The organism is Corynebacterium sp. HMSC074A01 (genome assembly GCF_001831515.1).
Classification (GTDB): domain Bacteria; phylum Actinomycetota; class Actinomycetes; order Mycobacteriales; family Mycobacteriaceae; genus Corynebacterium.
Genome location: NZ_KV825623.1, coordinates 1 through 55,451 on the forward strand (window position 1 = coordinate 1; position 55,451 = coordinate 55,451).

45 protein-coding genes and 5 tRNA genes are annotated in these 55,451 nt (G+C 63.3%); 13 read left to right on the forward strand and 37 right to left on the reverse strand.

Annotated features, from left to right (window positions below; all coding sequences use genetic code 11):
* Nucleotides 1–85 precede the first annotated feature (85 nt).
* Both murA and ramA read right to left on the reverse strand, forming a co-directional pair.
* Nucleotides 86–1,342: a UDP-N-acetylglucosamine 1-carboxyvinyltransferase gene (gene murA, locus HMPREF2550_RS07980; protein WP_070764384.1), complete on the reverse strand. Its 1,257-nt coding sequence runs from the start codon at nt 1,340–1,342 to the stop codon at nt 86–88.
* 51 nt (nt 1,343–1,393) lie between these two features.
* Complete coding sequence (gene ramA / locus HMPREF2550_RS07985) at nt 1,394–2,233, reverse strand: acetate metabolism transcriptional regulator RamA (protein ID WP_038594659.1); 840 nt, start codon at nt 2,231–2,233, stop codon at nt 1,394–1,396.
* 270 nt (nt 2,234–2,503) lie between these two features.
* On the opposite strand from ramA, the gene cysK reads away from it, so the two are divergent.
* Both cysK and epsC read left to right on the forward strand, forming a co-directional pair.
* Nucleotides 2,504–3,439: a cysteine synthase A gene (gene cysK / locus HMPREF2550_RS07990; RefSeq protein WP_070764356.1), complete on the forward strand. Its 936-nt coding sequence runs from the start codon at nt 2,504–2,506 to the stop codon at nt 3,437–3,439.
* 172 nt (nt 3,440–3,611) lie between these two features.
* Nucleotides 3,612–4,199 carry a serine O-acetyltransferase EpsC gene (epsC, locus tag HMPREF2550_RS07995; protein WP_038592254.1) on the forward strand — a complete coding sequence of 196 codons (588 nt, stop codon included), beginning with the start codon at nt 3,612–3,614 and terminating at the stop codon, nt 4,197–4,199.
* Nucleotides 4,200–4,217: 18 nt separating this feature from the next.
* Here the strand turns inward: epsC and HMPREF2550_RS08000 are convergent, their stop codons facing one another.
* From HMPREF2550_RS08000 to HMPREF2550_RS11910, 10 genes are all read right to left on the reverse strand, one after another.
* Nucleotides 4,218–4,514, reverse strand: a complete 297-nt coding sequence (locus HMPREF2550_RS08000) for a GNAT family N-acetyltransferase (protein ID WP_070790616.1) — start codon at nt 4,512–4,514, stop codon at nt 4,218–4,220.
* Nucleotides 4,515–4,639: 125 nt separating this feature from the next.
* Nucleotides 4,640–4,712 (reverse strand) — tRNA-Phe (locus HMPREF2550_RS08005).
* A 22-nt stretch (nt 4,713–4,734) separates the two neighbouring features.
* Nucleotides 4,735–4,808 (reverse strand) — tRNA-Asp (locus tag HMPREF2550_RS08010).
* Between the two features lie 118 nt (nt 4,809–4,926).
* Nucleotides 4,927–6,120, reverse strand: a complete 1,194-nt coding sequence (gene hutI / locus HMPREF2550_RS08015) for an imidazolonepropionase (RefSeq protein WP_070790617.1) — start codon at nt 6,118–6,120, stop codon at nt 4,927–4,929.
* Nucleotides 6,121–6,214: 94 nt separating this feature from the next.
* The gene (hutU, locus tag HMPREF2550_RS08020; protein ID WP_083319852.1) at nt 6,215–7,906 is read right to left on the reverse strand and encodes a urocanate hydratase; all 1,692 of its coding nucleotides are present in this window, start codon (nt 7,904–7,906) and stop codon (nt 6,215–6,217) included.
* A 117-nt stretch (nt 7,907–8,023) separates the two neighbouring features.
* The gene (locus HMPREF2550_RS08025; protein ID WP_083319853.1) at nt 8,024–9,421 is read right to left on the reverse strand and encodes a YjiH family protein; all 1,398 of its coding nucleotides are present in this window, start codon (nt 9,419–9,421) and stop codon (nt 8,024–8,026) included.
* A gap of 12 nt (nt 9,422–9,433) precedes the next feature.
* Nucleotides 9,434–10,579, reverse strand: a complete 1,146-nt coding sequence (locus HMPREF2550_RS08030; RefSeq protein WP_070790618.1) for a CaiB/BaiF CoA transferase family protein — start codon at nt 10,577–10,579, stop codon at nt 9,434–9,436.
* 13 nt (nt 10,580–10,592) lie between these two features.
* Complete coding sequence (locus HMPREF2550_RS08035; protein ID WP_070790619.1) at nt 10,593–11,759, reverse strand: acyl-CoA dehydrogenase family protein; 1,167 nt, start codon at nt 11,757–11,759, stop codon at nt 10,593–10,595.
* Nucleotides 11,760–11,931: 172 nt separating this feature from the next.
* Nucleotides 11,932–13,479 (reverse strand): histidine ammonia-lyase, encoded by a 1,548-nt coding sequence (hutH, locus tag HMPREF2550_RS08040; protein WP_070790620.1) that lies wholly within the window; start codon nt 13,477–13,479, stop codon nt 11,932–11,934.
* A 33-nt stretch (nt 13,480–13,512) separates the two neighbouring features.
* Nucleotides 13,513–14,247 carry an IclR family transcriptional regulator gene (locus tag HMPREF2550_RS11910; protein WP_083319867.1) on the reverse strand — a complete coding sequence of 245 codons (735 nt, stop codon included), beginning with the start codon at nt 14,245–14,247 and terminating at the stop codon, nt 13,513–13,515.
* A gap of 36 nt (nt 14,248–14,283) precedes the next feature.
* On the opposite strand from HMPREF2550_RS11910, the gene hutG reads away from it, so the two are divergent.
* Entirely contained in the window at nt 14,284–15,234 is a 951-nt protein-coding gene (hutG, locus tag HMPREF2550_RS08045) for a formimidoylglutamase (protein ID WP_070790703.1), read from the forward strand.
* Nucleotides 15,235–15,260: 26 nt separating this feature from the next.
* Here the strand turns inward: hutG and HMPREF2550_RS08050 are convergent, their stop codons facing one another.
* From HMPREF2550_RS08050 to HMPREF2550_RS08075, 6 genes are all read right to left on the reverse strand, one after another.
* Complete coding sequence (locus HMPREF2550_RS08050; protein WP_083319854.1) at nt 15,261–16,697, reverse strand: YjiH family protein; 1,437 nt, start codon at nt 16,695–16,697, stop codon at nt 15,261–15,263.
* A gap of 225 nt (nt 16,698–16,922) precedes the next feature.
* Nucleotides 16,923–18,881 carry a vWA domain-containing protein gene (locus HMPREF2550_RS08055; RefSeq protein WP_070790705.1) on the reverse strand — a complete coding sequence of 653 codons (1,959 nt, stop codon included), beginning with the start codon at nt 18,879–18,881 and terminating at the stop codon, nt 16,923–16,925.
* A gap of 164 nt (nt 18,882–19,045) precedes the next feature.
* Complete coding sequence (locus HMPREF2550_RS08060; RefSeq protein ID WP_168167698.1) at nt 19,046–21,004, reverse strand: vWA domain-containing protein; 1,959 nt, start codon at nt 21,002–21,004, stop codon at nt 19,046–19,048.
* Between the two features lie 117 nt (nt 21,005–21,121).
* A complete protein-coding gene (locus HMPREF2550_RS08065) occupies nt 21,122–23,152 on the reverse strand; it encodes a vWA domain-containing protein (RefSeq protein ID WP_083319857.1) in 2,031 nt (676 codons plus the stop codon).
* 158 nt (nt 23,153–23,310) lie between these two features.
* A tRNA-Asp gene (locus HMPREF2550_RS08070) sits at nt 23,311–23,387 on the reverse strand.
* A gap of 34 nt (nt 23,388–23,421) precedes the next feature.
* Nucleotides 23,422–23,497: transfer RNA gene (locus tag HMPREF2550_RS08075), tRNA-Glu, on the reverse strand.
* A gap of 100 nt (nt 23,498–23,597) precedes the next feature.
* On the opposite strand from HMPREF2550_RS08075, the gene HMPREF2550_RS08080 reads away from it, so the two are divergent.
* The gene (locus HMPREF2550_RS08080) at nt 23,598–23,897 is read left to right on the forward strand and encodes a metal-sensitive transcriptional regulator (RefSeq protein ID WP_038592276.1); all 300 of its coding nucleotides are present in this window, start codon (nt 23,598–23,600) and stop codon (nt 23,895–23,897) included.
* A gap of 60 nt (nt 23,898–23,957) precedes the next feature.
* Here HMPREF2550_RS08080 and HMPREF2550_RS08085 read toward each other — a convergent pair.
* A tRNA-Lys gene (locus HMPREF2550_RS08085) sits at nt 23,958–24,030 on the reverse strand.
* Between the two features lie 127 nt (nt 24,031–24,157).
* On the reverse strand, nt 24,158–25,666 hold the full coding sequence (locus HMPREF2550_RS08090) for an acetyl-CoA hydrolase/transferase family protein (RefSeq protein WP_070764330.1): 1,509 nt from the start codon (nt 25,664–25,666) through the stop codon (nt 24,158–24,160).
* A gap of 300 nt (nt 25,667–25,966) precedes the next feature.
* Here HMPREF2550_RS08090 and dusB point away from each other — a divergent pair, with 300 nt between their 5' ends.
* Together dusB and HMPREF2550_RS08100 are read left to right on the forward strand one after the other, a co-directional pair.
* Entirely contained in the window at nt 25,967–27,163 is a 1,197-nt protein-coding gene (gene dusB / locus HMPREF2550_RS08095) for a tRNA dihydrouridine synthase DusB (protein WP_168167699.1), read from the forward strand.
* A complete protein-coding gene (locus HMPREF2550_RS08100; RefSeq protein ID WP_371441173.1) occupies nt 27,105–27,986 on the forward strand; it encodes a phosphate signaling complex PhoU family protein in 882 nt (293 codons plus the stop codon). The genes dusB and HMPREF2550_RS08100 overlap by 59 nt, the downstream gene beginning before the upstream one ends.
* Nucleotides 27,987–28,076: 90 nt before the next feature.
* On the opposite strand, the gene pstB is transcribed toward HMPREF2550_RS08100, so the two are convergent.
* From pstB to mshD, 5 genes are all read right to left on the reverse strand, one after another.
* A complete protein-coding gene (gene pstB / locus HMPREF2550_RS08105) occupies nt 28,077–28,850 on the reverse strand; it encodes a phosphate ABC transporter ATP-binding protein PstB (protein WP_070764326.1) in 774 nt (257 codons plus the stop codon).
* Nucleotides 28,851–28,885: 35 nt separating this feature from the next.
* A complete protein-coding gene (gene pstA / locus HMPREF2550_RS08110; protein ID WP_083319858.1) occupies nt 28,886–29,839 on the reverse strand; it encodes a phosphate ABC transporter permease PstA in 954 nt (317 codons plus the stop codon).
* A gap of 13 nt (nt 29,840–29,852) precedes the next feature.
* Nucleotides 29,853–30,926 (reverse strand): phosphate ABC transporter permease subunit PstC, encoded by a 1,074-nt coding sequence (gene pstC / locus HMPREF2550_RS08115; protein ID WP_070764325.1) that lies wholly within the window; start codon nt 30,924–30,926, stop codon nt 29,853–29,855.
* A gap of 176 nt (nt 30,927–31,102) precedes the next feature.
* Entirely contained in the window at nt 31,103–32,230 is a 1,128-nt protein-coding gene (pstS, locus tag HMPREF2550_RS08120) for a phosphate ABC transporter substrate-binding protein PstS (protein ID WP_070764323.1), read from the reverse strand.
* Between the two features lie 232 nt (nt 32,231–32,462).
* The gene (mshD, locus tag HMPREF2550_RS08125; protein WP_070790622.1) at nt 32,463–33,338 is read right to left on the reverse strand and encodes a mycothiol synthase; all 876 of its coding nucleotides are present in this window, start codon (nt 33,336–33,338) and stop codon (nt 32,463–32,465) included.
* Between the two features lie 22 nt (nt 33,339–33,360).
* On the opposite strand from mshD, the gene HMPREF2550_RS08130 reads away from it, so the two are divergent.
* Both HMPREF2550_RS08130 and HMPREF2550_RS08135 read left to right on the forward strand, forming a co-directional pair.
* Nucleotides 33,361–34,164 carry an LmeA family phospholipid-binding protein gene (locus HMPREF2550_RS08130; RefSeq protein WP_070790623.1) on the forward strand — a complete coding sequence of 268 codons (804 nt, stop codon included), beginning with the start codon at nt 33,361–33,363 and terminating at the stop codon, nt 34,162–34,164.
* A 57-nt stretch (nt 34,165–34,221) separates the two neighbouring features.
* A complete protein-coding gene (locus HMPREF2550_RS08135; protein ID WP_070790624.1) occupies nt 34,222–34,875 on the forward strand; it encodes a heme-binding beta-barrel domain-containing protein in 654 nt (217 codons plus the stop codon).
* Here HMPREF2550_RS08135 and HMPREF2550_RS08140 read toward each other — a convergent pair.
* A complete protein-coding gene (locus HMPREF2550_RS08140) occupies nt 34,872–35,804 on the reverse strand; it encodes an aminodeoxychorismate lyase (protein WP_070790625.1) in 933 nt (310 codons plus the stop codon). The genes HMPREF2550_RS08135 and HMPREF2550_RS08140 overlap by 4 nt on opposite strands.
* A 32-nt stretch (nt 35,805–35,836) precedes the next feature.
* On the opposite strand from HMPREF2550_RS08140, the gene HMPREF2550_RS08145 reads away from it, so the two are divergent.
* Entirely contained in the window at nt 35,837–36,886 is a 1,050-nt protein-coding gene (locus tag HMPREF2550_RS08145; protein ID WP_070790626.1) for a CAF17-like 4Fe-4S cluster assembly/insertion protein YgfZ, read from the forward strand.
* Between the two features lie 133 nt (nt 36,887–37,019).
* Complete coding sequence (locus tag HMPREF2550_RS08150; protein WP_038592313.1) at nt 37,020–37,226, forward strand: DUF3073 domain-containing protein; 207 nt, start codon at nt 37,020–37,022, stop codon at nt 37,224–37,226.
* 90 nt (nt 37,227–37,316) lie between these two features.
* Here HMPREF2550_RS08150 and purM read toward each other — a convergent pair whose 3' ends face one another.
* The 3 genes from purM to HMPREF2550_RS08165 are packed head-to-tail and all read right to left on the reverse strand — an operon-like array spanning nt 37,317 to nt 40,329.
* Nucleotides 37,317–38,390: a phosphoribosylformylglycinamidine cyclo-ligase gene (gene purM / locus HMPREF2550_RS08155; RefSeq protein ID WP_070790627.1), complete on the reverse strand. Its 1,074-nt coding sequence runs from the start codon at nt 38,388–38,390 to the stop codon at nt 37,317–37,319.
* Nucleotides 38,383–39,888, reverse strand: coding sequence for an amidophosphoribosyltransferase (purF, locus tag HMPREF2550_RS08160; protein ID WP_070790628.1), 1,506 nt, complete (start codon nt 39,886–39,888; stop codon nt 38,383–38,385). Before purF ends, purM begins: the two co-directional genes overlap by 8 nt.
* A gap of 39 nt (nt 39,889–39,927) precedes the next feature.
* The gene (locus HMPREF2550_RS08165) at nt 39,928–40,329 is read right to left on the reverse strand and encodes a sterol carrier family protein (RefSeq protein WP_070764308.1); all 402 of its coding nucleotides are present in this window, start codon (nt 40,327–40,329) and stop codon (nt 39,928–39,930) included.
* 16 nt (nt 40,330–40,345) lie between these two features.
* On the opposite strand from HMPREF2550_RS08165, the gene HMPREF2550_RS08170 reads away from it, so the two are divergent.
* A complete protein-coding gene (locus HMPREF2550_RS08170) occupies nt 40,346–41,350 on the forward strand; it encodes an acyl-CoA thioesterase (RefSeq protein ID WP_070764306.1) in 1,005 nt (334 codons plus the stop codon).
* A 369-nt stretch (nt 41,351–41,719) separates the two neighbouring features.
* Here the strand turns inward: HMPREF2550_RS08170 and HMPREF2550_RS08175 are convergent, their stop codons facing one another.
* The 4 genes from HMPREF2550_RS08175 to purS are packed head-to-tail and all read right to left on the reverse strand — an operon-like array spanning nt 41,720 to nt 45,465.
* Nucleotides 41,720–42,250, reverse strand: coding sequence for a glycosyl-4,4'-diaponeurosporenoate acyltransferase CrtO family protein (locus HMPREF2550_RS08175; protein WP_070790629.1), 531 nt, complete (start codon nt 42,248–42,250; stop codon nt 41,720–41,722).
* Between the two features lie 18 nt (nt 42,251–42,268).
* Entirely contained in the window at nt 42,269–44,551 is a 2,283-nt protein-coding gene (purL, locus tag HMPREF2550_RS08180; RefSeq protein ID WP_070790630.1) for a phosphoribosylformylglycinamidine synthase subunit PurL, read from the reverse strand.
* Between the two features lie 6 nt (nt 44,552–44,557).
* A complete protein-coding gene (gene purQ / locus HMPREF2550_RS08185; protein ID WP_070764300.1) occupies nt 44,558–45,238 on the reverse strand; it encodes a phosphoribosylformylglycinamidine synthase subunit PurQ in 681 nt (226 codons plus the stop codon).
* Nucleotides 45,235–45,465 carry a phosphoribosylformylglycinamidine synthase subunit PurS gene (gene purS / locus HMPREF2550_RS08190; RefSeq protein WP_038592356.1) on the reverse strand — a complete coding sequence of 77 codons (231 nt, stop codon included), beginning with the start codon at nt 45,463–45,465 and terminating at the stop codon, nt 45,235–45,237. The genes purQ and purS overlap by 4 nt, the downstream gene beginning before the upstream one ends.
* 195 nt (nt 45,466–45,660) lie before the next feature.
* Here purS and HMPREF2550_RS08195 point away from each other — a divergent pair, with 195 nt between their 5' ends.
* On the forward strand, nt 45,661–49,332 hold the full coding sequence (locus HMPREF2550_RS08195) for an ExeM/NucH family extracellular endonuclease (protein ID WP_070790631.1): 3,672 nt from the start codon (nt 45,661–45,663) through the stop codon (nt 49,330–49,332).
* 192 nt (nt 49,333–49,524) lie between these two features.
* On the opposite strand, the gene HMPREF2550_RS08200 is transcribed toward HMPREF2550_RS08195, so the two are convergent.
* Genes HMPREF2550_RS08200 through HMPREF2550_RS08210 form a run of 3 tightly spaced genes read right to left on the reverse strand, consistent with a single transcriptional unit; the run spans nt 49,525 to nt 53,244 of the window.
* On the reverse strand, nt 49,525–50,208 hold the full coding sequence (locus tag HMPREF2550_RS08200) for a DUF2334 domain-containing protein (protein ID WP_070790632.1): 684 nt from the start codon (nt 50,206–50,208) through the stop codon (nt 49,525–49,527).
* 5 nt (nt 50,209–50,213) lie between these two features.
* Nucleotides 50,214–52,322, reverse strand: coding sequence for a S9 family peptidase (locus tag HMPREF2550_RS08205; protein ID WP_070790633.1), 2,109 nt, complete (start codon nt 52,320–52,322; stop codon nt 50,214–50,216).
* Nucleotides 52,323–52,347: 25 nt separating this feature from the next.
* The gene (locus HMPREF2550_RS08210; protein WP_070790710.1) at nt 52,348–53,244 is read right to left on the reverse strand and encodes a phosphoribosylaminoimidazolesuccinocarboxamide synthase; all 897 of its coding nucleotides are present in this window, start codon (nt 53,242–53,244) and stop codon (nt 52,348–52,350) included.
* A gap of 37 nt (nt 53,245–53,281) precedes the next feature.
* Between HMPREF2550_RS08210 and HMPREF2550_RS08215 the strand changes: the two genes are divergently transcribed.
* Nucleotides 53,282–53,968: a hypothetical protein gene (locus HMPREF2550_RS08215; RefSeq protein WP_141760565.1), complete on the forward strand. Its 687-nt coding sequence runs from the start codon at nt 53,282–53,284 to the stop codon at nt 53,966–53,968.
* Between the two features lie 3 nt (nt 53,969–53,971).
* Here the strand turns inward: HMPREF2550_RS08215 and purB are convergent, their stop codons facing one another.
* Nucleotides 53,972–55,402, reverse strand: a complete 1,431-nt coding sequence (gene purB / locus HMPREF2550_RS08220) for an adenylosuccinate lyase (protein WP_083319859.1) — start codon at nt 55,400–55,402, stop codon at nt 53,972–53,974.
* Nucleotides 55,403–55,451 lie beyond the last annotated feature (49 nt).

The following is a 55,451-nucleotide window of genomic DNA, read 5'->3' on the forward strand; positions in this document are numbered from 1 at the left end:
ACACCCACACACCAACACAAATCCCCAGCACACAGCACGTTTTCAAGCATCGCTCAAAGCTCGTTATGTGCCCCCAGAAACGTTGCTATGCAAGCACGCGCTCAATGTGCCCGCCGAGCTCGTTGATCTGCTCGACGAACTTCGGGTAGCCGCGATCGATGTGGTGCACCTCGTGCACGGTCGTCTCCCCGTCGGCAACCAGCCCGGCGAGCACCAGGCCCGCACCCGCGCGGATGTCACTGGACCACACGTCGGTGGAAGACAGGTGGTCAACGCCACGGATGACCACGTGGTGGCCGTCGACGTTGGCGTCGGCACCCAGGCGCAGCATTTCGTCGACAAAGCGGAAGCGCGCCTCGAAGACGTTCTCGGTGATCACAGTGACGCCTTCGGCGACGGCGCTGATCGCGATGGCCATCGGCTGCAGGTCCGTCGGAAAGCCGGGGAACGGCAGGGTCTGGTAGTCCACCGCCTTGGGGCGCTGGTCCATGCGCACGCGGAAGCCGTTGTCGTAGGTCTCCACGTTCGCGCCAGCGAGCTTGAGTTTGGACAGCGCGAGGTGGAGGTGGCGCGGCGCGATGCCGGTGACCGTGATGTCGCCCTGCGTGATTGCCGCGGCGTACGCCCAGGTGCCAGCGACAATGCGGTCGCCGACCACATAGTGTTCGGTGGGGTGCAGTTCGTCGACGCCATCGATGGTGATGGTGGACGTGCCCGCGCCGCTGATGCGCGCGCCCATGGAGTTGAGCATGTCGCACAGGTCCACGATTTCTGGTTCGCGGGCGGCGTTATCCAGGACCGTCTGCCCGTCGGCAAGCACTGCGGCGGTGAGGATGTTCTCGGTGGCACCGACGGAAGGGAAATCCAGGTTGATCTTCGCGCCGGTGAGCTTGTCGGCCTTCGCCACCACGGCACCGTGCTCGATGTGCGTGGTCGCGCCCAGCTTCTCCAGCCCAGACTGGTGCATGTCGAGCGGGCGCGAGCCGATCGCGTCGCCGCCCGGGAGCGCAACGTAGGCCTCCGCGCAGCGCGCGACCAGGGGGCCGAGCACGGCGACGGAGGCGCGGAACTGCCTGACTGCCTCGAAGTCAGCGCGCGGCGAGACCCTCGCCGGGGTGGTAATACGCACGGTCGGCCCGTCGATCTCCACGTCGCAGCCCAGGCCGACAAGCACATCGCGCATCAAGGGCACGTCGAGAATCTCGGGGCAGTTGTGCAGGGTGGTCGTCCCCTCGGTAAGCAGTGCAGCGGCCATGAGTTTGAGCACGCTGTTCTTCGCGCCGTCAACCTTGACCACGCCTTCAAGTCGGTTACCGCCAGTTACAAGGAATCGCTCTTTCACGCGCCCCACTGTACTCAACTCCGCACCCGCGGCGTCAGGCGTCTTAACCCCTTAGGGCAGCGCGCCGATGCGGCGTGCGGCGTTGACCGCCTCGTAGCGGGTGTGCGCGCCCAGCTTGCGCATCACGCTGCGCAGGTAGGACTTCACGGTCTCGGCACCGATGCCCATTTCTTCCGCAGCCTCCACGTTGGTGTGGCCGAGGGCAACGCAGGAGAGCACGTCGAGCTCGCGGGCAGATAGCTTGGTCGTCTGCTTGATGCGTACTGGCGAAACCATCTGGTCACAGAGCTGCTCGAGCTCCTTGCGCAGCGCGTCGTCGTCGACGCGGTTGGCCAGCATGCGCAGCTTCGAGTGCGTCGCGCGGATCTGCTCCCACTCCGCGCCATTCATCACGCGGCCGGTCTTCGGGTTCGCCTTACCGTCGCCTGCGTTGCGCAGCGCCGAGTTCACCGCCAGCTCCTGCTCCAGGGTGCGCGCGGTCATCGCGACCTCTTCAATCACCTTGTCGCCGAGGCGCACCGGCGAGTGCACACCGACATAGAGCACGCCGCGGATCTCGCGCAGCACGATGACCGGCACCGCAACCACGGAGTGCAGCCCCTCGTCCTGAATGTGCTTGTCGTACTCGTGGGAAATCACGTTTGCGCGCGTGTAATCGGACACACCGACCGCGCGGCGAGTGCTCACCACTCGTCCACCCACGCCAGCCCCCTGCTCGAGCACCAGGTCCTGCAGCGCCGGGGTACGCAGCCCGATCCACTGCGTAATCTGCAGCCTGCCGTCGGGCAGCAGGGTCCCGTACATGGCCACGGGGATGCCGGTGGCCGTTTTCAGCGCGGTCAGTGCGGCGCGGATTGCATCATCATCGTCTTTAATCCGCTGTGCATCCATGGTCATTGCTGCGTGCCTTCCACCCATCCGTGTGCCCCCATTGGGGGCATTGGATCGAACTTGACATTGAAACACCAACATCATAACGCGCGATCGGGGGTAGTGAAAGTTCAGCCCCACGCCCCGAGCCTTTGCTTATCGACGCCACGCCACCCCCGCCTAGCCTCCAAACCAAGCAGTTCGTTTTGAATGAACTAGCCGGTCTACTTTTTGTGTGTATAGTGAGCACCACAACGCGAAAGCAAAAACAACTAAGGAGCTGATCTCCCAGTGGCAAAGATTGCTAACAACGTTCTGGAACTCATCGGCGGCACCCCGCTGGTCGAGCTGCAAGGCATTACCAAGGACTCCAAGGCCCGCGTGCTGGCCAAGCTGGAGTTCTACAACCCGGCAAACTCGGTCAAGGACCGCATCGGCAAGGCCATCATCGAGGCCGCTGAGAAGTCCGGCGACCTGAAGCCGGGCGGCACCATCGTCGAGGCAACCTCCGGCAACACCGGTATCGCGCTCGCCCTCGCTGGCGCGGCCAAGGGCTACAAGGTCATCCTCACCATGCCGGAGACCATGTCCACCGAGCGCCGCGTGGTGCTGCGCGCCTTCGGTGCAGAGATCGTGCTGACCCCGGGTGCCGCTGGCATGAAGGGTGCTGTGGAGAAGGCTGACGAGATCGTGGCCAACGACCCGGGTGCTATTCTGGCCCGCCAGTTTGAGAACGAGGCAAACCCGGCCATCCACTACGCCACCACCGGCCCGGAGATCTGGGAGGACACCGATGGTGAGGTAGACATCCTCGTCGCTGGCGTGGGTACCGGCGGCACCATCTCCGGTGCTGGCAAGTACCTCAAGGAGCAGAAGGCCGAGGTAAAGAACATCGCCGTCGAGCCGGCTGCCTCCCCGCTGCTGTCCACCGGCGAGGCTGGCCCGCACAAGATCCAGGGCCTGGGCGCCAACTTCATCCCGGGCACCTTCGACCGCAACCAGGTCGATGAGATCATCACCGTCTCCAACGAGGACGCCGTCGCCACCTCCCGCGAGCTGGCGCGCGAGGACGCAGTCCTGGCTGGCATCTCCGCTGGCGCAAACGTGAAGGCCGCGCTCGAGGTCGCTGCACGCCCGGAGAACGAGGGCAAGACCATCGTGGTCATCATCCCGGACTTCGGTGAGCGCTACGTCTCCACCATCCTCTACGAGGACATCCGCGACTAATCTGTCCCGCGCGTACTACTCGGTACGCGCATGCAATTGAGCACCGCCATCCCGGTGGTGCTCATTTTTTATTCCTGCTCCCCGCCGCCCTGACCTGCCGACTTTGAGACCGTCTGCGCGATACACCCTGGACCGTCTCACCGGGCAGGTAACGAAAGGTAAACTCTCCCGCATGCTCAGCATCTTTTCGCGCATTAAAGAGGACTTGGACAACGCGAGGGCCCATGACCCCGCCGCTCGCGGCGACGTGGAAAACGCCATCGTGTATTCCGGCCTCCACGCGATCTGGGTTCACCGCATCTGCCACTGGATGTGGCAGCGCGACATCAAGGGCCTCGCACGCATCCTCGCGCAGGCGAACAGGTTCTTCACCGGTATTGAGATTCACCCTGGTGCCACCATCGGCCGCCGCTTCTTTATCGACCACGGCATGGGCATCGTCATCGGAGAAACCGCGGAGATCGGCGATGGCGTCATGCTCTACCACGGGGTCACACTCGGCGGCCAGGTACTCACGCAGACCAAGCGCCACCCCACCATTGGCGACAATGTCACCATCGGCGCAGGCGCAAAGATCTTAGGCCCAGTCACCATCGGGTCCAATTCTGCTGTTGGCGCCAACGCCGTGGTCACCAAGGACATCCCGGAAAACTCCATCGCGGTGGGCATCCCCGCGAAGGCGCGCGAGCGCAAGGAGACCGAGGTCCGCAAGCTCGTGGACCCGGACTGCTACTTCGACAACGGGCACTACGTGATTTAGCCCGTTAGAGACGCTGGTTTACTCGACCAGATCCTTGTACTCCGGGTTCTGCACGATGTAGCGCGCCACCGCCGGGCAGGAGGGGACGACGGTGCGGCCGTCCACGCGAGCGTCGTCAAGCGCGAACTTGATCAGCGGCTTCGACAGGCCCTGGCCCCGGAACTTGGGGTCGACGACCGTGTGGGGCAGCTCGCGTGCGTCCCCATTGTCGGTGTAGGTGGCGAAACCGGCGAGCTCTCCGCCCACGTGGATCTCGTACTGGCCCTTTTCCTCGTTCTTGGAAAGCTCCGGGTTCGTTTCTGCAGTCTCCGACATGATCGCTCCTTTTGAGAATTCCGTTAGGGTTCATTGGCTCAATTGGTGGCCCAGCCTACCGAATACTCCATGGCGGCTCGTGTGCACAACACGAAGCCCCTCCACAAAGTGGAGGGGCTGGGGTGTGGCCAGAGCCAGGATCGAACTGGCGACCCCACACTTTTCAGGCGTGTGCTCTACCAACTGAGCTATCTGGCCGGAACTACACGAGGCAGTTCTGCGACCCTGACGGGACTTGAACCCGCGACCTCCGCCGTGACAGGGCGGCGCGCTAACCAACTGCGCCACAGGGCCTTATTTATTTGCTGTGCTCTCTCGGGCACGGATTGTTACTTTACATGGCACCGGTAATAGCAACAAATCCGCACCTCAGGTGGGTTTTTCATACTCCACAGGAGAACGAGAGCATCCTCTACCCGTAGACTTTCTTCCCCGCCACCCAGGTCTGCCACGTAATCGGCATACCGGGCCGGTATGCAAGGTTGATCGCGTTTTCTGCATCGAGGATATGCAAGTCTGCGGCGGCTCCCGGCACGAGTGTCCCCTTAGCAGGGCGTCCTTGGGGATCTTTGCCTTCGCCGACGTCATGGCGGCGCAAGGCTTTTGCCCCACCCGTTGTCGCTGCCTCAATAGCTTCGTCGAGCGTGAGGTACTGCTGCAGGACCGCAGTGGTCACGCAGAAGTTCATCGAGGACGTAAACGACGTGCCCGGGTTGAGGTTCGATGCGATGGCGACGGTGGCGCCGGCGTCGATAAGTTTGCGGCCCGGCGCGAGGTCCTCGCGCGTAGACAGGTCGCAGGCGGGCAGTAGCGTGGCCACAGTGTCCGAACCTGCCAGCAGCTCGAAGTCCTCGTCCGAGAGATAGTTAACGTGGTCCACGCTGGCCGCGCCCATCTCCACTGCAAGCTTCACACCCGGGCCTTCGCCGAGTTGGTTGCCGTGCACGCGCACGCCCAGGCCCACCTTCTTGCCGGCCTCGAGCACACGGCGGGACTGCTCCTCATTGAAAGCCCCGCGCTCGCAGAACACGTCGATCCACTGCACGTGGTCCTTCACGGCATCCAGCATCGGGCCGACGACCTCTTCGATGTATTCGTCAGCGTCCGCTCCTGGCGGTACAAGGTGTGCGCCTAGGAACGTCACCTCATCCACGTGCCGGGAGGCAACCCTCGCGGCTTCCGCCTCGGATTCGATATTCAGCCCGTAGCCAGTCTTGGTCTCAAACGTGGTGGTGCCACCCGCATGGCCCGCGGCGACGCGCTCCTCCACCAACTTGTCCAGGCGCTCCTCGCCGGCGGAGCGGGTCGCCTCCATGGTCACAGCGATGCCGCCGGCGGCGTAAGACTCGCCAGCCATGCGGGCATCGAACTCTTCGGCGCGGTTACCGTCGAAGACCATGTGGGAATGGGAATCCACCCAACCAGGCAGGATCGCCCGCCCGCCGATGTCGACGGTTTCAGCAGCATTTGTCGCCGCCGCGGGGGCTTCTTCGGCGGGGCCGACCCAGGCGATCACGCCGTCGTCGATAAGCAATGCTGCGTTCTTAATGGTGCCTAGCTCGGAGACCGTGCGCAGCTCGGAAATGCCAGTAATAAAAGTGCTCATGGGTGCCTTTCTAGGAGGATATGCAGAGTCCAGGTTAATGAAATAGGTCAACGCTGACGCCCCGGAAAAGGTGCGTCAGCGTTGGGAGGTGCAACTAGTCGCGTGCCTGGAACTTCATTGGGATACGCACGCCGCGCTCCTTCGCCACCTCATCGGCGCGGGAGTAGCCAGCATCCACGTGGCGGATGACACCCATGCCCGGGTCATTAGTAAGCACAGCCTTGAGCTTCGCCTCAGCAAGTTCGGTGCCGTCAGCCACGGTGACCTGACCGGTGTGGATCGAACGGCCCATGCCTACACCACCACCGTGGTGAATAGACACCCAGGTGGCTCCACCGGACACTGCGGTCATGGCATTGAGGAGCGGCCAGTCAGCCACCGCGTCGGTGCCGTCAAGCATCGACTCGGTCTCGCGGTAAGGCGACGCCACGGAACCGGAGTCCAGGTGGTCACGCCCGATGACGATAGGCGCCTTGACCTTGCCTTCCTTGACGAGGTTATTAAAGATTACGCCAGCCTTGGCACGCTCGCCGTAGCCGAGCCAGCAAATACGCGCAGGCAGACCTTCGAATTCCACGTACTCCTCGGCGGCATCGAGCCAGCGGTGCAGGTGCTCGTTGTCCGGGAAGGCTTCCTTGATGGCCTGGTCGGTGACCTTGATGTCCTCCGGGTCGCCGGAAAGCGCAACCCAGCGGAAGGGGCCAAGACCCTCACAGAAGAGCGGGCGGATGTAGGCCGGGACGAAGCCCGGGAACTCAAACGCGCGGGAGTAGCCTGCCTTGCGGGCCTCGTCGCGGATGGAGTTGCCGTAGTCGAACACCTCGGCACCCTCGTCCTGGAACTCGACCATTGCCTGGACCTGCGCGGCCATGGCCTCACGGGCTTTCTTGGTAAAGGTGGTCGGGTCCTCAGCGGCCTCGGTGTGCCAAGTTTCGAAAGGTACTTCGGTTGGCAGGTAAGACAGTGGATCGTGTGCGGAAGTCTGGTCGGTGACGATGTCCACGGTGAGCTCGCCTGCACGGTGGCGGCGCAACATCTCCGGGAACACCTCGGAAGCATTGCCGACGAGACCGACGGAAAGCGCGCGCTTCTCGTTCTTCGCGTCGGTGACCAGTTTGATTGCTTCCTCGAGGTCGGTGGTGACCTCGTCGAGGTAGCGCTTGCCCTGGCGACGCTTCAGACGGCCCTCGTCCACGTCGACGATCAGGCAGGCACCGCCGTTGAGGGTGACGGACAGCGGCTGCGCGCCACCCATGCCACCACAACCGCCGGTCAGCGTCAGCGTACCTGCGAGGGTGCCGTCGAAACGCTTCTTCGCCACAGCAGCAAAAGTTTCGTAGGTGCCCTGCAGGATGCCTTGGGTCGCGATGTAAATCCAGGAACCGGCCGTCATCTGGCCGTACATCATCAGGCCCTCGTCCTCGAGCTTGCGGAAGTGCTCCCAATCCGCCCAGTCGCCCACCAGGTTGGAGTTAGCGATGAGCACGCGCGGAGCCCACTCGTTGGTCTTCCACACGCCGACCGGCTTGCCCGACTGGATCAGCAGCGTCTCATCGGACTCGAGGTCCTTCAGCGTATCGACGATCGCGTCAAAGGCCTCCCAGCTACGTGCCGCACGGCCGGTGCCGCCGTAGACGACGAGGTCATCAGGGCGCTCCGCAACCTCGGGGTCAAGGTTGTTCTGCAGCATGCGCAGCGGAGCCTCAGTCTGCCAGGACTTTGCAGTGATCTCAGTACCTCGCGGAGAGCGAACCTCGCGTGCACCTTCGGACCAGTTCTTTGCCATGTGAAAAATCCTTTCTTGTTGCCTCATCGATCTGATGACCCGATAGTAACGGCCATCACAATCGGTTTGAAGCGGGTATTACAGTGGTATGTCTCGCATACGAGACTCATTTCAGGGTTAGAAGATCAGGTACGCCAGGGGCAGGGTCAGGATGATGGAGAGCACCACACGCTGGAACCAAATGATCACCATGTGGCTAATCTTCAACGGAATCTCTGTCGCTAGTACTGCCGGAATCATGGAAGAGAAGAAAAACACTTGACTGATAGACACCACGCCTACGGTGAAGCGCAAGACATCAGATTCGCTGTCGGCTACCAGCGTCGCGGGGAGGAAAAGCTCTGAGAGCCCAATAGCGAAAGCTTCGGATGCAAGCCACGGATCAGGCAACTGCCCCGCCCATGCGAGCGGGTAGAACAGCACACCGAGGATTCGAAACACTGGGGTATAAAACGCCAGCGCGAGACCGATGATGCCGACGGACATAATGCCTGGGATGACCTGGATGGTCATAAGCACGCCATCTTTGAAGTTGCGCCAGATCGTTTTTGGCAGCGACTCCGCCTGCGCCAAGAACGCCTTTGCTTCACGCCATGCCGCAGAGACAAGTTTTCCTTCGACTTTCTCCTCTGGCTGCGGAGTAGCACCCGGATAGTATTCATCGGGGATTGTGCTCAATGGAGGGATACGCACGACAACGGCTGTCACCAAGAAACACACGATCAGCGTTACTGCGAAATACACGCCCCAAATGTGCATAAGGTCAAGGGTGCGTGCCACCACCACCATGAAAGTGGCCGATGCCGTAGAGAATCCCGCTGCAATAATGGACGCTTCCCTCGCTGTGTACCCACCGGTCCGATACACACGGTTGGTAATGAGCAGCCCCAGAGAATACGACCCCAAGAACGAGGCCACGGCGTCCACCGCCGACTTACCCGGAGTGCGATACACCGGCCGCATAAAGCGCTGCACCATCACGCCGATGAACTCCATGAGGCCAAAGCCAACGAGTAGGCCGAGAAATACCGCGCCTACCGGGATGAGTAGACCAACGGGAATCACGAGTTTGTTCAGGATAAACGGGCCGAGGCGTTCATCGAAGAGGAAGGCCGGCCCGAAGCCAAAGACGAGCATCGCGCACAGCAGCACGGCAAACGCAGAGAGGAACGCAAAAACCATTCTTGCGACGTCCTCTCGCCACTTGCCTGAGGCGAATTGGTAGATCGCCCCTGCCGTGATCATGACGAGAGTGATGTACGGCAGTGCACCGCTGAGCGAGCCTTGCAACCACGTGACAATGTGGTCTAGCAGGATCGTATTATTTTCGCCGACTGTAAATGGAACAAAGAAGGCGAACGACCCAATTGCGCTATAGAGGAAAAACCTCCATTTATTCTTTGGTTCATTGCCACCCGTTTCTCGCTCAGGCGGAAGGGAAGGAACTGCGGTTACTTTTGCGCCAACGATGCGACGTGTACTCCCGCCTCGGTGCTGCTCCTGAGAATTATTCATGATGCTACTCCTTTACGGGACCTGTCCAGTGCGCAGCTCTTCGCTCAGCCAGCCCTCAATACAGTCATTGTGCTGTCCCAGCGTCGGTGCCGGATTCGGCGCTTCCATCCCGTCCAGCTTGAGCGGCGTAGCAAGGGTGCGAAACCCGTCTGTCTCTTCTGCGATCACACCGCGCTCCTTGGCGAAGGGGCTGCGCAATGCCTCATCCAGTTCGTAGACCCGCGCGGTAGGTACTCCATGCTCCTCGAACAATGCGATGGTTTCTGATCGGGTTTTTGTACTCAGGGCTTCTTCAATCAGCTCGCGCAACGCAACCCTGTTTTCGGAACGAGCAACTGGTTCGGCAAAGCGGTGGTCAGTGGCCAGCTCCGGCATCCCTAAAGCTGTAGCGAGCCGTTCAAACAGTCGATTCGTCGTAATCGCAATGACTACGTCGCCGTCTTTGGTGGCGTAGGTCGAGAAGGGGGCAGAAAGGCCGTGATCGTTGCCGATGCGGGTGGGCGGCGACTCGTCGTAAAGCGCGCGCATGCCCACAGATTCCATGACGGAGATCAGCGAGTCATACATGGCGAGGTCAAGATGCTGCCCCTTGCCAGAGGACTCTCGCTGGTAAAGCGCAGAAATTGTGCCGAGGGCAGCGTAGAGGCCCGGGATGAGATCACCGAGGGAGACCCCTACTCGCGTGGGCTTGCTGTTCGGCCACCCGGTGATAGACATCAGTCCACTCATCGCCTGCGCAACTAGGTCATACGCCGGTTCCTTTGCAAGCGAACCCGTTTGCCCGAAGCCGGAAATACTGGTGATCACGAGGCGCGGATTAACTTTGAGCAACTCCGCCGGTGCGAGGCCGAGCTTTTCCAGCACACCGGGACGAAAATTCTCGACGACGACATCAGCGCGCCGTACCAGATCCCGGAGGACTTCCTTATCGTCTTCATTCTTGAAGTCCAACGTAATACCCAATTTGGAGCGATTAAATAGGCGGTAGTACGCAGACTTGCCCTCAACAAACGGTCCGAATTGACGTGAATCATCACCCCACGGGGACTCAACCTTGATGACTTCTGCACCAAGATCAGCCAAGATCATCGAGCAGAATGGCCCTGCGAGCACCCGAGAAAGATCAAGAACACGGATACCAGAAAGTGGTGCGTTCATGTTTTACTCTCCCCTAAACAAATGCGGATTCACCGGTGATCGAGCGGCCAACGATGAGCTGGTTGATGTCGTAGGTTCCCTCATAGGAGTAGATAGCCTCGGCATCGTTGAAGATCTTCGCCATGCGATAGTCGGAGATAAGACCGTTGCCACCCATAATTTCGCGGCCAAGCGCCACAGTCTCGCGCATCAGCTTGGACGTGAATGCTTTCGCTAGCGCGGACTGTTCGTTGTTTGCCGACCCTCGCTCTTCCATGCGCGCCAGCTGGGCCATCATGGACTCGCTCGCGACCAAGTTGCCCTGCATCGTGGCAAGCTTGTCCTGGTTGAGCTGGAATGAAGAGATCTTCCTGCCAAACTGCATACGCTCGTCCGCGTAGCCAAGAGCGACATCGAGCGCGCCCATTTGCGTACCGACGGCCTGCCATCCCACCGTAGAGCGTGCGCTCTTAAACACTTTGTTGATGTCCTTGAAGGAATTTGCCCCCTCCAGCTTGTCGCTATCTGGCACGAACACGTTGTCAAGGGTGATGTCGGCGTTCTGCACTGCACGAATAGCAATGCGGTTTTCCATCAAGGTCGCCTTGTAGCCTTCAGCCGAGGTATCCACGATGAAGCCCTTGACCTGCTCATCCTCAGGGTCGCGGGCATATACCGCGACGTAGTCGGAGAAGGTAGCGTTCCCAATCCAACGTTTTGCGCCGTTCAGGATCCACCCGCCATCAACCTTCTTGGCAGTGGTTCGCATGCCTTGAGCGACATCGGAGCCTGCCTCCGGCTCGGTGATTGCCAGCACACCCGTCTTGCGCACGGCATACAAGTCGCCGAGCCAGCGTTCTTTCTGCTCCTCGGAGCCTAGGAGCTCAATACTTCCCGTGAACAGTCCATCTTGCCCCGAGAAAAATGTGCCGACCGAACCGTCGGCACGATGAATCTCCGCTGCTACTAGACCAGCGAGCAGCCGGGAGCGACCTTGGCCACGCACCAGGCTGATGATGTTGAGCTCCCCAATCGACGGGAGCAACTCATGGGGAAATTCTGAGCGGTTCCAGTAGTCCACTGCAATCGGGAGCACTTTCTCCTGCGTCCACTCGCGGACGCGGTAGAGAATCTCCTTCTCTTCTGTAGGGAGTTCGCTTTCGAAGTCGTAGAAGTCACCATTCGGGTAACGGCCAGCCATTGTGAGCCTCCAATCACATTCCTTGCTGAAATATGGTGTAGGTAACAGCCTAAGAAGTATTGCGCGGCTCACAATGGCGGTAATTAGCTATATGTCTGGGATACGAGACAGAGCTTCCCCTTGCTGATATAGCCAGCCCACGTCAGCGACTTCGCCCGAAGTGCCGTGCCCACTACCGCAGTTCACCCACTGCGGCCTCCACCGCAGCAACAATGTCTCCGCCTTGAACCAGCTCAACGGAAGAAGCAATCTCCGGGGCGAGGAAGCGATCGGTCGCCGGGCCATCAACGCGCTGACGAAGCACGCCGAGCGCGGCAGCTGTTCCACCGGCGGGATCTCCGTCACGCATGTCGATAGCGCGGGCAGCAGTGAGGATTTCAATCGCAAGCACCCGCTGCAGCCCATCCACACTGCGACGCAGTTTTCGACCAGCCGCCCACCCCATGGACACATGGTCCTCCTGCATTGCAGACGATGGGATCGAATCAGCAGACGCGGGTGCCGCGTTTCGCTTCAGCTCGCTGACGATGCCAGCCTGCGTGTACTGGGCAATCATATGCCCAGAATCCACCCCCGGATCGCTCGCCAAAAACGCGTTGAGCCCCCGATTACGGGCGGGGTCAAGAAAGCGATCAGAGCGGCGTTCGCTTATCGACGCCAGGTCCGCGACCACAATGGCCAAAAAATCAAGCGCATAGGCCACCGGCGCCCCATGGAAATTTCCATTGGACGATACTCGACCATCCTTCGCCACCACCGGATTGTCAATCGCGGAAGCAAGTTCACGCTCGGCCACAGTGGTGACATGCTCAAGCGTATCGCGCAAACCGCCTGCCACCTGCGGGCTACAGCGGACTGAGTACGCATCCTGCACGCGCGTGGATTTGAACTCCTCGTGCGCGGATTCGAGAATCTGCGAGCCTGCGGCAACGGTGCGAATGTTGTATGCAGCGTCAGCTTGCCCCGGATGAGGGCGGAGCTCTTGGAGGTCCTCATCAAACACAGCGAGTGTTCCGGCGAGTCCTTCTACCGCCATGGCGGTGGCGATGTCTGATACTTTGGCAGCCTCGCGCAAATCCGTGATCGCCAAACAGAGCATGCCAAGCATCCCGTCCGTTCCGTTAATGAGTGCCAAGCCTTCTTTCTCCCGCAGACTGAGCGGCTCGATACCGGCAGCAGCGAGTGCTTGACTTGCCTCGATCGCCTCACCACCGCGGACCCGCACTTCCCCCTCTCCCAATAGAGCAAGCGCACAGTGAGCCAAGGGGGCCAAGTCGCCTGAGCAACCGAGCGATCCGTATTCACGCACCACCGGTGTGATCCCCGCGTTGAGCGCAGCTGCATAGGTCGCTGCAACGACCGGCCGCACCCCGGTGCGCCCTGTGCACAGAGTAGACAGACGCAACAGCATCATCGCGCGGACGACTTCTTCTTCAACTTCGGGGCCAGAGCCAGCGGCATGAGAGCGAACAAGGGAAACTTGCAGTTGTTCGCGTCGGTCTTCGGGGATATGACGCGTCGCCAAGGCACCAAAACCAGTGGACACACCATAAACCGGGGTCGGGTCAGCAGCGAGCTCCTCAATCCTGGTCCGCGTTCTGCCTATCTCCTCCACTGCATCCGCATCAATAACGACCTCCGCACCGTAACGTGCTACGGCGACCACCTCTTCGATGGAGAGGGGGCCAATTCCAACTGAAACTTTTTGCACTGAAATCATGTGCGATATATTAGAGCAGCAATGTGGTTCATGTCATAACTCGCCGAAAAAGTGTGCTTGTAGGCGCGCAGCCGCACGCCGTAGTTCTAACGCAAGCTGCTCTGCATTCGCAGTACCTACAGAAAATGTGACCGCAAGCGCTGCGGCCGGGCGCTCCAGGTGATCAAGTACCGCCACCGCAACAGACTCCTGCCCTCGGGATACTTCTTCACGCTCGCTAGCCCACCCTTGGCGTCGATAAGCAGCAAGCTCTTCTTTGTAGTCTCGAAAGCGGAGTCGCTCACCCGAGGAATTGAAGACTGCTCGTAGCTCTGTCTCTGGCAAATGCGCCAACATGATTCGGCCCGAGGCGGTAGACAGCGCGGACAAGCGGACCCCTACTTCCGTTACCAGGGATACGGCACCCGGCGAACGAACTTCGTGCAAATACACGATTTCCGAGCCAGCAAGACGCGACAAGTGAGACGAGCCACCAGCGATCGCCGCGATCCGTTCGAGCGGACTCGTCGCGAGCCGCACCAATGGCTGCTGTGTGGTGTACGCCTGCGCCATACGGTAAGACGCCAACCCCAGCCCGTACGTACCAGCTGACCCTAAGCGCACGACAAAACCAGAGTCCTCCAACTCACGCAACAGGTGGTAGGTAGTCGAGCGCGGCAGATCAAGCTCCCGCTGGATGCGTGACGCGGAGATTGGAATATCAGTAGCAGACAGCAAAGCGAGAATGCGCAGAACGTTATGCGCAGCTGGGACTTGTCGTTTTTTCATCATGCCCAGTATGCATCGACGCTAGGCTTGGGACGCATGAACACTGTAACCGCTCCTCTGTTCTCCCCTGCCCCCGCTTGGACCGGACGCAACGATGGCCCAGGCCCAGAGCACGCACGATGGCATAGCGTCGTTGAGACCTCTGCACAGCCTTCGGCTGGCGCCGTGCACCTCATCGGGTTCGCCTCCGATGAGGGCGTTGAGCGGAATGGGGGCCGTCAAGGCGCAGCCGAAGGCCCCGCGGCACTTCGAAGCGCACTCGGATCTCTCGCCGTCCACCAACAGTGCCAACTCATCGACGTCGGCACCGTCACCACTCAGCAAAACGACCTCGAAGTCGCCCAACGCGAGCTCTCGGACCACGTACGCGAGCTGGTTAGCGCGCAAGGCGACGCAGGCATGACGGTGGTACTTGGCGGTGGACACGAAACATCGTTCGCCACGCACCGCGGCGCTTACGAAGCGATCGGGCCGATGCAGGTACTCAATTTCGACGCACACTTTGATCTCCGCGCCGCGGATCGGCCAACCTCTGGCACTCCATTCCGGCAAATCGCGGACCTCGTAGGAAGCGATTTTGACTACTCAGTGTTCGGTATCTCCCGCCCGAACAACACGTCGACGCTTTTTGATACCGCTGACCAGCTTGGGGTCAACACCGTGTTAGACACTGAGCTCGCGGAACTGAGCATCCGCGAAGCCATCGAACGCGCGCTCACGGCCGTGAGCGGGAACCGCCCGATTCATTTATCCATTGACTTGGATGTTTTACCCGCCGCAGTCGCTCCAGGTGTTTCTGCCCCCGCATCCTTTGGGGTGGAGTTCGCCGCACTTCGCGCTATGGTCTCTGCTGTCGCCGCTACCGGCCGGGTGGCACTTTTGGATGTAGTCGAGCTCAACCCTGCTTTCGATGTGGATAACCGCACCGCTAAAGCCGCAGCGCGGCTTATTAACGATGCGGTTATGGCGGCCAAAACGTCCCGCTAAAGTCCCCTCGAGTGCAAAGTCGGTGCCTAGAAAAGCAGGAGTGCTACAGGCACCGTAATGAGCACAGTGAGTACGACGCGGATGAACCAGATGATGACCATCTTCACGATGTTGAGGGGAATATCGGTCGCGAGAACCGCTGGCACCATCGCCGAGAAGAAGAAAATCTGACTCACGGAAACTACTGCGATGGTGAACTTCAACACCATATCCTCGGAACCCGCTACTAGCGTTGCGGGGAGGAACATCTCCGCAAGACCAGTTGCCAAGGCCCCGGAAGTTGCCCACGGGTCCGGTAGCTGAAGAAGCCACACGACTGGGTAGAACACAATACCCAGCGCTTTAAACACCGGAGTATAGGTAGCGAGCAAAAGCCCGATCACGCCTACAGACATGATTCCCGGTGTTACCTGTACAGCCATCGTCAGGCCGTCACGGAAGTTCGCCCACAAGACTTTGACCAAGGAATCCGCGCGCTCGAGTTCCAGCTTCGCTTCACGCCACGCGGCCTTCATACGGTTGCCAGTAATCTCCTTTTCCGGGTGAGGCTCGGCCCCCGGGTAATAGTCCTCCGGAATGCGACTGATTGGAGGGATGCGCACGATGATCGCCGTGACGATAAAAGTAATGATGAATGTGACAAGGAAATAGATGTTCCAGTACTCCATCATGTCCAGCGTTTTCGCCAGAATCACCATAAACGTGGCAGATACAGTGGAGAATCCGGATACAACAATCGCAGCTTCACGGCCGTTGTAGCTACCGTTCTTGTACATGCGGTCCGTGATCAGCAGACCGAGTGAATACGACCCAAGAAATGAAGCCACCGCGTCGACTGCGGATTTACCCGGGGTTCGGAATACCGGTCGCATAAAGGGTTGAACCATCAGGCCGATGAATTCCATCAGACCGAAGCCCACAAGTAAGCCGAGAAAAACAGCTCCAACGGGGATAAGCATCCCGACGGAAATGACGAGTTTATCCAAAACAAACGGCCCAATATCGGGATTAAGTAGCCAGGCCGGACCCACGCCAAATGTGACCATCGCGCACAACACAATTGCTACCACCGAAAGGAAAGCAAAAACCATGCGCGCATAGTCTTCTTTCCATCGTCCCGAAACGAACTGGTACACCGTGCCCACGACAATGGCGAGGAGTGCCAGATACCGAGTGCCCTGGCCGAGAGTTTCCGTGATCCAGGTGACAATGTGGTCGAGAAGAATCGTTGAGCTAGAACCGTTGATAGAAAACGGCACGAAGAATGCAAAAAGGCCAATCGCACTGTAGAGAAAGAAGCGCCACACTGCTCTCGGCTGCGGCTCGGCTCCTCGCAGAGCACTTGCATCGTCGTCCTGCTCGGATTCGCCACCAAGCGGATACGCCGCCACCGGCAAGTCCTTCACCGGCCACGCAGATGAGAATTTACGTCGCGAATGCGGTTGTTCAGAGGCCCTATCCATCGATATCCTTTCAGCTCTTCCTCTAACTGCCTTATGCCTCAATTCCACAATTAGCCAAGCTCACTTTCCGCTCGACCTGTGGTAAATAATTATTATTTCATAAATCGTGAGACAAAACACAGGATTCAACTGCGGAATCCTGACCAAAGGAGACGTCGACCTCTGAGCCTCCCGCGTACCTGGCCCCCAGCGGGATGGCCAGGTAAGCAGTAGAGCCCACACCCGCTACTGCCAGCTGTCGCTCGACTTGCGGCGCAGCACCAGTGCCACCACAGCTGCAATCAGCAGAAGCACCACTGCCCCGCCGAGCAGCATCGGTATGAGACCAAACCCGCTGGCTTCTTCCTCCGCAGCGGCTTGCTCCTGAGCCTCGCTATCTTCCGCTTCGGCAACTGAGCTTTCCGCGGTGCTTTCGGTTTCGCTCTCGGACGCCGCGTCAAACTTGATCGGCTCGTCCGCTGGCTCCGGCCCCGGATCGCTGGTGGGCACCCAGTCCGGCCCACCTTCGGCCGGCTCGCCGTCGAGGGCGACCGCAAACTCGTAGGGTTGCTCCACGCCGGTAGGTGCTGTGTTGCCGTAGACCCAATCCTGGCTGAACCAGATGTAGTAGTCGCCCTGGTAGGGTGCCTCGATCCCAGGCCAGACGCGCGCTGGCGGGGCGATCGGCCCCTCTTGGTTTTCTTCGCCGTGGAGCCCCAGCGAGGACTGGGCACGATCGTGGCGCAGTGGATCCATCACCCCGAACTTGATATTCCCAGCGGCACCCGTAAGCGATTTTCCTGACTTCACAGTCACAACGGGGCGCTGCCCGTTGGATACGGGGATCTTGTAATAGCGGTACTCACCAGGCACGATCACGCCGGAGTAGGATCCCTCCGTGATCTCTGCGGCATCGTTAAAGCTTGTGCCGCCGTTGAGCGGCTGCGGGTTTTCCACCTTCAGCTCGCCCGAATACTCGCTGGGCTGGGCGAGCGGGTTTGCTTCCCACTCCTTTTCCTGCGCCTCATCCGCGACCGGCTCGTAGAACACCTGCACCTCGACGTCTACACCTGCCGGTGCTGCATCGTCCACACCGGAAAGCTGTGTGGTCACAAGGATGTCGCTCATATCGCAATCGAGGCTCGTTCCGTGGTCTCGTTTCATTGCGAAGCCACCGGGGTGCGTCCTTCCGTGCATCTGCCTCGCGGTGACGGGTGCGGAGAGGAACCCGCAGTTTTCCTCGCGTTCATTTGTCACGTCCCTAATTTCGACCTTCGCGACGGACCAGTCCCAGTCGCCATCGGTTTGCCACATCGGCGTCACCACAACGTGACCATGGTGGCGTGGCGGGATGGAGAGACGGAAGTATTGATTCTGCTCAGAGTTTGCATCGGCCGGGATCTTCGTCCGGTATTGCCCTTCGCCCAGCCACTTCGCGTCTTCCGGGCTGTCCGCAAACTCGAAGGGCGTTCCGTCAGCCTTATAAGTGTCCACCCCGCGCTGGGCGAGGAACTTCAGCGATTCGGCCAGGCTCCCGGCGTCAGCGGCCTCGAGGAACTGCCCGCCGCCAGCCTCGGCGATGCACTCCAGCTCCGCGCGAGCCTCCTCGTCAGCCTTGAACCCAACGGTGTGGATAGCAAGGTCCACACCCTGCCCTGCCAGCTCCTTGGCCACATCGCAGACCTCCGGCGGCGCACAGGAGTCAATCCCGTCGGAGACCAGGATGATGGAGCGCTCGCCCTCATTCCCGAGCTCACCCGCGGCCTTGCGCAGCGCATTGCCCATCGGCGTGTAGCCCTTCGGCGTCAGCCCGTCGATAGCCGCACCGAATTCCTGCCTGTCCAGCGAGCCCACCGGCACGAGCGTCTGAATGTCCCGGCAGCCCTTTTCACGATTGTCCGGCGCGTTCGACTCCTGCGCACCGTAGGTGAGCAGGCCAATGTTGGCGGTATCCGGCAGGGAGCCGATCAGCTCGTGCGTCGCCTTCTTCGCCGCGTCGATACGCGGGCCGTCGGCGTCCTCCTCGACCATGGAAAAGGAGGCGTCGAGAATCAGCGCCGCTTTCGCGTCGACGGAGCCTTCGCTTGCCGACGCCCGCGTCGTCGTCCCCGGAACCGTCCTGGTCTCCGTACTGATCGCCGTACTCGACGTCGCCGGCGAGGTGGCCGTTTCCGTCGCGATCGCGGGCGCTACCCACATCAGCATGCACGCAACAGCAAGCACGAGCGCTGCTACGGCGTGACTCCCCCTTCGCGTGTGCGACATTGTTCAACTCCTGTCCGCATTGTTACTAGGGTCACAACCCACACTAAAAGCGGATCCACGCTTGCGCAACAGCTGTCTGGTTACCTTGTATGCAAAACCACCTATCAGTTGCCGCGCTGCTTACGCACGATGAAGAAGACCACTGCCGCGGCGATCAGCAGCAGCACCAGCAGGCCGCCGAGCAGCGTCGGGACGAGCCCGAAGCCGCCCTCATCCTCACTGTCCGCGGCGTTGACCTCTTGGCCATCGTCGCTCTCTTCCTGCGAGGCCGAGGTCGTTGCCTCGCCATCTACCGCGTCGAACTTGATCGGCTCGTCCGAAGGCTCCGGCCCGTCCTCATGCGTCGGCGTCCAATCCGGGCCACCGTTGGCGGGCTCGCCGTCCATGACCACCTCAAACTCGAAGGGCTGCTCTACACCAGCGACGTCGTAGCCCTCGTGCACCCAGCCCATGCCGAACCAGACGTAGTACTCGCCCTGGTAAGGAGTGTTGGTGCCGTGCCACACGTATTGGCCCAGGGTCTCCGGGCCTGACTCGGCTTCGTCCTGGAAGAAGTTCAGCCTGAAGCCTGCCACCTCGTTGCGCAGCGGGTCATAGATGCCGTACCCGAGGCTATCGGCATTGTGGGCAACCGACGCCGGCGTCTTCACGTTCATTACCGGCCGCTGCCCGTAGTCCACAGGAATCTTGAAGAACCGGAATTCGCCGGGAACGATGTTGTCGGAGTACGTGCCCTCGGTAATCTCCACCGCGTTGTTGAAGCTAGTGCCACCGGAAATCGGCTCCGGGTTCTCAATCGGCAGCTCCCCCAGGTACTCGCCCGCGCTCGTCACGCGGCCATCTACCCACTCGCTCTCCTGCTCCTCGCTGATGACCGGCTCGTAGACCACGTTCACTTCGAGCGCGATGCCCTCGGTGACCTCTTCTTCGACGTCGGAAACCTGCATCTTGACCAGGATGTCGCTCATGTCGCACTCCATGTCGTCTTTATCATTGCGCTCTACCGAGGCATTCGCAGAGTCGGCCCCATAGTCCGGCCCAGAAGAAATGAACGCGGTGTGCGTCACCGGGAACCAGCCGCACTCCTCATCACCTTTGTTGGTCACCTCCACCGGATCAATCTTCAGGTGCCCCTTTTCCCACATGCCCTCGGTCTGCCACACCGGTGTAACCACCATGCGCGCGTTGTGACGCGGCGGCACAGAAATCCGGAAGTACCGGTCCGTCGGGGTGCCCCCGTCTGGCGTCACCGTGGTCTGGTACTGGCCTTCGCCCAGCCACTTCGCGTCCTCCGGTGTTTCCGAGAACTCAAACTCAGTGCCGCCAGTCTCGTACTTCTCCACGCCTCGCTGGGCCAGAAACTTCAGCGACTCCGCCAGGCTCGCAGAGTCGGCAGCCTCCAAGAACTGCCCGCCGCCAGCTTCCGCGATGCACTCCAGCTCCGCACGAGCCTCCTCGTCCGCCTTGAAGCCGACCGTATGGATCGTCAGGTCCACGCCCTGGCCGGCCAGCTCCTTGGCCACGTCGCACACCTCCGGCGGCGCGCAGGTATCAATGCCGTCGGACACCAGGATGATGGAGCGCTCCCCCTCATTGCCCAGTTCCTCCGCGGCCTTACGCAGTGCATTGCCCATCGGTGTGTACCCCTTCGGCGTGAGCCCGTCGATAGCCGAGCCGAACTCCTGCTTATCCACCTCGCCGATAGGAACCAGGCGCTGAATATCCCTGCATCCCTTTTCTCTATTGTCCGGCGCGTTGGACTCCTGCGCACCATAGGCAAACAGGCCCATCTGCGCCGTGTCCGGCAGGGAATCGATCAGCTCGTGCGTCGCCTTCTTCGCCGCGTCGATCCGCGGGCCATCGGCGTCCTCCTCAAGCATCGAAAACGAGGCATCCAGGATCAGCGCCGCTTTCGCGTCCGCGGAGCCTTCGCTTGCCGACGCCCGCGCAGTCGAACTCGACAGCGTCGTCGTCTCCGTGCTCACCGCGGTGCTCGATTCCACGGGCCGGTTCGTCGTCGTTGCCGTCTCCGTCGCGAATGCCGGTGCGACCCACATCAGCATGCACGCGGCCGCGAGCATAAACGCAGCGACGGCACGACTTCTTTCCCTTACATGCGACATTGCTCAAGCCCTTTCCTGAATATGCCCAACAGGTACCTGGTTCTGCCCGCAGGCAACCTACTGCCAGTTCCCGCGCTGCTTGCGCACGATGAAGAAGACCACGGCCGCAGCGATCAGCAACAGCACCAGCAGGCCACCGAGCAATGTCGGGACGAGCCCGAAGCCGCCGTCCTGCTCGTCGCTCGAAGCGTTGACCTCCTGGTCATCGTCGCTCTCCTCCTGCGAGGCTGACGTCGTTGCAGCGCTGTCCGCCGCGTCGAATTTGATCGGCTCGTCCGAAGGCTCGGGGCCATTCTCATGCGTCGGCGTCCAGTCCGGGCCGCCGTTGGCAGGCTCGCCATCCAAGAGCACCTCGAACTCGAAAGGCTGATCGACGCCGGCGATCCCGTACCCCTCGGACACCCAGCCCATACCGAACCAGACGTAGTAGTCGCCCTGGTAGGGAGTATCGCTGCCGTACCACACGTACTGGTTCGCGGTTTCTGGGTCGGACTCAACCGCGTCATCAAAGAAGATCAGTTTGTTTCCTGCGACCCCATTGCGCAGTGGATCCTTCACGCCGAACGCAATGTCGTCAGCGTTGCGTGCAACCGAAGGCGGCGTCTTTGCCCGAATCACCGGGCGCTGCCCATAGGTCACCGGAATCTTGAAAAACTTGAACTCGCCGGGAACGATGTGGTCGGAATACGTGCCCTCTGAAATCTCTACAGCGTCGTTGAAACCCGTACCGCCGCTGATCGGCTGCGGATTCTCAATCGGCATCTCCTCCTGGTACTCGCCGGCGCTGGAGATACGACGCTCCTCCCACTCATCGGCCTGCTCCTCGCCAGGGATCGGCTCGTAGAAGATGCCGACTTCGATGGGGACATCCTCGGCGACCTCGTCGCGGCTATTGGAGATATGCATCTTGACCAGGATGTCGCTCATATCGCACTCCATGTCCTCATCGTCGGTGCGTTTCATCGAAGCGTATGCCGAGCCAATGCCAAAGCCCGGTCCACCCGATGCGGTCTCTCCCCAGCTGCCAGGGAACTCACCACACGCCGGGTCCCCCTCGTTGGTGACCTCCGCCGGCTCCACCTTGACCTCTGTGTCTTCCCACATGGCGTCGCCCTGCAGGACCGGAGTGAACACCACTCGTCCGTGGTGGCGCGGCGGCACGGAAAAGCGGAAATAGCGGTCTGTTTTGGAGGTTCGATCCGGCGTCACCGTCGTCAAATATTGGCCCTCGCCCAGCCACTTCGCGTCCTCGGGGTTGTCCGCAAACTCGAAAGGCGTGCCCGCTGTCTGGTACTTCACCACCCCGCGCTGGGCCAGAAACTTCAGCGACTCCGCAAGGCTGCTCGCATCAGCAGCCTCGAGGAACTGCCCACCACCGGCCTCGGCGATGCACTCCAGCTCCGCGCGGGCCTCTTCATCAGCCTTGAACCCCACCGTGTGGATAGTCAAATCCACGCCTTCGCCGGCTAGCTCCTTGGCCACGTCGCAGACCTCCGGCGGCGCGCAGGTATCAATGCCGTCAGAGACCAGGATGATCGAGCGCTCGCCCTCGTCCCCCAGCTCATCCGCGGCTTCGCGCAGCGCATTGCCCATTGGCGTGTAGCCCTTCGGCGTGAGCCCGTCGATAGCCGAGCCGAACTCCTGCTTATCAATCTCACCCACCGGGACCAGCCGCTGGATGTCCCGGCAGCCCGCTTCCCTATTGTCCGGCGCGTTCGACTCCTGCGCACCGTAAGCGAACAGGCCCATCTGCGCCGTATCCGGCAGGGAATCAATCAGCTCGTGGGTCGCCTTCTTCGCCGCGTCGATACGCGGGCCATCGGCATCTTCCTCGAGCATCGAAAACGACGCGTCCAGAATCAGCGCCGCCTTCGCATCAGCAGAACCCTGGCTCGCGTTTTCCTCGGATGCCCCAGAGGTTTTCGTCGTCGAACTCGACAGCGTCTTTGTCTCAGTACTTGTCGCGGTACTCGAGCTCGCAGGCTTACTCGTCTCGGTAGCAAATGCGGGCACCACCCACATCAACATGCACGCGGCGGCAAGCACCAGCACAGCTACGGCGCGGCTTCTCTCCCTTACATGCGACATTGCTCAAGTCCCTTTCACCATATGGCCAAGATCACAGCCCACAGTAAAATGCCGATAAGGTGACCGCAACAGATGTCCGGGAAACTTAACCAAAAATTTACGGCATGGCGGGAACGCAAAAAGCCAGCCCCCGGACTACCGGGGACTGGCTTTGCCACTGGCGACCCTGACGGGACTTGAACCCGCGACCTCCGCCGTGACAGGGCGGCGCGCTAACCAACTGCGCCACAGGGCCATCGCACTGCAACTCCCACCGAAGGGGGAATCACTGGTACCCCCAACGGGATTCGAACCCGTGTTGCCGCCGTGAAAGGGCGGAGTCCTAGGCCTCTAGACGATGGGGGCTAGCGACTTGACCTAATCTAATGCATTGCCTGTGAGAATAGCAAAACGCCTGTTCATTTCGTCTTTCTTAGCCGTGGAACTGGTCGGTTAAGATGTCTGCATGCACGATGACGACTGCCACCACGGTTACTTTGCGGAGAAGTCCCGCTATCTCGCTCGCCTCAAGCGCATCGAGGGGCAGGTGCGCGGGATTCACCGGATGGTGGACGAGGACAAGTATTGCATCGACATCCTCACGCAGATCGCCGCGATCGATTCCGCGCTGGAAAACCTTGGCTTGGCGCTCCTCGAGGACCACCTCCACCACTGCGTCTCCGGCGCGCTCGCCGCAGGCGATGCGCAGGCGGATGACAAGGTGACAGAGGCAATGCAGGCGATACGGCGGATGGTGAAGTCTTAATCCCCACCCAGCAACGCGAAAACCTCCGGCTCCTTCTAAGGATCCGGAGGTTTTCCACGGTGGGCCCTGTGGGGATCGAACCCACGACCTGCGGATTAAAAGTCCGTAGCTCTACCAACTGAGCTAAAGGCCCATGCGCAACATAGTAGCGGGCCGCGTACGTTGCGCGGTAATCACCCCGCCTGCGCGTGGCGACGCCCGCGCCACCTGCGCAAATCTTGCGGCAGGCCGCGCGGGCGTGCGGTGCACTTTAAAGGCGATTAGCCTTCTTTCTGCATCGTGCCCGTCTCCTGGATGCGGGTGTGGAAGTCGAAGGCGTGGCGCAGGTCGTGCGGGGTCGCCTGGTACTTGCTCTTCGCAGCCAGCTCGACGTACTCCTCCAGCAGCGGACGGTAGGAGGGGTGAGCGATCGAGATCATCTTCTGAACGCGGTCACGCGGTGCCAGGCCGCGCAGGTCTGCCACACCGTACTCGGTAATGAAGACCATCGCGTCGTGCTCCGTGTGGTCCACGTGCGAGACCATCGGGACAATCGCGGAGATCGCGCCGTCCTTGGCCACCGACGGGGAGATGAAGGAGGAGATGTACGCGTTGCGGGTGAAGTCACCGGAGCCACCCAGCGCGTTCATCAGGCGGGAGCCGTTGATGTGCGTGGAGTTGGCGTTGCCGTAGATGTCCGCCTCGATCATGCCGTTGGAGGCGATCAGGCCGGTGCGGCGAATGACCTCCGGGTGGTTAGAGATGGACTGCGGGCGCAGGATGATGGACTCGCGGTAGCGCGCAGCCTCATCGTTCATCTTCTCCGCGTACTCCGGGGACAGGGAGAAGGAGGTCGCGGAAGCGACGGTCATCTTGCCCGCGTCGATCAGGTCGACCATGCCGTCCTGGATGACCTCGGTGTAGGCCTGGATGTTTTCAAACTTGGAGTCCATCAGACCAGCCATCACGGCGTTCGGCACGTTGCCCACGCCGGACTGCATGACGTAGCCGTCGTAGGTGAGGCGGCCGGCCTTGACCTCGTTCTCCAAGAAGTCGAGGAAGTTGCCAGCGATCTGCTCCGACACCTCGTCCGGTGCCTTGAACGGCGCGTTGCGGTCCGGATCATTAGTCTCGATGACAGCAACGACCTTCTCCGGGTCGATCTCAATGTAGGTGGTACCGATACGGTCACCGCACTTGGTGATCGGGATCGGGATACGGTTCGGCAGCGCCGGCACGGTCCAGATGTCGTGCATGCCCTCCAGGTCCTCGGACTGCCACTCGTTGACCTCAATGATGATCTTCTTGGCGGCGTTGAGGAACTCGACGGAGTTGCCCACGGAGGAGGACGGGACGATGTTGCCCTCTTCAGTAATGCGGACTGCCTCCACGATGGCCAGGTCAACGTCGCCGAAGAAGCCCTGCTCCACCATCATGCCCGAGTGGGACAGGTGGATGTCCTGGAACTTCATCTCGCCAGCGTTGATCTTGTTACGCATCTGCGGGTCGGACTGGTACGGCATGCGGTAGCGCAGCGCGTTCGCCTCCGCGAGCACACCGTCACACTCCGGCGCGGTGGATGCGCCCGTGTAGAGGTCGATGCTGAAGTCCTGACCCTTGGCGTGCGCAGCCTTGGCCTTTTCTGCGATGACGCCCGGCATGGCCTTGGGGTACCCAGCCCCGGTAAAGCCGGACACGCCCACCTTGTCGCCATGGTTGACAAACTGGCCCGCTTCTTCAGCGGACATGACCTTGTCACGCAGTTTTGCATTGGCGATACGGTTACCCATATTCATCCCTCACTTGGATTCGTCGGTAGGTGATAACAACACCACTGTATTGTGACCTATCTTGCATTGCCACGTCTACGAGATCCATCCTCCCACCCCCACCAGCGCACGCAAATGATGTGACTATCTGCAGCTTCGCAGGTAGCTGGGGGTACGGTGTCGCATTTCGCGCCCGATTGACGGGAAACACACTCCCGAACCTCCCCAGTTTTCACCCCCACTTGGGTGTACTCGTTCGCTGACTACCTCGCGGCTACACAAATTGCACTTTCCCGCCACAACCGGGAACAATGGGGCACTATGACAGCCCCAACTACCACTCAGCACAGTACGCCCGGCGCGCCAGACGCGCCCGCACTGCGCATCGGCGCTATGGAGCTGAACTCGCCTGTCATCCTCGCGCCGATGGCCGGGGTGACCAACATGCCGTTTCGCGTGCTGTGCCGCGAGATTGAGCAGGAACTCACCGGGACAAGCTCCGGGCTCTACGTCTGCGAGATGATCACCGCGCGCGCGATGGTGGCGCGGAACCAGAAGACGCTGCACATGACCAGCTTCGCGCCGCAAGAGACGCCGCGCTCCATGCAGCTCTACACCGTGGACCCGAAGTTCACGTACGAGGCAGTGCGCATGATCGTCGAGGAGGACATCGCCGACCACGTGGACATGAACTTTGGCTGCCCAGTGCCAAAGGTCACGCGCAAGGGTGGTGGCTCCGCTATCCCCTACAAGCGCCGCCTGTTTGGCAACATCGTCGCAGCCGCCGTGCGCGCCGCCGAGGGCTCCTGCATCCCGATTACGGTGAAGTTCCGCATCGGTATCGACGACGAGCACCACACCCACCTCGACGCCGGCCGCATCGCCGCGGAGGAGGGCGCGGCCGCCGTCGCGCTGCATGCGCGCACCGCAGCAGAGCGCTATTCGGGCGCGGCGCACTGGGACGAGATCGCCCGGCTCGTCGAGCACATGGACGGCACGGGCGTGCCCGTGATCGGCAACGGCGACATCTTCGCCGCCGAGGACGCGCAGCGGATGATGGATGAGACCGCCTGTCACGGCGTGGAGGTCGGGCGCGGCTGCCTTGGACGCCCCTGGCTGTTCGCCCAGCTCGGTGCCCAGCTGCGCGGGGAGCCCATTCCCGCAGAGCCGACGCTGGGGGAAGTCTCGCGCATTATTTACCGCCACGCGGAACTGCTCGCCGCGCACGATGGCGAGGACCACGCGTGCCGTGACATCCGCAAGCACACCGGCTGGTACCTGCGCGGTTTTCCCGTTGGCGGCGAGTTCCGCAAGGAGCTTGCCCAAGTCACCTCGCTCGCCCAGCTGCGCGAGCGGCTGGCCCCAATCGCAGATTCTCAGCAGCTGGCGGAAGAAGCAGACAGCGCGCGCGGCCGCCAGGGCAGCTCCGCGAAAGTCGCGCTGCCGGAAGGATGGTTAGATGATCCCGAAGATGAGTCGGTCCCGCAGGGCGCAGAGATCGAAAACAACGGCGGATAACCCAAGCGCCGAAAACGCTGAGGCCACTGAGGCCACTGAGTCTGAGGACGAGGCGAGCGGGGACGACGGGGCGTCGACAAGCAACAAGGCTCCGGGCGTGCGCTTGCGCACCGTCTACCGCGAGCACCTCGAGGCCTTCAATGCCGACTTGCTCGAGCTTTGCGAGCGGGTGCAGGCAGCGATGCGGTTGGCGTCGGAAAGCTTGCTGACTCAGTCCCTGAGCAAGGCCGAGGATGCCCTGACCGAGGTCGACGGCATGCGCGAGATCACCACGCGCTGCGAAGAGCGCAGCGTGAGCCTCCTTGCGCTCGAAAGCCCCGTGGCCTCCGACCTGCGTCAAGTGCTTTCCTCGATTTACATCGTGGAGAATCTCTCGCGCATGGCGGCGCTGTCCATGCACATCGCCACACTCACCCGCGCCCGCCACCCGCACGCGGTCGTGCCCGAAGAGCTCAACCGCTACATCGAGGAGATGAGCCGGCTTGCCGACGCCATGGTGGAGCAGACCCGCGAGCTTTTGCTGCACCCCGACGCGGACGAGGCCGTCAAGCTGCACAGCATTGACGACGGCATGGACGACATGAAGGCCTACCTGCTCAACCTGGTCTCCGAGCCGGACTGGCCCTACAGCACGCGCGAGGCCGTGGACCTTGCGATGCTCGTGCGCTACTACGAGCGCTTCGCCGACCGCTGCGTGAACGTGGGCAACCGCATCGTCTTTCTTGTGACGGGGCTTCAGCCCGATGAGTACGTGCGCGAGGGCGAGTTTGATATGCAGGCGAAATTCCGCGAGATCGAGGCGCGGTTCAAAAACGTGCGCTAACACAGCCGCGCTAACCCAGCAACATGGAAAACGCCGCTGCCTTACACAAAGGCAGCGGCGTGCACCGAGTGGTAAACGGAGCTAGAGGCTTTAGCCGAAGCGGCCGGCGATGTAGTCCTCGGTCTCCTTCTTCTCCGGGTTCTCGAAGATGGTGGTCGTGTCATTGAACTCGACCAGGTTGCCCGGCTTACCGGTGGCCTCGAGGGAGAAGAACGCCGTCTTGTCGGACACACGGGCAGCCTGCTGCATGTTGTGGGTCACGATCACGATGGTGTAGTCGGTCTTCAGCTCGTGGATGAGATCCTCCACGGCGAGCGTGGAGATCGGGTCGAGCGCGGAGCAGGGCTCGTCCATGAGCAGCACCTCGGGGCGCACGGCGATCGCGCGCGCGATGCAGAGGCGCTGCTGCTGGCCACCGGAGAGGCCGCCGCCCGGCTTGTCCAGGCGGTCCTTGACCTCGTCCCAGAGGTTGGCACCGCGCAGCGACTGCTCAGCAACTTCCTTGAGCTTCTTCTTGTCCTTCTCGCCGGACAGCTTCAGGCCAGCGACTACGTTGTCCTCGATGGACATCGTGGGGAACGGGTTCGCCTTCTGGAACACCATGCCGATGGTGTTGCGCACGGAGACCGGGTCGACGTTCTTGCCGTAGATGTTGTGGCCGTCGAGCAGGATCTCGCCCTTAACCGAGGCGTTCGGGATGACCTCGTGCATGCGGTTGAGCGTGCGCAGCACAGTGGACTTGCCGCAGCCGGAGGGGCCGATGAAGGCGGTCACGGCCTGGGCAGGGATCTTCATGTTGACGTCGCGGACGGCGTGGAAGTCGTCGTAGTAGATATTGACGTCGTTGAGTTCGAGTTTGGACATCGGGGTTTCTCCTCTAGTGGTGGTGTGGGGCGGTTTTACTTCTTCACGGAGTACTTATTGGCAATCAGGCGGGCCAGCAGGTTCAGCACCACCACGATGACGACCAGCGTCAGCGCTGCGCCCCAGAGGCGGTCAGCGGCAAAGCCGGTGGCACCGGACTTCCACATTTCAAGCATGAACAGCGGCAGCGAGGACTGCGGTTGGCCGAAGAGCCCGAACACGTTCAGCGCCGGGGTGGATCCGACGAGGATCAGGACCGGGGCAGATTCGCCCATCACGCGGGCGATAGCGAGCATGATGCCGGTCACAATGCCGGACAGGGCGGTCGGCAACACGATGCGCGCAATCGTCTTCCACTTGGGCACGCCCAGTGCGTAAGACGCCTCACGCAGGTCCATCGGCACGACGCGCAGCATCTCTTCGGTGTTGCGCACCACGAGCGGGACCATGAGCAGAATGAGCGAGAGCGAGACGGCGAAGCCAGAGCGGTCCATGCCCAGGATGGTGATCCAGAGGGCGTAGATGAACAGCGCGGCGACGATCGAAGGCACACCCGACAGGATGTCCACCATGAAGGTGGTGAGGCGGCCCAACTTGTTGCCGTTGGAGTACTCCACCAGGTAGATGGCGGTAAACACACCGATCGGGATGGAGATAATCGAGGCGATAAACGTCTGCATCAGGGTACCGGCGATCGCGTGAAGCGCACCGCCGCCTTCCTTGGACATGCGCACGCCAACCATGTCGTTGGTCCACCAACCGGCGTCAAACACCGCCGGGGCACCGCGCACGATCACGGTGATGAGCAGCCAAAGAAGCGGAATGAGGGCGAGGATCATGCACAGCCACATCAGCCCGCCCATAAAGGAGTTCAGCGACTTGCGGCCGGGTGCGATGTCGGTGAAGGGCGTCTGCTTTGCGCCCTTGCTTGCCGACGCCGCCTTCCCGGCCCCGCCAGCGCCCGAGGTATTAGAAACTGCAGTAGACATTCGCTTGCCTGCCTTACTTCTTGTTGACGATCGCGCGGGCGATCGAGTTGACAACAAAGGTCAAAATGAACAGGACGAGGCCTGCCGCGATGTAGGCACCGGCGGAGATCGGGTTGTTGAACTCTGCAGATGCGTTCGCGATCGCGGTGGCGAAGGTGGTGCCACCGTCAAACAGCGAACCTCGGAAATCGTTGGCGGGAGCGACCACCATGTACAGCGCCATCGTCTCGCCGAGCGCGCGGCCGAGGCCGAGCATGGAACCGGCGATGAAACCGGAGAGGCCGAACGGGATGACGGTCATGCGGATGACTTCCCAGCGGGTCGCGCCGAGTGCGAGCGCGGACTCGATCTGGCCGGGAGGGGTCTGCACGAAGATCTCGCGGGCGGTTGCGGCGATGATCGGCAGGATCATAATCGCCAGCACGATGCCACCGGTGAGCATGTTGCGGGAGGTCGCGAACGGCGGGGAGTTCTGGTAGGTGGCGAACAGGAAGAAGCCGCCGCCCCAGGAGTTGATCCACTCGTAGAACTTGCCCAGGGCCGGGCCGAGCACCTGCGCGCCCCACAGACCGTAGACAATCGAGGGGACCGCGGCGAGCATGTCCACCAGGGTGCCCAGCGGGCGCACGAGCTTCTTCGGCGCGTAGTTGGACAGGAACAGCGCGATGCCAAGGGCGACCGGCATGGCCATGATCAGCGCGAGCAGCGAGATCATCACCGTGGACAGGAATAGGTTCGGGATACCGAACTGCATCGCGTCCAGGTTCGCGGTCTGCCAGTTGCCAGTGTAGGTGAAGAAGCCGAGGACCCCACCTTCGTTCCTGCTCAGCGGCGGAATCGCCTGGATGACCAGGAACAGGCCGATCGCGATAATGATGACCGTGATCAGTGCCGCCGAGGCGGTGGAGAGAATCTCAAAGACTCGGTCGCCCGGACGCTTCACGCCGGTGCGGGGATTCGCAGTCCCCGGGTTGTTGTCAGTGTTGTGGGACGGGGTGCCCGTCGAAGACGGGGCGGGCGGCTCCGCAGTCGGTGCCGCTTGACCCGCGCGAAGGCCGTCGGCCGGGGTCATATCGTTGTCAGCCATAGTTACTGATCCTTTAAGCGGTTTGGAAAAAGGTGGTGGGGCAAACTGCCGCTACGTGACTTATCAACCTGTTGGTAACGCGGTGCACACCTGGTGTTCACCATGCCCCAACATGGGCATGCCCCCCGCGACGGCTTTCGCCGTGTTGGGGGGCACCAAAGCGGCCGTGAAGCCTGTTACTGGATGGCGTTGACTGCCTCGCGCAGACGATCTGCGTGTGCGCCGGTGACCGGGATGAAGCCCTCGCCGGCCAGCTCCTCGTCCTGGGAGTCCAGGGCGACGTTGAGGAAGTCCTTGACCATGTTGGAGGTCGCCTCGTCGTAACCTGCGGAGCAGACGATCTCGTAGGTGGTCAGCACGAGCGGGTATGCACCCTCTGCGTCGGAGGCGAAGAGTGCCTCTGCGTCGACGGCCATGTTGTGGCCCTCGGTGGTGAACTCCATGGAGTCCAGTGCAGCAGCGACAGCCTCGTCGGTCAGCTCGACCGGGCCGGAGCCGAAGTCGATGTTGGCCTTCTTGTCAGCGAAGCCGGCCTCGACGTAGGTGATAGCGCCCTCGGTCGCAGCGACCTCGGAAGCCACGCCGGAGGAGCCGTTCGCGCCGGTGCCCACCTCGGACGGGAAGGCCTTGCCCTCGCCGGTCCACTTGCCGTCGGACGCAGCAGCGAGGAACTTCTGGAAGTTGTCGGAGGTGCCGGACTCATCCGAGCGGAAGAACGGCTTGATCTCCTGATCCGGCAGCTCAGCGTCCGGGTTGGATTCGGCCAGAGCCGGGTCGTTCCAGTTAGTGATCTTGCCCTGGAAGATGTCAACGATGTTGTCAACGGTGAGGTTCAGCTCGTCGACGCCCTCGAGGTTGTAGGCGATAGCAACCGGGCCGATCACGAACGGCAGGTGCCATGCCTCGTTGCCGCCGCAACGCTCTGCCGCCTTCTCCACCTCGTCGTCCTTCAGCGGGGAGTCAGAGCCAGCGAAAGCGACGGTGTTGCCCAGGAACTGCTTGATGCCGGAGCCGGAACCGGTGGCGTTGTATGCCAGGGTTGCGCCCGGAACTTCCTCAGCGTAGCGGGACGCGAAGTAGTCCATTGCGTTCTGCTGAGAGGTTGCACCCTCGGCGACCAGCTGGCCGGTCTCACCGGTCAGCTCGGAGCCAGTGCCCTCGGCACCGTCGGTGGACTCTGCGGTTGCCTCAGCGGAGGTATCTGCGGAGTCGGTGGACTCAGAGTCGCCGCAAGCAACGAGGGCTGCGGAGGAAACTGCTACGACGCCGAAGACTGCGGCGGTGCGCTTAAAGTTACGGATCACGGGGAATACCTTTCCGGTGCTTAGGTCGTTTACCACTCGAGCATCGGTGCCTTTCATCACGGCCGGCTCACCTGCGCTGAACGCAGGCGCAATCCTTTTCCGATTACTCACGGTTCAACAACCTAAGGCGCGCCGGTTAATAGTCAATGGACCGGGAGGTGAACAATCAGTGAACTTCCCAAACACGCCGCATATTGCCTGTTAGTTTCCGCATAATGCGATGAAGATCACATTACTGCCTCTTGACTCGCGCCGCATAGACCACATGCCGCTCGGCCACCTCAAACCCAAGCTGCTCGTAGCGGCGCACCGCAGGCGCGTTGTCCGCCTCCACGTACAGGATCACCTTCGGCACCCCTACCCGGCGCAGGTGGACCAGCCCCATCTGCACCAGCGCACCGCCCAGGCCCTTGCCGCGGAACGCGGAGGCCAGCCCGACGACGTAAATCTCGCCCTCCCCGCTCGGGTGTACCTTCGTCCACATGAATCCGGCCAGCTCTTCCGCCTTCTCGCCGCCGTAGAGGAAGAGCACGCCCGCCGGGTCGAACCACTCTGTATCCATCGCGCGGTGCAGGCGCGCCGTATCCCAGCCGCCCTGCTCCGGGTGCCAGGAGAAGGCCTCGTTGTTCACGCGCAGCCAATCGCGCTCGACCGCCTCGCGCCCGAACTCATCGCTCGCCTGCTCGAGCGTGAGTTCGCGCATCCCTTCCGGCAGCTCCAGCTCGGTGCCGCTCAGCAACTCGCCGGACAGGGACATCACTAACAGCTCGCGGGTGGATTCCAGGCCAAGCGATGCAGCGAGCGCCTGCGCGGCGGGCAGGTTGCCGTGGGCCCACAGTCCGGCATCGGGACGCTCGTCAAGTACCCGGCGCGCCAGCTCAGTGCCAAGGCCGCGGCGGCGGAAGTCCGGGTGGATGACAAGCTCCGCAGAACCGTCGGGGGCGATGCCGGCCAGCCCCACTACCTCACCCGGGGCGTCGGGGTTTTCGGTGGTGAGGTGGGTGTGGTGCAACGTGGCGTCGACAAGCGCTTGCTCGAAAGCCTCCGAGAAGGGGGCGACGCCGTCGGCTGCGGTGGCTTGAGAAATCAGTGCGCTGTGATCTGTCATGCCCTAAGGCTACGGTAAAAGTATGCATGTGAAGCGAAGCGTGGCCGCGGCCCTCATCGGCGCGGGCCTGGTGGCCTACCTGGCTGATACCGCCCTCGCCATGCGCGCGGAGCACGAGCTGTCGGTCCACGCCGCACAGCTCGGCGACCTGTCCACCGCGCCTGCCGCCTATGTGGGCGGACTGCCGTTTCGCAGCACGATTCCCCGCATCAGTGTTGACGCGCTCGATGTGCCCGTCGCGAGTGTGGGCGTGGGCAATGCGGGCATCGAGCTTATCGACGTCACGCTCGACCATCCCCGCTCCAGCTCCATCACCGAAGACCTCACCGGTGCCACAGCGAGCCTCGTGCGCCGCAGCGTGCGCCTCGACGGCGTGGCCTTTGGCCAGCTGCTCGGCATGACGGATTTGGACATCGCCAGCCCCTACGACATCTCGCCCTCCGGTGGTGGCGCGAGCGAGGCGCGGCTGACCGGGACGCTGCCCGACGCGGAGCAGCCCGTCACCGTGATCGTCACGCTGCGGCTGGAGGGCTCGGAGTTTGTCATGCGGCCCAGCGAACTTCTCGACGTTCCCCCGGAGCTGACTGACCAGGCTGTAGCTGCGTTTAGCCTGCGCCGCGACACCGCGGATCTCCCGCTCGGCGGGCCCGCGGACAAGGTGCAGCTGACCGGCGGGTCGATCGAGTTTTCCCGCGATCGCATCAACACCACCATCGAGGAAGACGACCTCACACCCCTTGCGCACGACGCGGCCGACGGTGCCGCCCATCAGGAGGCGAAGGATTCGCCGCTGGCCTCGGACGCGGACGAGGCGGCCGACAACTAGCAGCCAACTCGCGGGGCGCGTGCGGCGTGTTGCGGCGAGCGACTACCCTTGGGTGGCATGGCTGAGAATGAACAAACTCCCGACAACCAGCAGGCTTCGCTCAGCGGCAACGAGGCCGTGAACCTCGCCGCGGAGCAGTCGAAGAACACCGCGCACCGCAACATCCCGGAGCTGGGTTTTCCAGACTTCCCGCTCCACGAGGACACCGCGAACCTGCGCCAGGGCCCGAGCCTGCACGATGGGCTGCTCGCCCTGCTGCCGCTCGTGGGCGTGTGGACTGGCACCGGCCAGGCCAACGACAATGGCGAGGAGTACGCCTTTGGCCAGCGCTTGGTCGTCTCCCATGACGGCGAGAACTACCTGCGCTTCGAGTCCCGCATCTGGCGTCTCGACGAGAACGGGGAGGCCACCGGCGCGGACCAGCGCGAGGTCGGTTTCTGGCGCATCTCCCTCGACGACGAAATCGAGGTCACGCTGACCAACTCCCGGGGACTGGTCGAGGTGATGTACGGCGAGCCCGTCAACGAGCGCGGCTGGCAGCTGCAGAGCGCGTCCACCCTGGCTACCGAGTCCGGCCCCGAAAAGCACGGCCCGGGCAAGCGCCTCTACGGGCTCATGCCGAACAACAACTTGGGCTGGGTGGATGAGCGTCTCGTCGACGGCGAGATGGTGCCCTACATGTCCGGCGAGCTCAAGCGCATCGCGGGCTAGGCCTCACGCACGGAGGAATCCAGCGCGTCCACGATCAGCTGCTGGATCTCCTCGGCGTTGTCCGGGCGGGCAAGCTTCTTCCCGTCCAGCTTGCGCACGCGCGCGTACATGCGCGTGGAGCTAACCAGCCACACCGACTCGGCCTTGTGCAGCTCGCTGAGGTAGACTTCCTTCTGCTTGCACTTCCACCCTTGCTTTTCCGCGTGCGCGAAGAGTGCGGCCTGGGTGGTGCCGGGCAGGATGCCGGGCCCCGGCTTCGGGGTGCGCAGCCGCCCGCCCTTCTTCACAATCACCACGGTCGAGGTCACGCCCTCAAGCACACGCTCCGTCTCCGGGTCGATGTAGATCACGTCATCGTAGCCCTCGGAGCGCGCCCAGCGCAGCGCCGCCATGGACGCCGCGTAGTTCAGCGTCTTCGCGCCGACCCGCATCCAGGGCACCTCCGCCTCGCCGTCTTTGCCGCGGTTGATGCTGTAGCCGCGCGAGGTGGTCACAGCGCTCACGCCATTCTTGCGCTGGGACAGCACTTCTTCCGACAGCGGCCTGATGGTCAACCAGGCGGTGGGCACGCCGGTGGTTTCCCGGCCGCGGGACATGGTCCAGCTGCACTTCGCGTCCACCTCTTCCGGTGCCACGCCGCGCTCGCGCACAAAATCGGCGATGGCCTCGCGGGTGGCGTTACTCCAGTGCTCCGCGCAGGGCTCCGGCAGGTCGAGCGTGGCGGCGGAGCGGCGGAAACGCTCGATGTGTTTGTCAAGGTTCGCGGGCTCGCCCTTGCGGATGAGGATCGTTTCAAAGATCCCATCGCCGCGGGTCACCGCCGCATCGTCCCAGAAGATGTGGGGCGTGTTGGCGTTCTGCCTGCGGATGGAGCCGCCGAAGGGCTCGATGAGGTAAATGACGGGGGCGGGAGGAAGCAAGGAGACCATACTGTCCCATTATGCCCGTATGATCGGGATCTATGTCGTATTCGTCTGATCTTTTGCAACTGCCCGGTGCCACCCTTATCGAAGGCAACCCGCTCGCCGAGGGCGTGGCCTGGCACTACGGCAACCCGCTCGCCGAGCAGCAGGGCACCCGGCTGATCGACCGCTCGCACCGCCGCGTCATCGCGGTCGCGGGCAAGGATGCGGCGGAGTTCTTGCACAACCTGCTTTCGCAAAAGCTTGTCGACGTCCCGTCGTCCTTTTCCGCCTCAGCCCTCGACCTGGACATCCAGGGCCACATCCTGCACCACGCCGACATCGCGCTTGTCGACGGCACGTTTTACCTCGACGTACCCGCCGCCCAATTCGACTCTTTTGCCGACTACCTGCGCAAGATGGTCTTCTGGTCCGAGGTCACCGTCGAGGAGGCCAACCTAGCAGTGCTGACGATCTTGTCGCCTGACGGCGAGTTCCCGGAAGTGCCGGAAGCGGTTTTTACCCGCCGCGTCGATGCTTTCGTGCCTGCACGCATGGACTTCACTGTGCCCAGGGAGCAGGCGCTCGAGGTCGCGCAGCGCCTGCATGACGACGCCGGAGTGGACTTCGCCGGCCTGATGGCCTTTACCGCCGCGCGCGTGCGCAACGTCGAGCCGGAACTCGGCGTTGACCTGGACGACAAGGCGATCCCCCACGAGGTACCGCGCCTGATCAACCGTGGCGAGCACGTCGGCGGGGTCCATCTGAACAAGGGGTGCTACCGCGGACAGGAGACGGTCGCGCGGGTGGAAAACCTCGGCCGCTCCCCTCGCCTACTCGTCATGCTGCAGCTCGACGGCTCCGCCCCCAACGAGCCGCACCCCGGCGACACCATTACCGCAAACGGCCGCAAGGTCGGCCGCCTCGGCACCGTCGTCCACGACGCAGACTACGGCCCGATCGCACTCGCGCTGGTGAAACGCTCCGCGCTCGAGGCCCCGCTGGACATCGACGGGGTGGCCGCGAGCGTGGATAAAGACTCACTGCCCACCGACGAGGGCGAGAAACTTGGGCGCCTCGCCGTCGAGAAGCTCCGCCGCGGACAATAAGGCCTGTTCGCGGGCCGGGTGAGCATTTTTTTGACACACAGGCTATTATGTCCCCCAGGACAATAACTAATCGAAAGTATGAGGCCGCCTTCTTTGAAAGGCCGCCCTAGAACCACCTCAAGGGGGTCATGCCATGGGCCGCGGACGCGCCAAAGCAAAGCAGACCAAGGTTGCTCGCCAACTCAAGTACAACTCTCCTGAAATGGACCTCGATTCCCTGCAGCGTGAGCTGGCAGGAAAGGCTCCGCGGCGCAGTTGGGACGAGGACGAGTACGAGGTGGATGACCAGTACGCAGACTACGCGGACTGGGACTACGACGACGAAGACGACCGGAACTAAGTCCGCCCGGTCCTCCCGTACCTCTACCGTTTGGGCGTTTGAGCAAGGCACCCGGTTGGCCCGGGTGCCTTTTCTCATGCCCGCCGGGCCCTAGTACTGGGGGTGCTCGCCAACCAGGGTGGCGCGGGTGGTCTCGCCGTCCTCTGCAGCGCGGACCTCGCCCAGCACCCATGCGTCCACGTGGCGGGCGGTCAGGATGGCCAGCGCGCGGTCGCGATCCTCCGGGGCAACAACGGCGACCATGCCGACGCCCATGTTGAAGGTCTTCTCCATCTCCGCGTCCGGCACCTGGCCGACCGTCTTGATGGTGCGGAAGATCTGCCCCGGGGTCCAGGTGGCGCGGCGCATCTCCGCAACCAGGCCTTCGGGGATGATGCGCTCCATGTTGCCCGCCAGGCCACCGCCGGTGACGTGGCAGAAGGTGCGTACCTCGCACTCGGAGGCCAGCTCCAGGCAGTCGCGGGCGTAGATGCGGGTCGGCTCGAGCAGCTCCTCGCCGAGCGTGCGGTCGAATTCCTCGATGTGGCCATCCAGCGGCAGGCCGGCCTTCTCCAGAAGGACGTGGCGTGCCAGCGAGTAGCCGTTCGAGTGCAGACCGGATGAGGCCATGGCGATGATCGTGTCACCCTCGCGCACGCGGTCCGGGCCGAGCAGCTCGTCGGCCTCGACCACGCCGACGGCGGTGGCGGAGACGTCGTAGTCGTCCGGTTCCATTACGCCGGGGTGCTCCGCGGTCTCCCCGCCCAGCAGGGCGCAGCCAGCCTGGACGCAGCCTTCGGCGATGCCGCCGACGATGTCCGCGATCTTCTCCGGGACGACCTTGCCGGTAGCGATGTAGTCCTGCAGAAACAGCGGCTCCGCGCCACAGACCACCAGGTCGTCAACGCACATGGCAACCAGGTCGATGCCGATGGTGTCGTGCTTATCCATCGCCTGGGCGACAGCCAGCTTGGTGCCCACGCCGTCGGAGCCCGCAGCGAGCAGCGGCTCACGGTACTTCCCCAGCGCGAACAGTCCGGCGAAGCCGCCGATGCCGCCCTTGACCTCCGGGCGGGACGCGCGCTTCGCGTGGTCCTTCAGCAGCTCGACGGCGCGGTCACCGGCCTCGATGTCCACACCCGCGGCGGCGTAAGAAACAGCAGGATCGGGGTTCTGGTTAGTCATGGTGGGTGTCACCTTTCTGGATGCGGCGGACAAGGTCGGCGTTCGGGTTGCCGTCGGGAAGGCCGAGCGGGTACTTGCCATCAAAGCAAGCAGCGCAGAGGGTCTCGGCGGGGTGGTTGGAGGCGGCGATCATGTCGTCGATAGGCACGAATGCCAAGGAATCGGCACCGATCATCGTGCGGATGGACTCGGCGACTTCCTCGTCGGTGCCGCCGCGCCCGTGGTTGGCGATGAGCTCGCCCGGGCTCGCAAAGTCAATGCCGTAGAAGCACGGCCACTTCACCGGCGGCGAGGCAATACGCACGTGCACCTCGGCCGCACCGGCTTCGTGGAGCATGCGGATGAGCTTGCGCTGCGTGTTACCGCGGACGATCGAGTCGTCCACCACGATCAGGCGCTTGCCCTCGATGACAGTGCGCACCGGGTTCAGCTTCAGACGCAGTCCCAGCTGGCGCAGCGTATCGGAGGGCTGGATGAAGGTACGGCCCACGTAGGCGTTCTTCATCATCCCCTGCTTGAACGGGATGCCGGACTCCTCGGCGTAGCCGATCGCGGCCGGGGTACCGGACTCCGGCACCGGCATAACCAGGTCGCCGTCCACCGGCTGGACGCGGGCCAGCCTGCGGCCGATCTCCACGCGGCTGGCGTTGACCGTCTGCCCGTCCAGCACGGAATCCGGGCGGGCGACGTAGACGTACTCGAAAACGCAGCGGGCCTCACGCGGCGCTTCGGCGAAACGCTCGGAGCGGATGCCCGTGGCGTCGATGGCGACCAGCTCGCCCGGCTCGATGTCGCGGACAAACGACGCACCCACGATGTCCAGGGCGCACGTCTCGGAAGCGACGACCCAGCCGCGCTCCAGCCGGCCCAGCGACAGCGGGCGCACGCCGTGCGGGTCGCGGGCGGCGTACAAGGTGTCGCCGTCGGTGATCATGAGGCAGAAGGCACCTTCGATGCGCGGGAGGAGGTCCAACGCGGCGTCGAAAAGCGTGCGCTCATCACGGATCTCATCGGCCAGCAGCGCGGACACGACGGCCGTGTCCGAGGAAGAGCCCTGTCCCTGCACCCCGCTGGAGGGGATCAGCTTGCGGGAAATCGCCTCGGCCTGCAGCTCCTGGTAGTTGGTCAAGTTGCCGTTGTGCGCGAGCGCGACGTCGGTGCCGTTTGGCGACGTACGAAACATCGGCTGCACGTTATCCCAAGAATTGCCGCCCGCAGTGGAGTAGCGCGTGTGGCCAATCGCCACATCGCCCTGCAGCGCGTCCAAAACGGACTCGTCAAAGATCTGGCTGACCAGGCCTGTGTCCTTGAACACCACGATATTGTCGTGGTCGCCCACCGCAATGCCCGCGCCCTCCTGGCCGCGGTGCTGGAGGGCGAACAAGCCGAAATAGGACAGTTTGGAGACGTCTTCGCCGGGTGCCCACACGCCGAACACGCCGCACTCATCGCGCGGTGCGTCGTCGAGCTGGGCCCGAGAGTCCCCGCAGTTTTCCATGCTCACGGTATGCACGGCCCCTACTTTAACGGACTCGACCTAGGATCGGGCAATTACCGGCAACCCGCGGGCAATCTCTTCGGCGCGCGAGCCGGACGCCTCGATCGCGCCCGCGGCCACCTCCTGGGCAAAATCGGCTCGGCCCGTGGCCACACGCAGCCAGGTCTCCGGGGCCATCTCCACCACGTTCGGCGGAGTACCGCGAGTATGCGCAGGGCCTTCGACGCACTGCACCGCCACAAACGGGGGCACGCGCAGCTCCACCGTCTTGCCCGGAAGTTCCTCGGCGAGGGTGCGGGCGGTGCGGCGGCAGGCGTCGGCAAGCAGGGCGCGGGCGGGCTGTGGGTCATCGCCGTCGAGCCAGGCGGCGACGGCGTCAACCGCCTCGCGTGTTTTCTGCGGGTCTTGCTTGGAGCTTCTGCCAGATGCCATGCGCCCCATACTAAGATGCCTACTCATGACCAACAAGCCCCTGGTAGAGAAGTCGCCCTCCGTCACGCTGCGGTTCATGGCATCGCCCACCGACGTGCTTCACGCCGGTGCCCAAGGTGTCTCCGGCGGGCGCGTCCTCGAGTGGATCGATAAGGCCGCCTACGCCTGCGCCGCGCAGTGGTCCGCCACCTACTGCGTGACCGCGTACGTGGGTCACATCCACTTCACCCGACCCATCCCCTCCGGGCACATCGTGGAAGTGCGCTCCACCATCGCCATGACCGGGCGTAGCTCCATGCACATTGTCAACGAGGTGCTCTCCGCCGACCCCCGCGAAGGCGTGTTTACCCGCGCCTGCGACTGCCTGGTCATCTTCGTGGCGAAAGACACCAAGACCGGCAAGCCCATGGCCGTGCCCTCCTTCGTGCCGGTGACCGACGAGCAGCGCCGAGTCGAGCGCGCGGCGAAGTCCCGCATCGACCTGCGCAAAGCCATCGAGGCCTCCATGGAGGAGCAGACCTACACCGACGACTCCACCGCACCGCGCCTGGTCCACCGCTTCCTGGCCAAGCCAACGGACGTGAACTGGGGCGGCAACGTGCACGGTGGCACCGCCATGGAATGGATCGACGAGGCCGGCGTGGCCTGCACCATGGAATGGTCCGGCGAGCGCACCGTGGCCGTCTACGCCGGCGGCATCCGCTTCTACAAGCCCATCCACATCGGCGACCTCATCGAGGTGGAAACCCGCATCACGCGTACCGACTCCCGCTCAATCCACGTCTCCACCTTCGTCCGCTCCGGCGACCCCCGCGGCGGCCGCGAGCAGTTGACCAACGCCATCCACGCTACGACCACCTACATCGGCATTGATATCGACGGCAACCCGCTGCCTGCACGCCAGTTTGTGCCGGTTACCGACGAGGACAAGCGACTCTGGGAGCACACCCAAACGCTCAAGGACCTGCGCGCGCAGTACGAGCCGGAACCGCTGGTCGAGCGGCCCGAGGCGGCACAGCGGGTGGACTAGTTCGGTGGTGTGCTGAGGGGGTTGATGGCTGGGGGTTGACGGGGGTTGATGGGGGTTGCGCCGCTGGGTTTTTGCTGCGTAACCCCCTTGTCTAAATGGAGCTAGCTCCGTTTGGGGTTTACGGTCGGACGCGACCTGGGGTTTTGTGGACGGGTCTGGTCTAAATGGAGCTAGCTCCGTTTAGGGTTCACGGTTTCGCGCGACCTCGGGATTTGCGGGCGGGTCTGATCCAAATGGAGCTAGCTCCGTTTGCGTAGCCCCTAGAACGTAGCCTCCAAAGCGTAGCCTTTCGGGTAAAGCGGGTACGTGACTCGTCACAGACAAGGGTCCGACCCGAAAGACTACGTTCTAGGGGCTACGCTTTAGCCGCTACGTTGTACGCCGCCCTCCTGTAGTCGCCTCCCGCAGCAGCGTCAGCACCCGAACCTGCAGCAGCACCGGATAAAGGTGGCCGACCACCCCGACCAGCAGCAACACCGCTGCGGCCACCCACCCGCCGGCCACCGCTGCCCACACCGCGGCAACGATATGGACTACCAACGCCCACGCATGTCCGGCAGCGGCAGCCTGCATGTGCCGCGGATTCCTGCGGTCACCCGCAACGCCAGACTCACCAGCACCAGACCCGCGCATAGCCACAACCTGCCGGTTCCACCCGACCCGGGTGAGAAACGCGTTGAATCGGTCAACGCCCAAACGCCTCGAAACACCGGCGGAAAGCGAAAACCTGCCCCACACCGAGCACGGCAGCAGCCGCTGCAAAGAGTCGCCGACGAAGGGTGCCAGCCCGAACCCCAGCAGCGTCGCAGAAATGACAAAGCCCGCCGCACCGGCACCAGTGGCACCGGCAACGACGGACAGGCCGAAGACAGCGGCGAGCGTCAGCAGTACTGCAACCACGTGACGCCCGCCTGCGCGCTACACCGCTGCGTTGGGCGCGGTAGCGTGGCCGAACAGGCTCGGCAGGGTGGACGCCCAGGCGTCGCGAAGCTGGGCGATCTCCAGCTGCTCGGCGCCGAAGCGCAGGATGCCGTCGGCGTTCGTGCGGCCGATCAGCGCGGCCGGCACGCCAGCGGCACCAGCGCGCTCAACCAGGGCGTCGGCGCGATCGGTGGTCACGACGACCAGGACGCGGGATGCGGACTCGGAGAACAGCGCGGTGAACGCGTCCTCGTGCACGGCCGCGAGGTCCAGGTCAGCGCCCTTGCCGGAGGTCTGCAGCATCTCGAAGACCGCCTGCGACAAGCCGCCCTCGGACAGGTCGTGGGCGGCGGTCACGCCGCCGTTGCCCGCGGCATCGGCGAAGAACTGCGCTAGGCGCTCCTCGTTGGCCAGGTCCACCTTCGGCGGCACGCCGCCAAGGCCTGCGCCGGAGATGTCCTGCCACACGGAGCCGCCGAACTCGTCGAAGGTCTCGCCAAGCAGGACCAGGGAGAACTCCTCATCGGATGCAGGCACGTCGTGCGGGTTCGCCTTCGACACGTCCTCGATGACGCCGAGCACGCCGACGACCGGGGTCGGCAGGATCGGGGTCTCGCCGGTCTGGTTGTAGAAGGACACGTTGCCGCCGGAAACGGGGATGTTCAGCTCCGCGGCACCGTCGGCAAGCCCGTGCACTGCTTCGCGGAACTGCCACATCACGTCCGGGTTCTCAGGCGAGCCGAAGTTGAGGCAGTTGGTCACCGCGACCGGGGTCGCGCCGGTGACCGCGACGTTGCGGTAGGCCTCGGCCAGCGCCAGGCGCGCGCCCGCGTTCGGATCGAGGTAGGTGTAGCGACCGGAGGCGTCGGTAGCGATGGCGACGCCACGGTTCGTCTCCTCGTTGATGCGCAGAACACCCGCGTCCGCGCCGTGCGACTGCACGGTATTGCCGCGCACGTAACGGTCGTACTGCTGCACGATGTAGTCGCGCGAGCACAGCGCAGGCGAGGCGACCATCTTCAGCCAGGCAGCAGACAGCGCCTCTTGCTTATCGACGCCCCCACGTTCCCGAACCCCGTCAATCCAGTCCGGGCGGGCGAATGGGCGCTCGTAGACCGGGCCCTCGTCGATAGACGACGGCGGGGCGTCCAGCACGACCTTGCCGCCGTGGGTGACCACGTAGCGGTCCTTCTCGTCGGTCACCTCGCCGATGACGGCGGCGCCGACGTCCCACTTCGCGCAGATCTCCATGAAGCGATCCACGTTCTCTGGGGTGACCACGGCGCACATGCGCTCCTGGGACTCGGAGGCGAGGATCTCTGCGGCCGACATGTCCTCGGCGCGCAGCGGCACGTTGTCCAGGTTGACGCGCATGCCGCCGTCGCCAGCCGCTGCCAGCTCGGAAGTCGCACACGCCAGGCCGCCGCCGCCGAGGTCCTGGATACCCACGACCACGCCAGCGTGGTAGAGCTCCAGGCAGCACTCGATAAGCACCTTCTCCGCGAACGGGTCGCCGACCTGGACTGCGGGCAGCTTGCGCTCCTCGCCTTCCTCGAAGGTCGCCGAGCCCAGCACGGAGACGCCACCGATGCCGTCAAGGCCCGTGCGGGAGCCGAAGAGCACCACCTTGTTGCCGGTGCCGGAGGCGAAGGCGAGCTTCAGGTCCTCGACCTTCAGCGTGCCCACGCACAGCGCGTTGACCAGCGGGTTGCCCGCGTACGCCGCATCGAAGACGGTCTCGCCGCCGATGTTCGGCAGGCCCAGCGAGTTGCCGTAGCCGCCGATGCCGTGGACCACACCCGGCAGGACACGCTTGGTGTCCTCGGCGTCAGCCGGGCCGAAGCGCAGCTGGTCCATCACGGCAATCGGGCGCGCGCCCATCGCCATGATGTCGCGGACGATGCCGCCCACACCGGTCGCGGCACCCTGGTAGGGCTCCACGAACGACGGGTGGTTGTGGCTTTCCACGCGGAAGGTCACCGCGTCGCCGTCACCAATGTCCACCACACCGGCGTTTTCACCGATGCCGGCGAGGATCTTGGAGGCCATCTCCTCGGTCATGGTCTCGCCAAAGTAGCGCAGGTGCACCTTGGAGGACTTGTACGAGCAGTGCTCGGACCACATCACGGAGTAGACGGTCAGCTCAGCGTCCGTGGGTCGGCGGCCCAGGATGGACTTAATCTTTTCGTATTCTTCGTCGCGCAGCCCCAGCTCCGCATACGGCTGCTCAAGGTCGGGGGTTGCTTGCGCGTTCTCGACGGTGTCGTCGTGCACAGTCATGGTCGTCTACGCTCCGATCTTCGAAATAGCGTCGATGGCGGATTCAAACAGGCCAAGCCCGTCCGTGGACGGGCCGGTGAGCACCTCAACGGCGTGCTCCGGGTGCGGCATGAGACCGACAACGCGACCGGTCTCATTGGTCACACCGGCGATCGCGTTCGCGGAGCCGTTGAAGTTGTCCGTGTAGCGGAAGACCACGCGGCCCTCCTGCTCCAGCTGGTGCACAGTCTCCTTGTCGGCCTGGAAGCGGCCCTCGCCGTGCTTCGCGGGCACAAGGATCTTCTGGCCGGACTCAAAGCGAGAGGTCCACGCGGTGTCCGCGTTGGCGATCTCCAGGTAGGTGTCCACGCAGTGGAAGTTCAGGTGCTGGTTGCGGGTCAGCGCGCCCGGCAGCAGACCAGCCTCGGTGAGGATCTGGAAGCCGTTGCAGATACCGAGGACGGGCATACCCTTCTTCGCGGCCTCCACCACGGCACCCATCATCGGTGCCTGCGCGGCGATCGCGCCGGAGCGCAGGTAATCGCCGTAGGAGAAGCCACCCGGCACGACGACTGCGTCCACGCCGGTCAGATCATCATCGGCGTGCCAGAGCTGCTTCGGCTCGGCACCTGCGAGGCGTACGGCGCGCAACGCGTCGACGTCGTCAAGCGTGCCAGGAAACGTAATTACGCCAATGGTTGCCGTCATCGAATAACCTCAAAATCCTCGATCACAGTGTTTGCCAGCAGGGTCTCGGCCACGCGCTCGAGCTCCTCATCCGTGACGGAGTCATCCACCTCAATCTCGAAGCGCTTGCCCTGGCGGACATCCTCGACCCCGTTCACCCCGATTCGCCCCAACGCGCGCTGGACCGCTTGGCCCTGCGGATCCAAGATTTCAGCCTTCGGCATGACATTTACCACGACACGTGCCATGAGATTCCTTCATTAGTCAGAGGTCAGCAGACGTGGGCAAGTATATCCGACGCCTTAGGGGAACTTGTAGCGGTCCAAAAGGTGAACACTGGCTGAATTTTGTGTTTTCCCTGGCTCCTCGCCGTGCGGAGGCGGGCATCTGACGTTAGCTTGGCTGGGAATGTACCCGCTTTTGCCCTTTTGAAGGATTTGCCCATGCGTTCTGCCCACCGTCTCACCACCGCTTTCGTCATCGCGCTTGCCGCAGGCACCGTCACTGTGCCCACCGCCTACGCGGCTCCCGACGGCTCCAACGTGGTCATCAACGAGGTCTACGGAGGCGGCGGCAACTCCGGCTCCACTATCTCCAACGACTTCGTTGAGCTGTACAACCCCACCGATGCCGACATCGACATCACCGGATGGGTCCTCGTCCAGCAGGCCGCCAACGGCAACTCCGGCAACACGACGAAGCTTTCCGGCTCCGTGCCTGCGGGCGGCTACTTCCTGATCAAGGGTGCCGCGGGCTCCAACAAGGACAACCCGCTCGAGAACGCCGACTTCGAGAGCACCTTCAACTTCGGTGGCAAGGAAGCGAGCGCCGTGCTTCACGACGCCTCCGGTAACCAAGTCGACCTCGTCGGCTGGGGCGGAGCGAAGAACTTTGAGGGCGCGCCTGCCAAGGGCACCTCGAACTCCACCTCCGTCCAGCGCAAGGAGGTCGGCAAAGACACTGATAACAACGCCGCCGATTTCGAGGTGGCCACCCCGACCCCGCAGGGCTCCGGCAATGCTCCGGTGGAACCGGGCGAGCCTTCTGAGCCGAATGACCCGCCGGTACAGCCGCCGGCCCCGGGCGAGGTCACCCCGATCGCCGAGATCCAGGGCACCGGCACGGCCTCCCCTCTCGACGGCCAGACCGTGACCACCGAGGGCGTCGTTACCGCCGTGTTTGACGAGGGCGGCAAGAACGGCTTCTTCCTCCAGACCGCAGGCACCGGCGGCGCGGAGAAGAAGGTCGGCGACGCTTCCGACGCCATCTTCGTCTACATGGGCAGCAACCAGGACTTCCCGCAGCGGGGCGACTCCCTGAAGGTCACCGGCAAGGTCTCCGAGTACTACAACCAGACCCAGCTCACCCTGGCATCGAAGCAGAAGCTGGATGTAGCGCTCGAGGCACCGAAGGCAATCGCGATTGATGAGCTGCCGGCTGGCGACGACGCCCGCGAGCCCTACGAGGGCATGCTGGTCCGCCCCGGCACCCACACCGTGACCGACAACTACTCGCTGAACAACACCGGCGATCTCGGTCTGGTCGCAGGAGACAAGGCGCTCTACAACTTCACCGACATCAACACCCCGAGCAAGAGCGAATTCGCCACCTACGAGGCCGACGCCGCAGCGCGTGCGGTCTACCTGGACGACGGGCGCACCCGCAACTACTTCAAGACCGACAAAACTACGCCGCTGCCCTACCTGGTCACCTCCGACAAGGGTGTCAAGTCCATCCGCACCACCGATCAGGTTGAATTCCAGACCGACGTGGTGGTCGACTACTCCTTCGATAAGTGGCGTTACCAGCCACTGCAGCCGATCACCGGCAAGAACGTCGCAGACGAGCTCCCGATCACCTGGGAAGACTCGCGCGCCACCTCCATCGACGTGCCGAGCCAGGTCAAGGGCGACTACTCCATCGGCTTCTTCAACGTGCTCAACTACTTCTCCTCCCTCGGCAAGGACGAGAAGGGGTGCAAGGCCCACAACGACAAGGAAGGCAACCCCATTACTGCGAACCGTTGCAAGGTTCGCGGCGCGTACACCGCGGATGCATTCGGCAACCAGCAGGCGAAGATCGTCACTGCGATCAACACGCTCGACGTCGACGTGCTCGGCCTGTCTGAGATTGAGAACACTGCCGCTGTCACCGGCGACGTCGCCAAGCGCGACGAAACCCTGCGCAACCTCGTCGACGCCTTGAACAAGGCCGCGGGCAAGGAGCAGTGGGAGCTCGTAGCCTCCCCGACTCAGCTCGGCACCAACGAGGACGTCATCCGCGTTGCCTTCATCTACAAGAAGGACAAGGTCCGCCCGGTTGGCGAGTCCAAGATCTTCGACGACCCCGCCTACACCGGCACCGCCCGCCAACCGCTCGCCCAGGAATTTGCGCCGGTCGAGGGCGAAGGCAACTTCGTCGCCGTGGTCAACCACTTCAAGTCCAAGGGCTCCGTCGCACGAAACGACGGGGACTCCGGCGACGGCCAGGGTAACAACGCGAACGTGCGCAAGACACAGTCGCAGGCCCTTCTCGACCGCCTGAAGAAGGAAGATGCCTGGGCTGACCTGCCGACCTTCATCATCGGCGACCTGAACTCCTACTCCCGCGAGGACGCAATCACGGCGCTGGAGCAGGGCGGCTTCACCCTGGTCCACTCTGAGAAGGACTTCGACCAGGCCTCCTACCAGTTCGGCGGCCGCCTCGGCTCGCTCGACCACGTGCTGGCCAACACCGCCGCGAGCGACCTCGTGCAAGACTCCGCTGTGTGGAACATCAACGGCGACGAGTCCGTCGCCTTCGAGTACTCCCGCCACATGGCCAACGCGCAGAGCTTCCTCGGTGACGGTGCCAATCCGCTCTACGGCTACGGCAACCCGTTCCGCTCCTCCGACCACGACCCGATCAAGGTCGGCTTCAACCTGAAGGCTTCCGAGGAAGAGCCTGGCGAGGAGCCGGGTGATGAGCCGGGTGAGGAGCCCGCAGCAGATCGCAGCATCATCAAGGCTGAAGTTCGTGAAGACGGCCACCTGTGGGTCACCTACTCCGACGATGCAGACAACCCAGTCGACCTGGGCAAGGTCACCGGTGAGGACGGCAAGGACGGTGCTGACGGTAAGGACGGCGAGCAGGGTCCGAAGGGCGATAAGGGCGACAAGGGTGACGCCGGTGCCGATGGCAAGGATGGTGCCGACGGCAAGAACGGTGCAGACGGTAAAGACGGTGAGCAGGGCCCGAAGGGGGACAAGGGCGACAAGGGTGACGCCGGTGCCGACGGCAAGAACGGTGCAGACGGTAAGGACGGCGCTGCTGGCAAGGATGGCAGCGACGGCCGCGGCATCGAATCCGTCTCGATCAACGAAAACGGTGAGCTGATCATCACCTACACCGACGGCAAGTCCGAAAACGCTGGCAAGGTCACCGGGAACGACGGCAAGGACGGTAAAGACGGCGAGCAGGGCCCGAAGGGCGATAAGGGCGAAGCTGGTGCCGGTGGCGCAGACGGCGCCGATGGCAAGGACGGAGAGCGCGGCTCGAAGGGCGACAAGGGAGACAAGGGCGACGCCGGTGCTGATGGCAAGGATGGTGCCGACGGCAAGGACGGAGAGCGCGGCCCGAAGGGCGACAAGGGAGACAAGGGCGACGCCGGTGCTGATGGCAAGGACGGCACTGACGGTGCCGCAGGCGAAACCGGCAAGAACGGCGCTGCTGGTCGCGGCGTCAAGAGCTTCGAGATCGTCGACGGTGTGCTCGTAGTTGCCTACACCGATGGCACGGTGCAGAAGGTTGGCCCGATCGCTGGCAATGACGTGGCTGCAGGAAGCGACGGCGAAGACGGCAAGGACGGCCGCGGCGTAGAGAAGGTTGCAGTAGACGACGAGGGCAACCTGGTCATCACCTTCACCGACGGCACCACCCAGAATGCTGGTCAGGTGCAGCGCCCGGTGCAGGATGGCGGTGACCAGGGGACGTCGACGAACGGTAGCTCCACCTTCGGCACGGTTCTCGGCATCATCGCAGCACTGCTCGCGGCGCTCGGTCTCGGCGGTGCCGCCGCGTACCACTTCATGCCGCAGCAGGTCAACGAACTGCTGAAGCAGGTGGGCCTGCGCTAGCGGGTTCCGCCCATACGAAACGCTGACGACTGTTTTGCCAACAGCGCAAAACAGTCGTCAACGCATTTTTTAGCCGGATTCCGAAAACCTGACCTGCGGTTTTAGCACACCCGGCTCGCTGATGACTGTTTTCCAAAAAACAAAAACAGTCATCAGCGTTCAGCCGACGCGAAACCAGTCAACAACCACGCCCTACAGGAACGCCCGGTAGTCCGCGGGCTCCGCGCCGTTGGCCTGGGCGCACAGGATCGCGGCGGTGAAGTCGCGGCGGACCTTCTTTTTGTGCAGCTCGCGGGCCGAGATAGACAGTCGGATCGTGTTGCCCTTCTCCGCCCCGCGGACGGCGGCGGCGATGATGTTGCGGCGCCACCACTTGGCCGTGCCGTAGCCTTCGCCGACGGAGAGGTTGCGGCAGCGGAGGAAGGGGGTCGCGGGGTCGTCGACAAGCGAGTAGATGCCGCTGGTCGACACGGCGAGCCGGAAGCCGAACTCCGGAAGGACGGCGAGGGTACCCTCCGACATCTGCCAGCGCGGGGGCGCGAACATGTCGAGGTGGAAGCCGAGCGCCTCCATCTGCCGGGTCGCGCCCTTGAGGCGCAGGCGGGCTTCGTGCTCGCCGAGGGTGGCGAACTCGGAGCGGCGCCCCTGTACTGCCTGGTCAAACCCGTTGAGCAGGACGGCGCGGTGCTCCGCCTGTTCGAGCAGCCAGTCGCGAGTGCGCCCGTCCTTGGCCACGTGCCACCGCTTGTCAATGTGCGGCGCGACCAGCAGGGACACCGGGATCCCCTTGCGGTCGAGGCCTTTGACCAGCGGGATGACATCATCCAGGGTGTCATCAAAAATGGAGGAAATAGAGACGAGAAGGCGACCGGACATACGGGTTATTCTCCCACATCCGGGACGGCTTTGCTCTTCACCAGGGTCCACGCGTACTCGAAGGCGGTCTGCTTCCACTTGGCGTAGCGGCCGGATACCCCGCCGTGGCCCGCGGACATCTCGGTCTTGAGCAGGATCTCGCCGGCGGTGGCGTATTCACGCAGCTTGGCCACCCACTTCGCGGGCTCGACGTAGAGCACGCGCGTGTCGTTGAGGCTGGTCACGGCCAAGATGTCCGGGTAGTCCTGAGCCGTGATGTTCTCGTAGGGCGCGTAGGTGGACATGTAGTCGTAAACCTCGGGGTCGTGGTAGGGGTCACCCCACTCCTCCCATTCGCCGACTGTGAGCGGCAGCTCCGGCTTGAGAATCGAGGTCAGCGGGTCCACGAACGGCACGATCGCCTGGATACCCGCGAACTTCTCCGGCGCCATGTTCGCCACCGCGCCCATGAGCAGGCCACCCGCGGAGCCGCCCTCCGCCACGAGGTGCTCGGGGTCGGTGATGCCGAGCTCGATGAGGGTGTCGGCGCAGGCGATGAAGTCGGTAAACGTATTCTTCTTGTGCAGCATTTTGCCCTGGTCGTACCAGCTGCGCCCCATCTCGCCGCCGCCGCGCACGTGCGCGCACGCCCACACCATGCCGCGATCAAGCAGCGACAGGCGCGCGATGGAAAAGCCCGGGTCCATCGAGGCCTCATAAGAGCCGTACCCGTAGAGCAAGGTGGGGGCTACGCCCGGGGCCATTGCTTTGCGACGCACCACCGACACCGGCACCTCTACCCCATCCTCAGCCTTCGCCCAGATCCGCTCCGCGACGTAGTCCTCCGGGTTGTAGCCGCCCTCAACCTCCTGCTCCTTGAGCAGGGTGAACGTTCCATCGGCGACGTGGTAGTCCAGAAGCTGCGACGGCTGCGTATACGAGGTGTAGCCCACCCGGACAACAGGCGCGTCCCACTCCGGGTTGCCCGCCAGGCCCGCGGTGTAGAGCTCCTCGGAAAACTCCAGCTCCTTAAACGGGGCGAAGTCGCCACCAGTCAGCGACGCGACCGCCAGCCGGGAGATCCCGCCGCGTCGGTACGACATGAACATGAAGTCGCGGTAGGTGTCGATGCCCTCGATCCGCATGGTGTCCGAATGCGGCACGATGACCGGCAGGTCGCGCAGGTCAGGCAGCTCGTCGGTGGCGAGCGGGGTGGTGCTCACGGCGAAGCTCGGGCCGCGGCGGTTGTGTGTGATGACCCAGTATTCGTCCTCGCCGAGCTTGGCGTAGTCCGGGTGGTACTCCACGCCTGCGGTGCGCGGCCACAGCACCTCAAAAGGCGCGGTCGGCGCTGCAAGCGGGGTAACCCGGTACTCCGTGGTCAGCGAGGACGAGGCAATGATGTACACAAAGCGCTCCGCGCGGTCGGCACCCACACCGACGCCGAACTTCTCGTCCTCCTCCTCGTAGACCAGCACGTCGTCTGCGGCAGCGGTGCCAACCTTGTGGCGCCAGACCTGGTAGGGACGCCACGCGTCGTCTACGCGGATGTAGAACAGGTAGTCCTCGCCTGCCCAAGTCGCGCCGTAGAAGACGCCCTCGATCACGTCTGGGAGCAGCTCGCCGGTGTCTAAGTCCTTGATGCGCAGGTCAAAGCGCTCATCACCGGTGGTGTCCACCGAGTAGGCCAGCAGCCTGCCGGACGAGGTGACCGAGGATGCGCCGAGGGAGAAGAAGTCGTGGCCTTTGGCGAGCTCGTTGGCGTCGAGAAGCACCTGCTCCCCGGGCATCTGATCGGCGACCTCGGGCGGGGTCCACGGCTCGCCGGTGGCCGGCACGCGGCACGACAGGGCGTAGTCCTTGCCCTCGATCGTGCGGCCGTAGTACCACCAGTCGCCCGCGCGCTGTGGGACGGACATATCCGTCTCTTTGACGCGCGATTTGATCTCGCCGTAAATGGTGTCGGCGAGCCCGCGGAACCCCTGCGTGGCGTGCTCGGTGGCGGCGTTTTCCGCCTCCAAGTACGCAATCGTTTCGGGGCTGTTCTTATCGCGCAGCCACTCGTAATCGTCGACGAACTCGCGGCCGTGGAACGAGCGGGTAATCGGGTGTTTGGGTGCCTTCGGGAATTCCATAGGCACCCAGCCTAGGGCACGATGCTTAGGCGTTCGCGCCCGGCCAGTCCGCAAACTTCTTCCCGCTGAGACGCTCGTAGGCCTCGATGTAGCGGTCGCGCGTGGCCTCCACCACCGAGCCCGGCAGCTCCGGCGGCTGCGTGCCCTCCGCGGGACGCCAGCCCGACTTCGGGCCGGTCAGCCAGTTGCGCACGTACTGCTTGTCAAAGCTCGGCTGGTTCTGGCCCTCCTTGTACGTGTCCGCGGGCCAGTAGCGGGAGGAATCGGGGGTGAGTACCTCGTCGGCAAGCACGAGCTCCCCGTCGGCATCCAGGCCGAACTCGAACTTCGTGTCTGCCAGAATGATGCCCTTCGACTCTGCGTACTCGGCGGCGCGGGTGTAGACCTCAAGGGTGCGCTCACGCAGGCGCTCCGCCAGGTCCTGGCCCACCTTGCCCGCCATGTAGTTGAACGACACGTTCTCGTCGTGGTCGCCCTGCTCCGCCTTCGTCGCCGGGGTGAAAATCGGCTCCGGCAGCTTGGACGCCTCGACCAGACCGTCTGGCAGCTTCACGCCGCAGACCATGCCGTGCTCGTCGTACTCCTTCTTGCCCGAGCCGGTGAGGTAGCCGCGCGCGACGCACTCGAACTGGACCATGTCCAGCTTCTTCACCACCATCGCGCGCCCCAACACCTCCTCGGGGATGCGCGGGTCATCGATCGGGCCCGCGAGGTGATTCGGCACCCCGGCGAGCAGGTCAAAGAAGAACATCGACGTGGCCGTGAGAATTCGGCCCTTGTCCGGGATCGCCGGCTCCAGCGAGAAATCGAACGCGGAGATGCGGTCGCTGGCCACCATCAGCAGCGTGTCCTCATCGACCTGGTAAATCTCGCGGACCTTGCCGCCGGAAAGGTGAGTGTAGTCAGAAAGCTCTGGACGCATGGCACCAAGCATATACCCCACCACTACCATGTTCCGCATGGTCAAACGCCACGCCTCGCGCGCCCTTTCCGCCGCGCTCATCACCAGCCTGTGCGCAGCCCTTGTTGGCTGCTCGCACGAGCCCAGCGAGCAGGCGCCGGCCGCAGCTGAGAAAGTGCGCGAGGAGCGCGTCCTCGCCTTCGGGGAAAGCACCCGCAGGACCACCACGGATCCCGCCACCGGCACGCAAGTCGAGTGGGAAATCGCCGTCGAGGCACCCCAGCGCATCTCTGGCACCGAAGCCGCCAACAACATCCGCTCCCCGGAACCGCAACGCTACAGCGCGTTTTACTGCTACCCCGTCACGCTGACCCCCGTGCGCGTGGGCACCGCCCCCTCGCAGCCAACCGTCCCCGTCCCGGAGCTGACACTCGTCACAGCGCAGGAGTCCGTGGTGCGCGACGCCGACGGCGCACCCGTAACCACGACACGGCGCGCGAACTCCGTGCCGGCAGCGCCCGGCTCCGCGCACCAGCCGAGCGGGGACGCAAAGGTGGCGCTGCGCTCGGCGGCCGAGGCGTACTGCGACATAGGCAGCGGCGCGCCCACCGGCTACACGCCTGACCTGGAGGAAGGGCGCGCCTACACCACCGTGCTCGCCTCCTGGGAGCGCCGCGTGGATCCGGGCGAGCCGGCGACCGGCGTGGCGCTCGAGGACGCCAACGTGCGCTGGGAGGCACGCTAACAGCTACAGGATCTCGCCCGGGCGGTAGTTTGCTGCGTCCGGGTACTTCTGCACCACGGCGTCGATGCGCGCGAGCACCCGGTCCACCTGGGATTCCGCCGCGCCGATGAAGGCATGGCGGTCCGCCAGTGCCTCTTCGAGCTGGGCGAGGTCGAGCGGCAGGCGCTCGTCGTCAGCCAGGCGCTCGATCAGATTCTGCTCGGCGCCGCGCTCGCGCATGTCCAGCGCCATGGCGACCGCGTTTTCCTTGATCACCTCGTGTGCGGTTTCGCGGCCGACCCCGGCGCGCACTGCCGCCATGAGGATGCGAGTGGTGGCAAGGAACGGCAGGTAGCGGTCGAGCTCGCGGTTGATCATCGCCGGGAACGCACCGAACTCATCGAGCACGGTGAGGAAGGTTTCCAGCTGGCCGTCGATGGCGAAGAAGGCGTCCGGCAGCGCGACGCGGCGCACCACGGAGCAGAACACGTCACCCTCGTTCCACTGCTGGCCCGCCAGGTCGGCGACCATGGTGAGGTAGCCGCGCAGGATGACCTGGAAGCCGCCGACGCGCTCGCAGGAGCGCGCGTTCATCTTGTGCGGCATCGCCGAGGAGCCGACCTGCCCCTCCTTGAAGCCCTCGGTGACGACCTCGTTGCCCGCCATGAGACGGATGGTGGTGGCCAGCGAGGAAGGACCCGCGGCAAGCTGCACCAGCGCGGAGATCGCCTCGAAGTCCAGCGAACGCGGGTAGACCTGGCCCACCGAGTCGAAGACGGTGTCAAAGCCGAGGTGGTGCGCGACCTTGGTTTCCAGCTCGGCGAGCTTGGCCTCGTCGCCGTCCATCAGGTCGAGCATATCCTGGGCGGTACCCATCGGGCCCTTGATACCGCGCAGCGGGTAGCCGTCGAGCAGCGACTCGATGCGGGCGACCGCCACCAGGATCTCGTCGGCCGCGGAAGCGAAACGTTTGCCCAGTGTGGTGGCCTGGGCGGCCACGTTGTGGGAGCGCCCAGCCATCACGAGCGACTTATATGCATCGGCGCGGTTGCCTACAGCCTTGAGCAGCGCAACGGACTTATTGCGCACGAGCTCGAGCGCGCGCACGATCTGCAGCTGCTCGACGTTCTCGGTCAGATCGCGGCTGGTCATGCCCTTGTGGATGTGCTCGTGGCCGGCCAGCGCGTTGAACTCCTCGATGCGTGCCTTCACATCGTGGCGGGTCACGCGCTCGCGGGCCGCAATCGAGTCGAGATCGACTTGGTCGATGACGGACTCGTAGGCGTCGATAGCCTCTTGCGGGATCTCCACACCGAGCTCACGCTGCGCGCGCATGACGGCGATCCACAGCTGCCGCTCGAGGATGATCTTATGCTCGGCACTCCACAGCTTCGCCATCTCCGGCGAAGCGTAGCGGTTGGACAGGACATTGGGGTTTGCAGGCTTTTCAGTCACGCGCCCAATTATCGCACATCAGGGGCTATTGCTTCTCGACGCTCACCTC

What these genes read in the sequence shown, in the direction of transcription:
- ramA (WP_038594659.1), bottom strand. Translation starts at nt 2,233, where the DNA reads ATGGATGCACAGCGGATTAAAGACGATGATGATGCAATCCGCGCCGCA.
- epsC (WP_038592254.1), top strand. Translation starts at nt 3,612, where the DNA reads ATGCTCAGCATCTTTTCGCGCATTAAAGAGGACTTGGACAACGCGAGG.
- HMPREF2550_RS08000 (WP_070790616.1), bottom strand. Translation starts at nt 4,514, where the DNA reads ATGTCGGAGACTGCAGAAACGAACCCGGAGCTTTCCAAGAACGAGGAA.
- hutI (WP_070790617.1), bottom strand. Translation starts at nt 6,120, where the DNA reads ATGAGCACTTTTATTACTGGCATTTCCGAGCTGCGCACGGTCTCCGAG.
- hutU (WP_083319852.1), bottom strand. Translation starts at nt 7,906, where the DNA reads ATGGCAAAGAACTGGTCCGAAGGTGCACGCGAGGTTCGCTCTCCGCGA.
- HMPREF2550_RS08025 (WP_083319853.1), bottom strand. Translation starts at nt 9,421, where the DNA reads ATGAATAATTCTCAGGAGCAGCACCGAGGCGGGAGTACACGTCGCATC.
- HMPREF2550_RS08030 (WP_070790618.1), bottom strand. Translation starts at nt 10,579, where the DNA reads ATGAACGCACCACTTTCTGGTATCCGTGTTCTTGATCTTTCTCGGGTG.
- HMPREF2550_RS08035 (WP_070790619.1), bottom strand. Translation starts at nt 11,759, where the DNA reads ATGGCTGGCCGTTACCCGAATGGTGACTTCTACGACTTCGAAAGCGAA.
- hutH (WP_070790620.1), bottom strand. Translation starts at nt 13,479, where the DNA reads ATGATTTCAGTGCAAAAAGTTTCAGTTGGAATTGGCCCCCTCTCCATC.
- HMPREF2550_RS11910 (WP_083319867.1), bottom strand. Translation starts at nt 14,247, where the DNA reads ATGAAAAAACGACAAGTCCCAGCTGCGCATAACGTTCTGCGCATTCTC.
- hutG (WP_070790703.1), top strand. Translation starts at nt 14,284, where the DNA reads ATGAACACTGTAACCGCTCCTCTGTTCTCCCCTGCCCCCGCTTGGACC.
- HMPREF2550_RS08050 (WP_083319854.1), bottom strand. Translation starts at nt 16,697, where the DNA reads ATGGATAGGGCCTCTGAACAACCGCATTCGCGACGTAAATTCTCATCT.
- HMPREF2550_RS08055 (WP_070790705.1), bottom strand. Translation starts at nt 18,881, where the DNA reads ATGCTGATGTGGGTAGCGCCCGCGATCGCGACGGAAACGGCCACCTCG.
- HMPREF2550_RS08060 (WP_168167698.1), bottom strand. Translation starts at nt 21,004, where the DNA reads ATGCTGATGTGGGTCGCACCGGCATTCGCGACGGAGACGGCAACGACG.
- HMPREF2550_RS08065 (WP_083319857.1), bottom strand. Translation starts at nt 23,152, where the DNA reads ATGTCGCATGTAAGGGAGAGAAGCCGCGCCGTAGCTGTGCTGGTGCTT.
- HMPREF2550_RS08080 (WP_038592276.1), top strand. Translation starts at nt 23,598, where the DNA reads ATGCACGATGACGACTGCCACCACGGTTACTTTGCGGAGAAGTCCCGC.
- HMPREF2550_RS08090 (WP_070764330.1), bottom strand. Translation starts at nt 25,666, where the DNA reads ATGGGTAACCGTATCGCCAATGCAAAACTGCGTGACAAGGTCATGTCC.
- dusB (WP_168167699.1), top strand. Translation starts at nt 25,967, where the DNA reads ATGACAGCCCCAACTACCACTCAGCACAGTACGCCCGGCGCGCCAGAC.
- HMPREF2550_RS08100 (WP_371441173.1), top strand. Translation starts at nt 27,105, where the DNA reads ATGATCCCGAAGATGAGTCGGTCCCGCAGGGCGCAGAGATCGAAAACA.
- pstB (WP_070764326.1), bottom strand. Translation starts at nt 28,850, where the DNA reads ATGTCCAAACTCGAACTCAACGACGTCAATATCTACTACGACGACTTC.
- pstA (WP_083319858.1), bottom strand. Translation starts at nt 29,839, where the DNA reads ATGTCTACTGCAGTTTCTAATACCTCGGGCGCTGGCGGGGCCGGGAAG.
- pstC (WP_070764325.1), bottom strand. Translation starts at nt 30,926, where the DNA reads ATGGCTGACAACGATATGACCCCGGCCGACGGCCTTCGCGCGGGTCAA.
- mshD (WP_070790622.1), bottom strand. Translation starts at nt 33,338, where the DNA reads ATGACAGATCACAGCGCACTGATTTCTCAAGCCACCGCAGCCGACGGC.
- HMPREF2550_RS08130 (WP_070790623.1), top strand. Translation starts at nt 33,361, where the DNA reads ATGCATGTGAAGCGAAGCGTGGCCGCGGCCCTCATCGGCGCGGGCCTG.
- HMPREF2550_RS08135 (WP_070790624.1), top strand. Translation starts at nt 34,222, where the DNA reads ATGGCTGAGAATGAACAAACTCCCGACAACCAGCAGGCTTCGCTCAGC.
- HMPREF2550_RS08140 (WP_070790625.1), bottom strand. Translation starts at nt 35,804, where the DNA reads ATGGTCTCCTTGCTTCCTCCCGCCCCCGTCATTTACCTCATCGAGCCC.
- HMPREF2550_RS08145 (WP_070790626.1), top strand. Translation starts at nt 35,837, where the DNA reads ATGTCGTATTCGTCTGATCTTTTGCAACTGCCCGGTGCCACCCTTATC.
- HMPREF2550_RS08150 (WP_038592313.1), top strand. Translation starts at nt 37,020, where the DNA reads ATGGGCCGCGGACGCGCCAAAGCAAAGCAGACCAAGGTTGCTCGCCAA.
- purM (WP_070790627.1), bottom strand. Translation starts at nt 38,390, where the DNA reads ATGACTAACCAGAACCCCGATCCTGCTGTTTCTTACGCCGCCGCGGGT.
- purF (WP_070790628.1), bottom strand. Translation starts at nt 39,888, where the DNA reads ATGGAAAACTGCGGGGACTCTCGGGCCCAGCTCGACGACGCACCGCGC.
- HMPREF2550_RS08165 (WP_070764308.1), bottom strand. Translation starts at nt 40,329, where the DNA reads ATGGGGCGCATGGCATCTGGCAGAAGCTCCAAGCAAGACCCGCAGAAA.
- HMPREF2550_RS08170 (WP_070764306.1), top strand. Translation starts at nt 40,346, where the DNA reads ATGACCAACAAGCCCCTGGTAGAGAAGTCGCCCTCCGTCACGCTGCGG.
- purL (WP_070790630.1), bottom strand. Translation starts at nt 44,551, where the DNA reads ATGACTGTGCACGACGACACCGTCGAGAACGCGCAAGCAACCCCCGAC.
- purQ (WP_070764300.1), bottom strand. Translation starts at nt 45,238, where the DNA reads ATGACGGCAACCATTGGCGTAATTACGTTTCCTGGCACGCTTGACGAC.
- purS (WP_038592356.1), bottom strand. Translation starts at nt 45,465, where the DNA reads ATGGCACGTGTCGTGGTAAATGTCATGCCGAAGGCTGAAATCTTGGAT.
- HMPREF2550_RS08195 (WP_070790631.1), top strand. Translation starts at nt 45,661, where the DNA reads ATGCGTTCTGCCCACCGTCTCACCACCGCTTTCGTCATCGCGCTTGCC.
- HMPREF2550_RS08200 (WP_070790632.1), bottom strand. Translation starts at nt 50,208, where the DNA reads ATGTCCGGTCGCCTTCTCGTCTCTATTTCCTCCATTTTTGATGACACC.
- HMPREF2550_RS08205 (WP_070790633.1), bottom strand. Translation starts at nt 52,322, where the DNA reads ATGGAATTCCCGAAGGCACCCAAACACCCGATTACCCGCTCGTTCCAC.
- HMPREF2550_RS08210 (WP_070790710.1), bottom strand. Translation starts at nt 53,244, where the DNA reads ATGCGTCCAGAGCTTTCTGACTACACTCACCTTTCCGGCGGCAAGGTC.
- HMPREF2550_RS08215 (WP_141760565.1), top strand. Translation starts at nt 53,282, where the DNA reads ATGGTCAAACGCCACGCCTCGCGCGCCCTTTCCGCCGCGCTCATCACC.